General features: G+C 42.6%; 44 protein-coding genes and 2 riboswitches (1 of these 46 running past the window's edge). Of the genes, 8 read left to right on the top strand and 36 right to left on the bottom strand.

What is annotated here, in order from left to right:
* The 9 genes from thiT to G603_RS0100180 form a co-directional block, all read right to left on the bottom strand.
* Positions 1–379: the 5' portion of an energy-coupled thiamine transporter ThiT gene (gene thiT / locus G603_RS0100220; protein ID WP_026668934.1), read on the bottom strand. The gene continues 311 nt to the left of window position 1, outside the view; only the first 379 of its 690 coding nucleotides appear in the window; the start codon lies at positions 377–379; the stop codon falls past the left edge of the window.
* Positions 380–454: 75 nt separating this feature from the next.
* Positions 455–552: riboswitch (TPP riboswitch) on the bottom strand.
* 81 nt (positions 553–633) lie between these two features.
* On the bottom strand, positions 634–1,644 hold the full coding sequence (gene asnA / locus G603_RS0100215; RefSeq protein ID WP_026668933.1) for an aspartate--ammonia ligase: 1,011 nt from the start codon (positions 1,642–1,644) through the stop codon (positions 634–636).
* Positions 1,645–1,805: 161 nt separating this feature from the next.
* A complete protein-coding gene (locus tag G603_RS0100210; protein WP_026668932.1) occupies positions 1,806–2,528 on the bottom strand; it encodes a hypothetical protein in 723 nt (240 codons plus the stop codon).
* Between the two features lie 184 nt (positions 2,529–2,712).
* Positions 2,713–3,432, bottom strand: a complete 720-nt coding sequence (locus G603_RS0100205) for a hypothetical protein (protein ID WP_026668931.1) — start codon at positions 3,430–3,432, stop codon at positions 2,713–2,715.
* Positions 3,433–3,685: 253 nt separating this feature from the next.
* Positions 3,686–7,573: a helicase-exonuclease AddAB subunit AddA gene (gene addA / locus G603_RS0100200; protein ID WP_026668930.1), complete on the bottom strand. Its 3,888-nt coding sequence runs from the start codon at positions 7,571–7,573 to the stop codon at positions 3,686–3,688.
* 10 nt (positions 7,574–7,583) lie between these two features.
* Positions 7,584–11,144, bottom strand: coding sequence for a PD-(D/E)XK nuclease family protein (locus G603_RS0100195; protein WP_035791501.1), 3,561 nt, complete (start codon positions 11,142–11,144; stop codon positions 7,584–7,586).
* Positions 11,145–11,172: 28 nt separating this feature from the next.
* Positions 11,173–12,351 carry a phosphoribosylaminoimidazolecarboxamide formyltransferase gene (locus tag G603_RS0100190; protein ID WP_026668928.1) on the bottom strand — a complete coding sequence of 393 codons (1,179 nt, stop codon included), beginning with the start codon at positions 12,349–12,351 and terminating at the stop codon, positions 11,173–11,175.
* Between the two features lie 19 nt (positions 12,352–12,370).
* Entirely contained in the window at positions 12,371–13,078 is a 708-nt protein-coding gene (locus G603_RS0100185) for an IMP cyclohydrolase (RefSeq protein ID WP_026525638.1), read from the bottom strand.
* Positions 13,079–13,127: 49 nt separating this feature from the next.
* A riboswitch (ZMP/ZTP riboswitch) is annotated at positions 13,128–13,211 on the bottom strand.
* Positions 13,212–13,230: 19 nt separating this feature from the next.
* Positions 13,231–14,079, bottom strand: coding sequence for a TraX family protein (locus G603_RS0100180; RefSeq protein ID WP_081669762.1), 849 nt, complete (start codon positions 14,077–14,079; stop codon positions 13,231–13,233).
* A gap of 136 nt (positions 14,080–14,215) precedes the next feature.
* Between G603_RS0100180 and G603_RS0100175 the strand changes: the two genes are divergently transcribed.
* The gene (locus G603_RS0100175) at positions 14,216–14,443 is read left to right on the top strand and encodes a hypothetical protein (RefSeq protein WP_026525640.1); all 228 of its coding nucleotides are present in this window, start codon (positions 14,216–14,218) and stop codon (positions 14,441–14,443) included.
* A gap of 61 nt (positions 14,444–14,504) precedes the next feature.
* Here the strand turns inward: G603_RS0100175 and G603_RS0100170 are convergent, their stop codons facing one another.
* Positions 14,505–16,079: an alpha-amylase family glycosyl hydrolase gene (locus G603_RS0100170; RefSeq protein ID WP_026668925.1), complete on the bottom strand. Its 1,575-nt coding sequence runs from the start codon at positions 16,077–16,079 to the stop codon at positions 14,505–14,507.
* Positions 16,080–16,354: 275 nt separating this feature from the next.
* Here G603_RS0100170 and G603_RS0100165 point away from each other — a divergent pair, with 275 nt between their 5' ends.
* Complete coding sequence (locus G603_RS0100165) at positions 16,355–19,528, top strand: insulinase family protein (RefSeq protein ID WP_026668924.1); 3,174 nt, start codon at positions 16,355–16,357, stop codon at positions 19,526–19,528.
* 105 nt (positions 19,529–19,633) lie between these two features.
* Here the strand turns inward: G603_RS0100165 and bilS are convergent, their stop codons facing one another.
* A complete protein-coding gene (gene bilS / locus G603_RS18640) occupies positions 19,634–20,185 on the bottom strand; it encodes a flavodoxin family protein BilS (protein ID WP_035791497.1) in 552 nt (183 codons plus the stop codon).
* A 12-nt stretch (positions 20,186–20,197) separates the two neighbouring features.
* Positions 20,198–20,602: a hypothetical protein gene (locus tag G603_RS0100155; RefSeq protein ID WP_026668923.1), complete on the bottom strand. Its 405-nt coding sequence runs from the start codon at positions 20,600–20,602 to the stop codon at positions 20,198–20,200.
* A 212-nt stretch (positions 20,603–20,814) separates the two neighbouring features.
* Between G603_RS0100155 and trkA the strand changes: the two genes are divergently transcribed.
* From trkA to G603_RS22170, 3 genes are all read left to right on the top strand, one after another.
* A complete protein-coding gene (gene trkA / locus G603_RS0100150) occupies positions 20,815–22,179 on the top strand; it encodes a Trk system potassium transporter TrkA (protein ID WP_026525645.1) in 1,365 nt (454 codons plus the stop codon).
* Positions 22,180–22,181: 2 nt separating this feature from the next.
* On the top strand, positions 22,182–23,627 hold the full coding sequence (locus G603_RS0100145) for a TrkH family potassium uptake protein (RefSeq protein WP_026525646.1): 1,446 nt from the start codon (positions 22,182–22,184) through the stop codon (positions 23,625–23,627).
* Between the two features lie 102 nt (positions 23,628–23,729).
* Positions 23,730–23,885, top strand: a complete 156-nt coding sequence (locus tag G603_RS22170; RefSeq protein ID WP_155831054.1) for a FeoB-associated Cys-rich membrane protein — start codon at positions 23,730–23,732, stop codon at positions 23,883–23,885.
* A gap of 86 nt (positions 23,886–23,971) precedes the next feature.
* Here the strand turns inward: G603_RS22170 and G603_RS0100135 are convergent, their stop codons facing one another.
* The 5 genes from G603_RS0100135 to G603_RS0100115 all read right to left on the bottom strand — a co-directional run bounded on the left by G603_RS0100135 (position 23,972) and on the right by G603_RS0100115 (position 29,576).
* Positions 23,972–24,571 (bottom strand): hypothetical protein, encoded by a 600-nt coding sequence (locus G603_RS0100135; protein WP_155832593.1) that lies wholly within the window; start codon positions 24,569–24,571, stop codon positions 23,972–23,974.
* Positions 24,572–24,633: 62 nt separating this feature from the next.
* On the bottom strand, positions 24,634–26,319 hold the full coding sequence (locus G603_RS0100130; protein WP_026668921.1) for a glycosyltransferase family 39 protein: 1,686 nt from the start codon (positions 26,317–26,319) through the stop codon (positions 24,634–24,636).
* An 83-nt stretch (positions 26,320–26,402) separates the two neighbouring features.
* Positions 26,403–28,280, bottom strand: coding sequence for a threonine--tRNA ligase (locus G603_RS0100125; RefSeq protein WP_026668920.1), 1,878 nt, complete (start codon positions 28,278–28,280; stop codon positions 26,403–26,405).
* A gap of 349 nt (positions 28,281–28,629) precedes the next feature.
* A complete protein-coding gene (locus G603_RS0100120; RefSeq protein WP_026495156.1) occupies positions 28,630–29,139 on the bottom strand; it encodes an SEC-C metal-binding domain-containing protein in 510 nt (169 codons plus the stop codon).
* Between the two features lie 236 nt (positions 29,140–29,375).
* Entirely contained in the window at positions 29,376–29,576 is a 201-nt protein-coding gene (locus tag G603_RS0100115) for a cold-shock protein (protein ID WP_022761586.1), read from the bottom strand.
* 281 nt (positions 29,577–29,857) lie between these two features.
* On the opposite strand from G603_RS0100115, the gene G603_RS0100110 reads away from it, so the two are divergent.
* Positions 29,858–30,145 (top strand): YerC/YecD family TrpR-related protein, encoded by a 288-nt coding sequence (locus G603_RS0100110; RefSeq protein ID WP_026495157.1) that lies wholly within the window; start codon positions 29,858–29,860, stop codon positions 30,143–30,145.
* A 67-nt stretch (positions 30,146–30,212) separates the two neighbouring features.
* Here G603_RS0100110 and G603_RS18635 read toward each other — a convergent pair whose 3' ends face one another.
* From G603_RS18635 to G603_RS0100065, 9 genes are all read right to left on the bottom strand, one after another.
* A complete protein-coding gene (locus G603_RS18635; RefSeq protein ID WP_051198073.1) occupies positions 30,213–30,635 on the bottom strand; it encodes a bactofilin family protein in 423 nt (140 codons plus the stop codon).
* Positions 30,636–30,647: 12 nt separating this feature from the next.
* Positions 30,648–31,484: a peptidoglycan DD-metalloendopeptidase family protein gene (locus tag G603_RS0100100; RefSeq protein WP_026525651.1), complete on the bottom strand. Its 837-nt coding sequence runs from the start codon at positions 31,482–31,484 to the stop codon at positions 30,648–30,650.
* Between the two features lie 108 nt (positions 31,485–31,592).
* Positions 31,593–32,375, bottom strand: a complete 783-nt coding sequence (hisA, locus tag G603_RS0100095; RefSeq protein WP_026668918.1) for a phosphoribosylformimino-5-aminoimidazole carboxamide ribotide isomerase — start codon at positions 32,373–32,375, stop codon at positions 31,593–31,595.
* A gap of 4 nt (positions 32,376–32,379) precedes the next feature.
* Positions 32,380–33,135 (bottom strand): 4-hydroxy-tetrahydrodipicolinate reductase, encoded by a 756-nt coding sequence (gene dapB / locus G603_RS0100090; protein WP_026668917.1) that lies wholly within the window; start codon positions 33,133–33,135, stop codon positions 32,380–32,382.
* A gap of 3 nt (positions 33,136–33,138) precedes the next feature.
* Positions 33,139–34,023: a 4-hydroxy-tetrahydrodipicolinate synthase gene (gene dapA, locus G603_RS0100085; protein ID WP_026668916.1), complete on the bottom strand. Its 885-nt coding sequence runs from the start codon at positions 34,021–34,023 to the stop codon at positions 33,139–33,141.
* 11 nt (positions 34,024–34,034) lie between these two features.
* Positions 34,035–34,208 carry a hypothetical protein gene (locus G603_RS22165; protein WP_155831055.1) on the bottom strand — a complete coding sequence of 58 codons (174 nt, stop codon included), beginning with the start codon at positions 34,206–34,208 and terminating at the stop codon, positions 34,035–34,037.
* 236 nt (positions 34,209–34,444) lie between these two features.
* Positions 34,445–34,918: a hypothetical protein gene (locus tag G603_RS18630; RefSeq protein ID WP_051198074.1), complete on the bottom strand. Its 474-nt coding sequence runs from the start codon at positions 34,916–34,918 to the stop codon at positions 34,445–34,447.
* 138 nt (positions 34,919–35,056) lie between these two features.
* The gene (typA, locus tag G603_RS0100070; protein ID WP_026668915.1) at positions 35,057–36,898 is read right to left on the bottom strand and encodes a translational GTPase TypA; all 1,842 of its coding nucleotides are present in this window, start codon (positions 36,896–36,898) and stop codon (positions 35,057–35,059) included.
* 124 nt (positions 36,899–37,022) lie between these two features.
* Positions 37,023–37,655, bottom strand: coding sequence for a YigZ family protein (locus tag G603_RS0100065; RefSeq protein WP_026525656.1), 633 nt, complete (start codon positions 37,653–37,655; stop codon positions 37,023–37,025).
* Positions 37,656–37,782: 127 nt separating this feature from the next.
* Here G603_RS0100065 and G603_RS18625 point away from each other — a divergent pair, with 127 nt between their 5' ends.
* Positions 37,783–40,647: a transglycosylase domain-containing protein gene (locus G603_RS18625; RefSeq protein WP_081669761.1), complete on the top strand. Its 2,865-nt coding sequence runs from the start codon at positions 37,783–37,785 to the stop codon at positions 40,645–40,647.
* An 86-nt stretch (positions 40,648–40,733) separates the two neighbouring features.
* On the opposite strand, the gene G603_RS0100055 is transcribed toward G603_RS18625, so the two are convergent.
* From G603_RS0100055 to G603_RS0100010, 10 genes are all read right to left on the bottom strand, one after another.
* Entirely contained in the window at positions 40,734–42,287 is a 1,554-nt protein-coding gene (locus G603_RS0100055; RefSeq protein ID WP_196808023.1) for a GGDEF domain-containing protein, read from the bottom strand.
* A gap of 48 nt (positions 42,288–42,335) precedes the next feature.
* Entirely contained in the window at positions 42,336–44,135 is a 1,800-nt protein-coding gene (locus tag G603_RS0100050; RefSeq protein ID WP_026668913.1) for a methyl-accepting chemotaxis protein, read from the bottom strand.
* Between the two features lie 217 nt (positions 44,136–44,352).
* On the bottom strand, positions 44,353–45,393 hold the full coding sequence (locus tag G603_RS18620) for an FAD:protein FMN transferase (RefSeq protein ID WP_051207284.1): 1,041 nt from the start codon (positions 45,391–45,393) through the stop codon (positions 44,353–44,355).
* Complete coding sequence (locus tag G603_RS0100040) at positions 45,383–46,531, bottom strand: PAS domain-containing sensor histidine kinase (RefSeq protein WP_026668912.1); 1,149 nt, start codon at positions 46,529–46,531, stop codon at positions 45,383–45,385. The genes G603_RS18620 and G603_RS0100040 overlap by 11 nt, the downstream gene beginning before the upstream one ends.
* A 72-nt stretch (positions 46,532–46,603) precedes the next feature.
* The gene (locus G603_RS18615) at positions 46,604–48,646 is read right to left on the bottom strand and encodes a TaqI-like C-terminal specificity domain-containing protein (protein WP_051207281.1); all 2,043 of its coding nucleotides are present in this window, start codon (positions 48,644–48,646) and stop codon (positions 46,604–46,606) included.
* Between the two features lie 27 nt (positions 48,647–48,673).
* Positions 48,674–49,282 (bottom strand): hypothetical protein, encoded by a 609-nt coding sequence (locus G603_RS0100030; RefSeq protein ID WP_026668911.1) that lies wholly within the window; start codon positions 49,280–49,282, stop codon positions 48,674–48,676.
* 19 nt (positions 49,283–49,301) lie between these two features.
* Positions 49,302–50,117, bottom strand: coding sequence for a phosphatidylserine decarboxylase (locus G603_RS0100025; protein WP_026668910.1), 816 nt, complete (start codon positions 50,115–50,117; stop codon positions 49,302–49,304).
* On the bottom strand, positions 50,114–50,827 hold the full coding sequence (locus tag G603_RS0100020; protein ID WP_242829671.1) for a CDP-alcohol phosphatidyltransferase family protein: 714 nt from the start codon (positions 50,825–50,827) through the stop codon (positions 50,114–50,116). The genes G603_RS0100025 and G603_RS0100020 overlap by 4 nt, the downstream gene beginning before the upstream one ends.
* Entirely contained in the window at positions 50,806–51,849 is a 1,044-nt protein-coding gene (locus G603_RS0100015; protein WP_026668909.1) for a lysylphosphatidylglycerol synthase transmembrane domain-containing protein, read from the bottom strand. Before G603_RS0100015 ends, G603_RS0100020 begins: the two co-directional genes overlap by 22 nt.
* A gap of 67 nt (positions 51,850–51,916) precedes the next feature.
* Positions 51,917–54,109, bottom strand: a complete 2,193-nt coding sequence (locus G603_RS0100010) for an ATP-dependent helicase (protein WP_026668908.1) — start codon at positions 54,107–54,109, stop codon at positions 51,917–51,919.
* A gap of 888 nt (positions 54,110–54,997) precedes the next feature.
* On the opposite strand from G603_RS0100010, the gene G603_RS0100005 reads away from it, so the two are divergent.
* Positions 54,998–57,481, top strand: a complete 2,484-nt coding sequence (locus G603_RS0100005) for a glycoside hydrolase family 3 protein (protein WP_026668907.1) — start codon at positions 54,998–55,000, stop codon at positions 57,479–57,481.
* The last annotated feature ends 190 nt before the right edge of the window (positions 57,482–57,671 follow it).

The following is a 57,671-nucleotide window of genomic DNA, read 5'->3' as shown; positions in this document are numbered from 1 at the left end:
GGATGTAATCACACAGAAGCTGCGGTATGCTTACGATGTAGGGTCCTAAGATAAGCTGAAGGATTCCGTATGCAAGAGCTGCTGTAAGACCTGCTCTTACTCCGTAAAGATATCCTACAAATGTTATAAAGAACATTGAAAACAGTGTAACTGAACCGCCCATAGGCAGGTTGAAAAATTTGATCATTGATGTGATCGTTGCAAGTGTTACACACATTGATGCAAACACCAGCTGTTTTGCGGAAAAGTGATTTTTCTGATCTTTTCCTGTGAAGAAGCATGTGGCAATAAGTGCAAGGATAAGAAGGGCTACCAGTAAGCCATAGCCCGATGATGTAAGTTCGTAGGTATCCTCAACCTGTTTTAAAAATATTGACATAACAAAACCTCCCTTTTGATATAGCAAAGGGAGGTCTGACAACTCATTTAAGATACACGCCTATTGTCTGCGTGTCTGTATCCTGAATCGCTTCCTTACGCCGGTATTATCCGGTTCAAGTAATGAGGGTCGATGTAAAACATCTTCTCAGCATAGCTCCCCTAGCAAATATCGCTTTTTATTTTTTTCGAATCTAATTAAAAGCCATTTAGCCTTAATTGTCAATACAAGTTTCTAAAAAGTACTCAATTTTCTTAGAGGATTTGGATACCATTCTTTGTAGCTTCTTCTACTTCCTCATCCGGCCAAAGTGAACACTGAACTTCACCGATATGAGCTTTTCTCAGGAAGAACAGGCAAAGTCTTGACTGTCCGATACCACCACCGATGGTGTAAGGAAGCTCCTTGTTGATGATTGCCTTCTGGAAAGGAAGCTCTGCTCTCTCTGTGCAGCCTGCCTTCTCAAGCTGAGACTTTATGGAATCCTCATCTACTCTGATACCCATTGATGACAGCTCAAGCGCAATATCAAGAACAGGATAATAAACAAGAATATCGCCATTTAATGCCCAGTCATCATAGTCAGGCGCACGTCCGTCATGCTTCTTTCCTGATGCAAGAAGATCACCTATCTGCATGATGAAAACAGCACCCTTTTCTTTGGTTATAAGATATTCACGCTCTTTTGCGGATTTATCCGGATACATGTCTTCAAGCTCCTGAGATGTGATGAAGAAAATGTCATGCGGAAGAATCTCCTCTATGTAATCGTACTGAATTGACATGTATTTCTCTGTCTTACGAAGCACTTTGTAGATAGTGCGAACGGTGTCCTTAAGGAAATCAAGATTGCGGTCTTCCTTGCTTATAGCCTTCTCCCAGTCCCACTGATCCACGAAAACTGAGTGAATGTTATCAGGGATTTCGTCACGTCTGATAGCGTTCATATCGGTATAAAGGCCTTCGCCTACCTTAAAGCCGTACTTCTTAAGCGCAAATCTCTTCCATTTAGCAAGAGAATGGACGATTTCGGCTTCACGCTCATTTTCATTTCTGATATCAAAAGCTACAGGACGCTCAACGCCGTTAAGATTATCATTAAGACCTGACTCCGGTGCCACGAAAAGCGGTGCTGTAACACGCAAAAGGTTCAGGTTCTCAGAAAGTGTATTCTGAAAGAAATCCTTCACGGTCTTGATGCCTACCTGCGTATCGTGGAGGTTTAATGCTGATTTGTAATCCTTGGGAATTATAAGATTCTCCATTTTGCTCCTCCTCTTTTTTCACATTAAAAATATAGTAATAATTAAAACTCTTTTTTTTGCTTTAGGCAAGTAAAACATCAATGTACAAAAAAGTGGCGCAAAAAAGCCGATGGGGAGCTGTTTTTTCCTCATCGGCTTAGCATGGCATTCAAATATTTTATTTACTTTGAACCATAGATTCCAACAAACCCCACACCGCCTGAAGCCTTGTTCTGACTCCAGGTATCACTGTCAGAATCCACTATCATGTAGGAACCTGTCTGCAAGGTCAGATTACAGGTCACATTCCAATAGGTATTTCTGTAAAGACCTATTGCTTTATATGTGGCTATCTTTTTGCCCCTTTTACCAGTTTCAGGATTGTAGTTGTAAATACTGATGGTGCCGGGCTTTTCGCCATCACCGTCATTGTAATGATAGGTGATGATATTGTGAATATGGATTGCTCCATAGTCATCACAGACATTGAATATGGCCGGATCTGCACCGCCATCAACGCTCTTTCCGTTAAAATTGGATAGGTAGCTGGCAGGAAGAACCATTACCTTAGTTGTTATCTTCTTTGTGCCTGCTTTGGCGGTAAGCGTGGCAGTTCCAACTCCAACTGCGTAAACAACATTTTTAGCGGCATCAACCTTCAGTATTTTCGCCTTTGATGATGTCCACTTTGGGTTTTTAAGGCTGCATTTTAGCTCATAGGCTGCCCCAAGATAAATCTGATAGGGCTTTTTTGTCTTTTTCAAGGTAAGGACAGCTGCCTGTTTTTTCTTGGAAAATGCCACTTTAGACGCAGCACTTGCAGGCACTGTAGTGTTTAAAAAGAATACAAAGACAAGTAAAACCGTAAGAAAAACTGTAAGAAGACTTCTTTTTCTTCCCCTCATAAAACCCACTCCTTTCAGAAACCATTCTTCAGGTACATTTAGTGAATTTCAAAATGACTCTCACATATATATTTATCGGCTTATTACATTAAAAAGATAAGTAATATACGAAAAAATATGATAAAAAACTGCCGGTGAGGAAGTACCTCACCGGCAGTTTTCTAATCTTATATTCTTTTATTAGTTAATCACTTGTGTAGTATATCCAGGTAAATCCTGCTCCATCAGTATCAGTGTTCTGGCTCCAGGTCTTGGGATTGGAATCCTCTACTACATAATAGCCTTTACTTAGCTTCTTAAGGCATGTAGCGTTCCAATACGTATTACCAAAAAGTCCGTTTGCCTTTACCGTGAATACTTTCTTTCCGCGTTTCTGGGTGTCTTTATTGTATTTATATATACTGATAGTTCCGGGTTTCTTTCCCTTACCACCATTATAATGATAAGTAATTATACTCTGAATACTGAAGTTTTCACTACCAACGGTAAGATATACAGGTGTTCCGCCGCCACTAACAGCCGCAGTATTACTTATAGTCATACCTTTAAGAGCCTGAACCTCAACTTTGCGGGATATCTTCTTGCCACCCTTCTTGGCTGTAACGGTCGCTGTTCCTACACCAACTGCATATAAAGTATTTTTTGCTGCATCAACGCGTATTACGTCTTTATTTGAAGTTGACCATTTAGGATTATTCAGGTTGCAATTAAGTTTATATGCATCTCCTAAATATATTTTGATTTTTGCTTTTCCGGCTACAAATTTAATTGATGCAGTTTTCTTTGCTGATGCCATAGTAAAGATACTTGCCGCATTTGCAGGTGCTGCTGAATTTGTAAAAATAGCAAATACAAGTAAAGTAGCCAGCAAGATATTGATTAGACGTCTCTTTCTTCCCTTCATAAGACCACTCCTTTCAACCACATAAGCTGTCACGATCCGTAACACTTTTCTTACAATGACACCGCTTTAAAGTCTTTGTAAGAATAGATGTTATATTCATTATCGCCTATTTCCGGGAAGAATACATGAAACGCATAGAACTGTCATTGACAGTTAAATCTGTCACGTTCTGTGCCTATTTTTTTATTTCTTTTTTAGATATTTTTTTCATCCCTTTCATTAATTTTTGAAAAAATATTCCGAAGATCGGTAATCAGGGAACTTCAATGGCCTCGCCAAGGGTAAAGGAGTAAATTATCCTCTCTTTTACCTTCTTATCAGTTATGCGCTCAAGAGCTTCCTGATAGTAATCAAGCTGAACCTTGTATCTGCTGACAAGCTCATCACCGGATCTGACCTTATCTGTTTTATAGTCAAGGAGAACGATGCCGTCATCCTCTTCAAACCACACGTCGATGATACCCTGAATAAGCACAAGCTCTTCCGAAGGAAGCTCTTTATCTATGCGGTCCGCAGGAACTCCCATCATGAACTGTGACTCTCTGTGGAGAAGGCCCCTTTCCATGGCTTCCTTCATACGAATGCCTACCTGGCTATTGCAAAATGCAGTGATATCCTCTGTATTTACGCAGTCTCCTGCACCGGCCGCCAGCATTCCGGTCTCTTCAAGGTATTCAATCCATTTATCCAGAGCCTTTTGCCTCTCGTCATAGCTTATGAATTTCTCATCTTTACTACCTGTAGAATCTTCTGCGCCTTGGAACATATCTGCGCCGGCTTCTTTAGTATCATAGATAAGCTCCATTATCTTATGGTAAACAGTACCTCTCTCTGCGCCAAATAGACTCTTATCCGCTGCTTTTACAAAGGAGGGCACAAGCTCATCATCGACATCTCCCAGGGCTGCCTTTGGAACTGCATCATGGACAGGCTCATCCTCTTCCATGTATGCCGCCTTTTTAAGCTCTGAAACAGTGGTTTTTACAAAAAGCCTGCCAAGATTCTCATAGGCATATTTTTCAAGGAACTGCTCCTTAAACTTTTCGGAAAGCGCCTTTTCATCTGCGCTTAGAACCGCTATATCCTTAAGCTTCATATCCACGCTTATGTCCTCTGAAAGCTCTGCCGCCTCAAGGTCATTTGCCGTGAATATCCTGAATCTGTAGGGCACAACGTAGCTGTTATCATCTCCTCGTATTGAGGAAACACTAATTCCGCATCTATCATCTACATCATCGCAGTCAGTCTCTGCCAGAGTGCACAGCTCCTTAAAGGAAGGATGTCTTGCCAGAGCCATCAGCAAAAGATCCTGATAACAGGCCGCCGTACTCCTTAAGAAAAACGGAAGAAGGTATGGCTGATTACCTTCTATGGCTTCGCGATTCCTGAACCTTAAAAGTGAAGAAAGCTTTGGTCCAAAATCAGTTGCCGTATGCTTTTCAGGGTTGCCAAGCTTCACAGCGCCTGTAAGGATAAGCTTTTCCTTTGCTCTTGTCATGGCAACATAAAGAATTCGCATCTCTTCGCCGAGGATATCCATTTTCATGGTCTCCTCCATCATGCGTTTTCTCAATGTCCTGTATAATATGCGCTTTTCAAGGTCTATGGCGTGGGTTCCTATGCCAAGCTCCATATCACTTACAACAGAATCATAGACATCTCTGTAATTGAAGCTCTTGGACATGCCTGCCACAAAACAGATGGGGAACTCAAGACCTTTACTTTTATGAATACTCATAAGCCTTACAACATCAGCGCTCTCATCAAGGGTTCCTGCTTCGCCAAAATCCACCTCGTATTTGCCAAGCTGCTCTATATATCTGACAAAATGGAAGACTCCGCGATAACTGGTTTTCTCGTAGGCAACGGCTTTCTCAATAAGCATATTAAGATTTGCACTTCGCCTCTCTCCTCCGGGAAGTGCTGCGCAGTACTCATAGTATCCTGTAATGTCATATATCTCTTTTAAAAGCTCATTAACAGGAAGGAACTGACTGTGATGCCGTAATTTAGTTAATAATTCTACAAATTCACGTATTTTGTTTTTGATATTTGTTGAGATTCCTACCGCTGCATCTCCGGCTTCTGTAGTATTAGCAGATCCATCAGCATCTGCAGGTGTCTCCTCAAGGCTTCTTTTCAGAATCTCATAAAAGCTGCCGCCAAGGAGAGCATCCTTCTTACGCCTTACATCAAAGGCCTTAATAAGTGCAAGGTCCTCATCATCAAAGCCTCCTATAACCGACTTCATGACACTTACAAGAGGAATATCCTGCATAGGATTACTTATAACCCTAAGGAGATTCAGTACTACCGCCACTTCTGTAGCTGAAAAGTAGCCTGCCTTGGACTCGATGTAGGCAGGAATTCCCATCTCATCAAAGACCTTCTTTATAATATCCTCAAAGCCGCTTGTGGCTCTCATAAGGATAACAATGTCGCTGTATTTAACCTTCCTAAAGCCTCCGTCCTTTGCGCTGACTACACCGTCAGCCATTAGCTCACGGATTCTGGCTGCGATCATTCTGGCTTCAAGCTCCCTTGAGCCATCCTTCTTTTCATCACCGGCATCCACAAACAGATACTCTGTGGCATATTCCTCAGGAGTCTCGGGCTTTTCAAAGGATGCCCCTGCAATAAGAGCTGCGTCCTCGTCATAGCCGACTTTTCCTAAGTCCTTACCCATTATCTGCTCGAAGATGTAGTTTACGCTGTCCAAGACTTCGCGTCTGCTTCTAAAGTTATTATGAAGGGATATTTTGCGCTCCTTAGCATCAGCTTCGCTGCCATAGCTATCCATTTTCTCCATAAAAATCTCAGGCCTTGCAAGGCGGAACTTGTAGATACTCTGCTTCACATCACCTACCATGAAGCGGTTATAATTGCCTGTTTCCTCCCCGGATATTACAGAGAGCAGCATCTCCTGAACATTGTTGGAGTCCTGATACTCATCTATCATGACTTCTTCATAGTAGTCACGATACTGCCTTGCTGCGTTTGTGGGCACGCATTTCCCATCCTCATACTTTACAAGAATCTGCAGGGCCAGATGCTCCATATCGCCGAAATCGATGATGCCCTTCTCTCTCTTTTTGGCATCGAATTTCTCCTTAAAGCTTATGGCAAGGTCAGCAAGCACTGCCACAGGCTCTTTGGCATAATTCATGTGCTGGCAAATTGTCTTTTTATCTTCGGTAAAGAATTTGTCCGCTAGCTCAGAAAGCTTCTTTTTCACATAATCTCTGTGACCCTTGGCGGCTTCCCTTTTATCTGCGTTTACAGAATCATCCTTTACAGGCTTAAGACGGTCAAAGTTCACATTAAGAAGAGCTGCCCTAAGTTCATCAAAGCTGCTGCCTGCCTTAGACCTTATAGCAGATACCATCTCCAGCTCTTTTTCCAGATAATCACCGTACATGTGGGGACCATCAGGCTCATTTGAAATATCAAGTGCCATCTGAAGCCTCATCTCGCACTCTTCAAGAAGCTTTGCAGTAAGCTCTTTACATTCTTTTACGAAAAAGACATTCTCAAAATCAGCTTCATCTATCTCATAGTCCTTTTTTCTCTGAAGAAGCCAGTCCTCAGGAAAAGGCATACTCATGGCATAGTTATAGAGATCCGTTATGAAATCCTCTATTCTGGTATCGTCCTTACCTGTGGAAAAATACTCGGTGCAGTTAAGAAATGCTTCGTCCCCCTCTGCGTACTTTTCCTCTAAAAGCTCCGCAAGAACATCCTGCATCAAAAGCTTCATCTCGCCTTCATCACCTACGCGGTATGAAGGATCAAGGCCGATCTCATTAAAATTGTTCCTAATAACATACTGACAGAAGGAATCAATGGTTGTTATCTGTGCGCCGTGGACAAGAGTCTCCTGCCTCTGAAGATGAGCATTTCCGGGGTCTTCCTCCAGCTTTTTGGATATTGCTTCAAGGATTTTGTCCTTCATGGATGATGCTGCTGCCTTGGTGAAGGTAACAACAAGAAGCCTGTCGATATCGATAGGCTTATCCCCTGTGATTCTTTGTATGATCCTCTCGACAAGTACTGTAGTCTTGCCGCTTCCTGCCGCAGCAGAAACAAGGACGTTTGAATTTCTTGCATCTATAACAGATTGCTGTTCTACGGTAAATCCCATTAGATCCCTCTTAGTTTTCTATATCTTCTGTCTTTATTTTTTCTAAAACCGCTTCATCTGAAAGCTTTGGAAGCTCTCTCTTGCAATAGCCCCTGATACCTTCATCAAAGCCGCACACTGAGCGGAAGCTGCAATAGGTGCAGGCACTTTTCCCGTCAAGCTCGTAAGGATTGATCTCCACATCTCCGGAAACGATGCTTCTTCCACTTTTCCTAATAAGCTTTTTCACATAGTCTGACACCTCTTCAAAATCAGCTCCCGGCATTACCTCTGAGCCTTTTGAAAAACTGCCGTCATTTTTGAATTTCACATGTATAACATCGGATTCTTTCCCGGGCTCATGGTCCAGGATATCCACAATCTCTCTGTTCTCCTGAATGATTCCGCTGGGTCTTAGTTCTTTCCTTACGATGGCATTGATCTCCTCATCACTTGGCTGCTCTGAAAAGTCCTTACCCTCAAGAACCGGGTCATTTATGTGATAGTAAAGGATAGCTGCAGGCACTATCTCTTTGCCGGGACGCCCGGCAGCCTCCATTCCTCTAGCCACATTCATGTACATAACAAGCTGCAGCTGAAGACCATAGTACAGTGCACAAAGATCAACCTTCTTATTACCTGACTTAAAATCGATTACCTTAACGTAGACGTGGTCTGCATCCTCATAGGTATCAACTCTGTCGATTTTACCAGTGAGCTTCATCTTTTTAAGGATTCTGCCCTTCTCATCCTCTGTAAGGTTCACATTTATGGCATCAATACTTCCTGCGCTGTCAAAAGTGGACTCTATGTATTTAGGCATAAATGAGCCCTTTTGCAGCTGATATTGCAGTGTATCAATGGAGCGATAAAGGATCCTCTTTATCCTTGCTTTAGATGCCTCGCCTCTCATGGTACTAGATAAAATACCTTCGCCGTACTCATCCGCATAGCTGTCAAAAACTTCATCAAGAATCTCTTTTCCCTGGTCCTCATCAAAGCTTGTCCAGGTAAGATTCCGCTCTGTAAGCTTCTTTGAAAAGCCCTCCAGAACGCCGTGGAAAACGTTACCAAGATCGGAGTAGTCAAAATCAAACTCTTCTCTTTCCTCAATGCCAAGTCCGTACCTGAGGAAATGTGCATAGGCGCACTGGGCAAATTTCTCAAGTCTTGATACCGAATTCACCAGAACATTTCCATATATCATTGAAGATACCGCATCGGAGAGAGGTCTGTGTCTGTAGCTAAAGCCTGCTGCCTGTAGCATCTTACTTATTCTTTTTTTATCTGCCACTCCCTTTTCATCAAGAGCTGCGTATAACGCCTTAAAACTGCTCTCCTGAGCCTCGTCCATATATCCATTCAGATATTTCTGGACATTCTCTGAAAAATATCCAAGAGCATTTTCAGAGGTGCTTAAGATCTCAGTGCCGCTTATCTGGGTAAATGAAAGTTCTTCCACATCAGGGAAAAAGCCCTTTATTTTTCCTATGATATAAGCAGGCCCTATGCTCTTGCCATCAGGCGTAAGATGTGAATAGGACAAAAGCAGCCCCTTTGACGGCTTTGTCAGGTTCATGTAAAGATAGAGCCTCTGAATATACATCTGCTGCCTTGGGGTAGGTGCCATCTCAATTCCTGTACCTGCATCCACAAGGAACTGTCTCTCAATATCAGAGATAATTCCGCCTGTGCCTGCGCCTTTGGGAATAAGGTCATCATTTACACCAAGGAAAAACAAATACTTAACCTCTTTAAGTCTTGTTCTCTCAATATCGCCCACAACTATTCTGTCAACGCTCTGAGGAATGGTACCAATCTCTATATCGCCAAAGCCCACTTCAAGGATCTCGAGATACTCATCCAGAGTGAGCTTTTCATCTGCCATAAGTATAGTTATCTGGTCAATGAGATTTATGACCTTTTTATAGATTACGGAGTATTCCTTGGCACGTATTTCATCCCCTGCGCTTCTAAAGGACTCCGCAAAGGCTTCCATCTTAGCTGCTGCTCCTGCGCCTTTTAAAAGCTCATAAACAGCCATGGAATAGCTAAGGGCGTTATCCTCTGCAGCATCAAAAACAGGAGAAAGAGACGCTACAACTCTTTCCCTAAGGGTATTTATGCCTTTTAGATATTCACTTCTAAGCTCATCCTTATCTTCGCGCTTTCTGAGCTTTTTATTTATGACTGAAGGGAGCCTTTTAAACTCGCTCTCCCAGGCTTTCCTTCCCCTGATTCCAAGTGCCATGACATAGTTTTCAAGAACGTCAATCTCATCATAGGTAAAATCAGGGATTCCGCTTCTAAGGTAGTGGAAAACAGCCTCATAGCTGTAGCCTGTGCTTGCAACTAAAAGAGCACTCTTTACAAACTCTATAAGGGGATTAAGCTTGATATTCCCGGTCTGATCAATATAAACAGGGATGCCGGACCTGGCTGCCTCTTCCTCAACCACCTTGGAGTATCTCTCGATATCGCCGCAGACTATGGCAAAATCCCTATAATGAAGGTCTTCTTCTTTTATCCTTTTTGATACACCTGCAAGAGCCATTCTAACTTCATTTCTCACATCATCTGCATCAAAAATCCTGATGCTTCCGGTTTTCCCCTGGTATGAAACCTTGCCGTATCTGAAAAGGTGCTGCTCCAAAAATGACAGCTCAGGGTTATCCGCATGCCTGCTCTTTTCATGGGGTTTTAGAAAAACATCGGTCCCATCTGATGCAGCCACTTCACAGCGGTAATCAGCCCACCTGTCAAAATCAGGGACAGAGCCGGGATCAAAGGCTTTTTCATTTTCATATTCAAGGCGCAAAATATCATGAACTGTTTTTTTACTTAATAAAAACAGCTCCTGCTCGGCGCTTTTATCATAAATGTATGGATTATCCTCCTGCCCGATTGTGCAGGTAAAAATGACCTCTGACGAAAGTCTTAGGAGCTCTCCTATAACCTGATACTGTATGGGAGTAAAGCCCGTAAAGCCGTCAAATACAATGACACTGCCGGGAATAAGCCCCGACTTATTAAGAGACCTGCAAAGAATCTCCATGGTCTCTTCCTGAGCAATAAAATCGCCCTTAATGTAATCCTTGAAGCCTGCGTAAAGGCGCTGAAGATCAGAGAGCTTAGCCTTGAGAGCACCCTTAGAATCCGAAGCTTCAATTAACAAGCCAAGATTCTCCGGGCTTATGCGATACTGCATAAACTCGGAGATCGTGGACTTAACTTCATCTATATATCCCATCTTGTGCATATTGCCGCCAATTACAGTAAGTTCATCTTCAAGCTTTTGCGACACGCGTCTTAGCACAAGACTTTTACCCATATCATCAAGGGTTTTCAAATTGTCCTCGCCCACTTCCTCAAATATCCTGTGGGATAATCTGGAAAAACTAAGGACATCTATATTCATGATGCCGTGCCTGGGATGGAGCTTTACGACATCCATCTGCGTCTGCATTGTAAACTGATCGGGAACAACTATCAGGTAATTTTTATCAGGCTCCCTGATACTTTTCTCAATGATATAGTCCTGCACAAAGCGGCTTTTACCAACTCCTGATGCACCAAATACAAAACGCAGCATATAGCCTCCAAAAGGATGTATTTGATCATTAATGATGGAAGAATCTCATGTGTGTAAATGCCATTACCATCTTATGATCATTAGCTGCCTGAATGACATTGTCATCTCTGACAGAACCACCAGGCTGTGCTACATATTTTACACCACTTCTTGCTGCTCTTTCAATGTTATCACCGAAGGGGAAGAATGCATCTGAACCAAGGGCTACGTCTGTGTTTTTAGCAAGCCATGCCTTCTTATCTGCATCTGTAAATACTTCAGGTTTTACCTTGAAAAGATTCTGCCATTTTCCATCTGCGAGAACATCCATGTAATCTGTTCCGATGTAAAGATCGATGGTGTTGTCTCTGTCTGCTCTCTTGATGTTATCAAGGAAAGGAAGCTCCAGAACCTGAGGTGCCTGTCTGAGGAACCAGTTGTCAGCCTTGCTGCCTGCAAGTCTTGTGCAGTGGATACGTGACTGCTGACCTGCGCCGATACCGATTGCCTGTCCGCCCTTTACGTAGCATACAGAATTGGACTGAGTATATTTAAGTGTGATAAGTGAGATGATAAGGTCCTTTTTAGCGCTGTCGGGAAGGTCCTTATTCTCTGTAACGATGTCAGCGAGCATCTCATCATTTATCTCAATATCGTTGTGTCCCTGCTCGAAGGTTACGCCAAATACCTGCTTTTTCTCAAGAGCAGCGGGCTTGTAGGAAGGATCGATCTTGATAACAGCGTAGTTGCCGTTCTTTTTAGCCTTAAGAATCTCTAAAGCTTCATCTGTATAGTCAGGAGCGATGATTCCGTCTGAAACCTCTCTTTTGATAAGGCGTGCTGTATCTGCATCGCAGGTATCAGAAAGGGAAATGAAATCACCAAAGGATGACATTCTGTCTGCGCCTCTTGCTCTTGCATATGCGCTTGCCATGGGAGAAAGCTCCGGAAGATCGTCTACCCAGTAAATCTTTTTCTCGATCGCGTTAAGAGGAAGTCCGATAGCAGCTCCTGCAGGAGATACGTGTTTAAAGGACGTTGCAGCAGGAAGTCCTGTAGCCTTTTTAAGCTCTGATACAAGCTGCCAGCCGTTAAAAGCATCAAGAAGATTGATATATCCGGGCTTGCCGTTAAGTACCTCTATAGGAAGATCTGTACCGTCCTCCATGAAAACTCTTGAGGGCTTCTGATTGGGGTTACATCCATATTTAAGTGCGAGTTCTTTCATCTGTCATTTCCTCCCTTAATTACTGATTCTTGTTTACGATACGTGTCTTGAACTGGCCGGTCTTGATGTCGATATAACGCACAAAAAGTGATACTTTATTGTCTTCGTTAAGTGACTCCCAAACCATGTCTGTGAATGTATCTATGTCGCCTGAGATCTCAACCTCTGTAGGCTCGCCTTCATAGCTGGGAAGCGGATTGCCATCTCCCATGTAGGTGTGGATGAAATAACCTGTGCCTGCTACCGGCTTGTCATAGGTGTAAGTAAATCTAAGGCAGCATGAGGGATCGTTATGATTGCTCTTTAAGATTGACATTGAAATATTGTACTCGCCGTCCTTGATGTGCATAAGACCTGAAATACGAGGTGTGTAGTTAGGAGCATCGGGCTCAAACTCTCTTGTTCTGAGAGCTTCCTCAAAGGACTGGCCTGCCTCCATAAGGTCGAAAATTGTATCTGTCTGATCACCGTTAGTAACGATGGTGTCGTTTCCTCTTACTCTTACAGGTGCATATATGATAAGGCTGGGATCCTCAAGCTTTGCAGGATCAAAGGCCTCTGTTCTGATTCCGTCACCCATTGTGGCGAAAATACGATTTCTGCTGTTCTCACTTCTTCCCATGATGAAATATGCAGTTACAGCATACTTGCCATCTGAACTTGTGCCGATGACGATTCCGCGTCCCGGATATGAATTGGATCTGAGTTCTTTTGCTAAATTAACCATTGTCTCTCCTTAAAAATGTACTAAAAAACCGCCTGAGCATACCTAATCAAGCGGCTGCCCAGACGGTCGACAATTCAATATTCATCGTACTCCCCTGTGGTATTCCACAAATCCGTCAGTCGTACGACACATATAATTTACACGATATTTTTTTAATTTGCAATACCAAAAACTGCCAGGCGAACAATAAATAAAAGCAGCAGATGCAGCGGATAAAATGCGTATACCACATACTTGTAATTGCCTTTAATAAAGCCTCTTTCGCCGTTGTAAAAATAGATCAGTATGAAGGCCGGCAGGGCCCAGGCTTCTCCGCCCATGTTTGATAAAAATACATATCCAAAAATACTGGCAAGAAGCGGCTGATTCCTGAATATGAAAAATATGGCTATGAGAGTCACTCCCCAAAAGCTGTAATCGGATCCGATCTTCCATGCTATCATGGAGCCCACCGCAGCGGGCATATAGTAAAGGAGCATATACAAGGGATTACTTACAGTAAAGCCAAAAAACGCAAACTCATTCTCATCAAAGAATCTCTCCTCGATAAGCTTCATCATCCAAATAACAAGAAGCCCTATCATCAGCGTGAAAAAGACGTTGGTATTACTTCCTGCCTTTTCCCAGTTTTCCTGCAATAGCTGAATGACATTTGGATTAGCAACGTCCACTCTCACCTTGAATAAAATATCAAAGAACAGCTCCGAGATTATGCTAAAGATGGCCATGTTCAGAACATATTTCCTTAAGTTCTTTGTGTGAAAGAGTCCCTCTACAAGAAGGAAGCAGAATATCGGAAATGACTGTCTTCCGATATGTCTCATCCAGTCATAGACATCTATAATCTGTTCTCTGTCCATGCCAAAGGGATACATTCCTCCCCTTATCATGTAGAGCAAAACTCCTGCTGCCACATGATCGATAAACATTGTGACTATGGCTATTATCTTGAGAGTACTCGATGATATGAAACTGAATTTTCGCTGAAATATATCAAACATATACCGTAACCAACATCCGTTATTTAAGATTTAGTAATATTTTTTTCATAGATACATAATTGAACGAAATAACATTTGTAGCTTATAATCAGCTTAAGAATACGGCACTGTAGCCATTTTTAAGGAAGGCATCAAAATGCTAAACCCATGCTTTATGGCATCAATCACACTGATAAATATCATATATGATGCGATCATAATCATAGCTGAGCTGATGTTCATGCTTGTATTCGTTCGCTTTGTATTCTTCAATGGTGAATGGAAGGAGTATTCGCTGTTTGCAAAAATCCTTACCATTATATTCACCATATTTGTGCTGCTCATTTTAGTGGCGATATTCCTGACCGTAATGCGGGTGGACTAAATAAAGATTAGGGCAGAGCCATAAAAGGCTCTGCTTTTTTGTTTCATAAAAGCGCTCCGCATTATTCAAAGATCGCAAAGGACTGAGGACCAAGTACAAGAGCGTCATCAGTTAAATCCGCTGTTCCAATTCCATAAACAAGATTGCCCTTTATTTCTCCTTCTTTAGCGAGAATATCGGCGCAGTCTTTTCTATTTACCTTCTCTTCCTTCTCGCCGGGATTAACTGCAATTACAAGGCTTCCTCTTTTATAGATAAAGGACCTCTCACCTTCTTTTGCATAGACAACCCGGAAATCGGCATCTGCCTGAAGGTCCTCTCTGTCATGTCTGAGGGCTATTATACTACGAACTGTGTGAATAAGCGAGTCGGCATCTGCCTCAGCAGTACTTACTGTGGGAGCATCAGCTGAAGCGTCTACAGGAATGTAAAGCTTATCACCATCAGCATCTGAAAAGCCATAGTTTTTCGCAGACTTATCCCACTGCATGGGCGAACGGGAGCCTGTTCTTTGGAAGCCGCCCTCTTTTGTCTTTACATTCTCAAGATATCTCATGCCGATTTCGTCGCCGTAATAAAGGAACGGAACTCCGGGCATTGTGAAAATAAAGGAATATGCCACTTTAAGCTCAGCAATGTCCATAGTCTTGGTGCATCTTGGTGTGTCGTGGTTACAGGTTATGAAGCTGATATAACCGTACTTTTTGGAGTTCTCGTACTTGTGCTCATAATCAGCAAGGAATCTCATGGGGCTGTCGCCGCCATCTTTTTTGAAATAGCTGTGGTCTCCGCCCTCTGTCTCACCATCTCTGAAAAGAACGTTAAGACCATTTCCGTGATGATCAAGATAAAAGTCAGCATGGAAGCCGTATTTAAGGGCGCACTCGGGATTACTCCACTCAGATACAAGAGCCGCTTCGGGATAGTCCTTATCAAGCATTTCTCTGATATTCTGCCAGATAGCACCTGTTGCGCTCTTTACTTCATCATCCTCTTTTACAAGAGAATCAGCCATATCTACGCGGAAGCCATCGCAGCCCTTATCAAGCCAGAAGCGCATGATATCCTTCATGGCTTCCCTTGTGGCTATGCAGTCAGGGTGATCAGTTGGCATCTGCCAGGGCTCTGTGCGGTTAAGAACGCCGTAGTTTAGAGCCGGCTGACACTTAAAGAAGTTCAGCATATAGCAGCCATCTCTCTCAGCCTCGCCGCCGATATAGGGGTGTCCACCGATTCCGCAGAAGGCACCGTTTGTCCAGATATATCTGTTCCATAAATCGTTGGGCTCATATTCGCAGCTTTTCTTAAACCACTCATGCTCCTCTGATGTATGTCCCGGAACCAGGTCTAAAAGAACTTTTATACCCTTTTTATGTGCTTCCTCAAAAAGACGAACCAGATCGTCGTTTGTGCCGTATCTCTCTGCTACCTTCTTATAATCTCTTACGTCATAGCCCGCATCCTTAAATGGTGAATCATAGATGGGGTTAAGCCACAGCGCATTGGCACCAAGATTCTTTACGTAATCAAGCTTTGTGATGATACCCTCGATATCACCTATTCCATCGCCATTTGTATCACAAAATGACTGGGGATAAATCTCATAAAAAACTGCATCCTTTAACCAAGCCGGCATATTTTGTTCCTCCCTTTGTGTGTTAGTTTTACCAGTATTTTCGCTTCGGAAAACGTTTTTCTTATTTGCTTTATTTATATTAGCAGATAGGACAGGCATATTCCATAACAAAATAAGGCGCCTTATCTACTGCTCGGTGTTCTCATGCTATAAATAATATCTTAAAAGATGCTAAACATTTGATTAAACCAAACAAGGCTCAGGCTTTTCATTCTATAATTGATTGCAGCCAATATGATCGATATTTGGTTCAAAAAGATGTTGGAGGATATAAAATGAATAAACGAATTCTTGCAATTTTACTTGCAGCCACTATGGTCGTGGGAAGCGGCTGTACTTCGCCTGCCAATGACGGGGCTACCGGCGGTACTGAAGAAACTGCCTCGGAATCCGCGGACACAAACGAAGCGGATTCCGATACTAACGATGTTGCTGAAAGTGAAGCCGACTCTGAAGAGGGTGATGCTGCAAAAGCCAGTGCTGATGATGAAGCCGAAGTTTCTGCAGATTCAAGCGAAAAGACATCCTCATCCGATATGGTCGTTGGCGAGACCTATCACGGCTTTAAACTTAATGATATCTACTCCAGCCGTCTTCTCAGCTCTGATCTATATACCTTCAAGCATGAAAAAAGCGGTGCTGATCTGATCTACACCAAAAATTCCGATCCGGAAGTTTCTTTTTGTATTGCCTACAAAACTCCCTATATAGATGAAACTGATACGAACCATGTTTTCGAGCATGCTATAATTGCCTCCTCTGCTAAATATCCATCCCAGGATCTTTTCTTCGATCTTGCAAACAAATCCTATAATACGTATATAAACGCCCATACAGGTATGAACGTCACATTCTATCCGGTTTCATCCATGAGCCAGGATCAGCTTATGACCCTGATGGATGCATACATGAGTTGTATGGTTGCCCCGGATATTTTGAAAAATGAAAAGATTTTTGACAGAGAAGCGATCAGATTCGAACTGGATGATCCTGATGGTGACATTGGAATCAATGGTACGGTTTATGCTGAGGATTACGGCTTTTTAACTGATACCGGCGATGTCTCCCTCAATTTTGTTCTTGATAATATGTTCCCCGGTCAGATAGCCTCCAATATGATCGGTATGGCTGAGTATCACTACGATGATCTGACCTACGAACATACACTTGAGACCTATGAAAGATACTATCATTTCGACAATAGTCTTATTTCTCTCTACGGCGACCTGGATATCGACAGATTCTTAGAATTTTTGGATACGGAATATCTGTCAAAATATGAAATAAACGGAACAGACCTCAGTCAGTATGAAGATCCACATGCAGAGGACGGATATGTTGAAAAGGTCGAGTATATCCCCGCTTATGAAGGTGATTCTGTAGAGGACAGCGGAATCATTTATTATGGCATCGATATGGAAGATGCTACTGATGATGAACTTATTCAGTGGAATCTTTTAACGTCACTGATCAATAATAACTCATCCTGCATGAATAAAAAGCTGCTTGAAGATGGCATTTCTAATCCTGTTTTTGTCCAAATAGCTACAGATACAGCAAAACCAATGCTTCTGTTTTCCATGGAATACGCCAATGAAGATCAGATGCAGACTCTTAAGGATATAGCTGAATATACTCTTTCAGAAATTTCCAAAAACGGAGTTCCGAAGGAAATCTTTGAAGCAGATGTTAAGGAAGAAGAACTTAACACTGTTTTCATGAGAGATGCAGGAAATGTCGGAGTAGAATTAAGCGATGTCTATAACGTTTATTGGGTAAGAACCGGTAGAGTTGACTATTTTAAACAATATGAAAGTGTTCTTGAGGCCCTTATCGCGGATGAGGAGCAACAGACCTTTAAAAAGCTTGCAGAATCTGTTCTTACACCTGCAAGAAGCATACTTATTGCCTGCGTGCCAAAGCCCGGCCTTGCTGAAGAGTTTGATCAGAAATTACTTGATTACCTGGCAGATAAAAAAGCCAAGATGACTGATGAAGAAATACAGGAATTAGTACAAAAGACCAAAGAATTCAATGAGTGGAATCAGAATGAGCTTTCAAATAACGATTTCCAAATGGATCTTAAGGATCTTCCGGAATATGAAACACCATCATTAGAGAAAAGAGAAGAAAACGGCATCACATATTATCTTGGAAGCGTTGATGCAGCAAAAGGCGGCTGCTATGATATCTACTTTGATCTCAGTAACCTGACCAAGAAAGAAATCGGCGCCCTTATGCTTTATACCAATTTCATCTTTGAAGCTAATACCTCGAAATACAGTACCGATGAGCTTTCGCTTCTTGACAGCGAGTACCTGAACAACTTCTCTGTTTCCCTCTTACACCCCAATGAAGAGGCAGGAAAAAATCACAGGCCAATGCTGGATATTTTCTGGAAGGGATTAAATGAGGACTTTGATAAGGCTCTTGATCTTGTTATGAATGTAATGACTGAAACAGATTTAAATGACAGCCAGGATATCAAGTATGTCATTTCCCGTGACCGTGAAGCCTATAACCTTGCAAAAGCCGATGCGTATTCTTTGGCAAACTCCTACTCACAGGCATCCGGAACGACCACTCTTGCCGACACACAAAAATTCTCTCTGGATATTTATGATGCAGGATTCTATGACTACATATCTGAACTTGATAAAAATTTAGACAATGATGAAGCTTATAATTCTTTTATAGCCGATGTTGAATCAGTAAGAAAAAAGGCCTTTACAAAGACAAATCTCATTTTCTCATCTGTAGCAGACAAGACAGAAAATGAGGAAGTAGTAAAGACCGCAGCAAAGGTTTTTGAAGTTCTTCCTGAAAGCGAAGAAAGTGCAGAAAAATATGAGCTGCCCGTACCTGCTCTCAGAACAGGAATAATTGTTGAAACTACTCAGAACCATACTGTTCTTGATGCAGATTTCAGAAATGATGAAAACTTCCGGGGCGCATACATACCTTTCCTTTATGCAGCCAGTGATAAATATGTAGTTCCCACTCTAAGATTCCGGATGGGTGCTTATTCAGCGGGTTGTTATTCCACAACAAGGTGCTATGATCTGACTTCTTATACATATTCAGATCCTAACGTAAAGGAATCCGTTGAAGCGCTTTTAGAGATTCCTGAATTTCTCAAAACCGCCACTCTGGATGAGGCCGATTTTACAGGCTATATTCTGAATGCATACGGTGAAGATACCAAAGCCACCGGTATCTGGAGTGATACTGTCAAACGAATCAGAAGAGACATTCTGGGAGTTGATGAGGAGCTTTATTTAGAGACGGTAAATGATATAAAAAATTCCAATACCGGCATGCAGGCTGAGGCTACTGAAAGCTTAGAAAAGCTCTTTAAAAACGCATCTATGGCAACTTCAGGTAATGAAGCAAAGATCAATGCCGACAAGGATGCCTTTGACGAAGTTTTGAATTTCAAGAATAATTAATGCCTATAATCTGATATCCGGTGAGGCAGCACTTTCTGTGCTGCCTCATCAGTTACAAGCATCAAAAAGGACTTCATTACTTATTAAGTGTAAGTGATGGAGTCCTTAAAACATTTCTCTGAATCCTTTGTAATTGTCACTGCTTGGAATTCTGTGTATGGCAGTATCCGCAAATACATTTGCTTTTAGCAGATCCTGTTTATCCGGATGCCGCCGTCCCTCATCGAAGATTGTCAGCAGGCTGTCCAGCTTTTCATCATCATATCTGCCCCGAAGCTCTTCGTATCTTTCCCTGATCTGCACAGGCATACTGCCCTGGCAAAAATAACCGCCAAGATAATGGTTATCCTCAGGCAGCCACAGAGTTCCGATCTGTTCTATCTGCCTGTAATATGCCTGGTCATTTCCAAGTCCGCAGGTTCCAAAGAAAGCCACATTTTTATTATGAAGTGATGTAATAAGATCGATTATTTCCAGGGAGCAGGTCCCTCTGTTTGCCCAATACCCGATAAAATAGGTCTCTGCGTCGTGTCTGCCATTCCAGCTTCTGACGTTAAGTTCCTCCTTTGAATCGGAAGGAAGCGCCTGGAAAATCTCGTCCGCTATCTTTTTAGTATTCCCTGTTTCACTGGCGTACACGACTAAGTATTTAAGCATCTTACCCTCAAATTACGTCCGCTTTACAAACTCCCTGCCGCACTTCGGACACCTGATGGCAACCTTGCCTTTTCCCCGCGGAATTCTGATCTTCTGTCCGCATCCGGGGCATTTATATATGTGATACGCCTTATGCCCGGTAAACTTATCTTTTATACCGGTAAAAAAGCCGATCACCTTATCAGTGTGTTTTACGAAAAACTCATTTTCTTTGTATCTGGCAGGTATATTTTTGGAAAACATCCGAAAATAACAATAAAAAAGTATTATAAAGGCCACATAATACAATAAACTAAGGGGCGATATGAAGGATAAAACCAGCATGATAACAGCTATCACAACCATAACTCTGGTCATTCTGTCAGAGCCATAGGCGCCGTATCTTCCCCGGAAAAACCTATAGAGAAAATCTTTCACTATTGTTTAATCTCCTTTTAAAAATAGATAAATCCCCTCACTTACCACAGAGTATAGGTTTTGTAGGTTGAAAAAGCAATTAACGGGCTATAAATCATTCTTAAAAAATCATTAATGGCTTATTTCTGCATTCTAAAGACCTATTATTTTTTCCTTTATAATTGTGAAAGTGGTATAATTGAATGCGTATCGACTTTTTTGGAGGCAAATAAATGCAGATTATTATTGTAGGCTGCGGAAACGTAGGCGCAGCGCTGACAGAACAGCTTAGTGGCGAAGGCCATGATGTCACTGTCATCGAACAGAAAAAAGACGTTATTCAAAGCGTTGTAAATAACTTCGACGTAATGGGCATAGTAGGTAACGGTGCCAGTTACATGATCATGAGAGACGCAGGCATTGAGTATGCCGACCTTATGATTGCTGTGACAGGTAATGATGAGCTGAATCTTCTGTGCTGTCTTATTGCAAGAAAAGCAGGTCACTGCAACACCATCGCAAGAGTTAAGAATCCTATCTATAAAAAGGAAATCAGCTTTATTAAAGAAGAGCTTGGTCTTTCTCTTGTTGTTAATCCTGAAGAGCTTGCTGCAAACGAAGCAGCAAAGCTTCTTAAATTCCCTGCTGCTACCAGCATCGAAACCTTTGCAGGCGGCCGCGCAGAAATCGTACACATGACCGTTGCTGAGTCATCACGCATCTGCAACAAATCTCTTAGGGAAATCCAGGGCGAGATAAAGAGTAAAGTCCTTATCGCCGTTGTTCAAAGAGCAGATGAAGTATCAATTCCTAACGGTGATTTTGTACTTAGAGCCAATGATGAGCTTACTATTGTGGGCGCATCAAGAAGTATCGCAGAATTTTTCAGAAAAATCGGTCTTCCTACCACAAGAGTCCACTCGGCCATGATCATAGGCGGTGGTTCTACAGGATATTATCTGGCAGACCAGCTTATATCCTTTGGCATTGATGTAAAGCTCTTTGAGCGAGATCTTGACAGATGCAAGAGGCTTTCAGATCTCCTGCCTCAGGCACTTATCATCAACGCTGACGGAACAGATAAGGATGCTCTTATGGAAGAAGGTCTTGTTGGCACAGAGGCATTTGTTGCCATGACAAGTCTTGATGAAGAAAACATCATGCTTTCCATGTATGTAAAGAGCCAGAACCCCAAGGCAAAGCTTATTACCAAGGTTCACCGCGTCAACTACGGCGAGATCATAGGTTCACTGCAAATCGGAAGTATCATATATCCCAAGAACATCACTGCTCAGAGAATCGTGCAGTATGTCCGCGGAATGAGTAATTCCATGGGCAATAACAGCATCGAGGCACTTTATAAGATGAATGACGGAAGAGTTGAGGCATTAGAGTTCTTCGTTCCAGAGAATTCTCCGGTTATAGGCACTCCTCTTTCAGATATGCACCTTAAAAAGGGCGTGCTTGTATCTCTTATAAACAGAAAGGGTGAGATCATTTCACCTAAGGGCTCAAGCGAAATACAGGCGGAGGATACCGTCATAATAATAACAAGTCAGGTTGGTCTTCTGGACATCGCTGATATTCTGGAGAAATAAAAATGAACTTCAATATGATACGTTTTCTGCTCTTTAGAGTTGTGCAGATTACAGGACTTTTAATGATATTGCCTCTGATAGTTGCATTTATTTACGGAGAATTTTTCTGCGCAGAGGTATTTGCAATAATTATTGCCGCTTGCCTTATTTTCGGCTTTGCGGGAACTTATAAAAAGCCGACCAATCAGGCTATTTATGCCAGAGAAGGCTTTGTGGTCACAGCACTTACATGGATCACCATAAGTCTTATAGGTGCTCTGCCCTTCCAGTTTACGGGCGTTACAAAAAGCTATGTGGATGCTCTTTTTGAGACCATATCCGGTCTTACCACTACAGGATCAACCATTCTCTCAGATGTAGAGATGTACTACAGTGTTCAGTTCTGGAGATGCTTCACACACTGGATCGGCGGTATGGGTGTGCTGGTATTCATCCTTGCGATCATGCCCATGGCAGGCGGCTACAGTATGCACATCATGCGTGCAGAGAGCCCGGGGCCCTCCGTTGGCAAATTTGTTCCCAAGGTAAGAGAGACCGCAAAGATTCTTTATTCAATTTATTTTGGAATTACCATTCTTCAGACCGTTTGCCTTCTTTTTACAGGAATGAATGCATACGAAGCACTGACAGCAACCTTTGCTACAGTTGGTACCGGAGGATTTGGTATTAACAATGCAGGAATTGGCGGTTTTGGCTATGCGTCACAGGTAGTTATCACCATATTTATGATAATTTGTGGTATCAACTTCAGCGTATACTACTACCTGATTACCAAAAGGCCAAAGGAAGCCCTTAACAATGATGAAGTTAAGCTCTATCTGGTGCTTATGTTTGGAGCCGCTTCACTTATTGCGTATATGATCTATAAGCAGGGGGCTACAGCAACTCCTCTTGAGTCATTCCATCATTCATTGTTTACAGTTGCTTCTGTAATGACAACAACAGGTTTTGCGACTCTTGATTTCAACACCTGGCCTCAGCTGGCAAGGACACTTCTTGCATGTCTCATGCTTACAGGTGCCTGCGCAGGTTCAACAGGCGGTGGCTTCAAGCTCTCAAGATTCCTTATCCTGATAAGAGCCATGAAAAATGAGCTGACCTATATCGTTCATCCAAAGTCAGTTAAAAAGGTATATATGGACGGAAATCCCGTTGATCAGTCCGTTGTTAAATCAGTATCTGCATACCTTAGCATGTACGTTGTAATCTTCATTATTTCAACGCTGCTTATCTCTATCGATGAATTCGATTATGAGACGAACTTTACTGCAGTTGCTGCTACTCTTAATAACATAGGTCCCGGTCTTTCAATGGTAGGTCCTACAGGTAACTTTGGTGCCTACTCAGACCTTTCAAAGTTCGTCCTTATGTTTGATATGCTGGCAGGAAGACTTGAGCTTCTCCCGATGCTCATACTCTTCTCTCCTAAGAACTGGACCAAGAGATGATAATAAGTGCTGCTAACGTTAAAACAGCTCTCTTGACAAATAAAGTTCGTTAGCATATACTAACTTCAAATGATAACCATTCTCATTTGAAAGAGGTATAAAATGATAGCAAGTATAGTTATTTTATTGATTGTCGTAGCACTTATTGTGCTGGATATCAGATTTATAATAGGTAAGAAAAAGAAGGGACAATGCATCGGCTGCTCCTCAGGAACATGTAACTGCGGAAGTGCCACTTGTCCATCTAAGAAAGCCTGAATCATAAGAAAGATAAAGGGATATGGCACGTTTGTGTCATATCCCTTTTCTTGTAATTTATTTGGTTTTCTTCAAAAGAATCTCTTTTACCGGTTCTTACGAATCACGTGAATAGACTCTATACTCTGCGCAAATGCTTCTGTAAAGTCATCATCCTCTGCTCTTGAATATACAACAGTAAATACTCTGTTCTGAGACAGAAGGATAAAGGTTTCCTGATGAATCATCTGTGAGCCCTCAGGAGTAAATGAAGATACTATATGATATCCCGGGAAGCCGTCCTTCTGGATATCCTCAAAGTTTTCTATGGTATATCCTATGCCATCACCATAGAGAGCTTCGTAGTTCTCTTTCATGATCTCATCATACATATCCTTAGTAAGCTCATCATAGCGTATGTCCACTTCGCTTGCTGACTCAGATTCTCCTGCTGCCTTCTGAGCATTGGTAAGAACCCTGTCTTCCGGAAGTGTTTTTACTCCATAGGTGATATTGGCAGATTCCAAGGGATAATACTCATTCACATACATTCCGGGAACATCGGTCACCTTGAAGCTTTCAGGAATTACAACCGAGCAATACTGAGCTGCCGGAAGCTCCTTCATATCTGCTTTTGTTTGCATAGGTACTGCGCATATCAAAAAAGCAAATATAAGCGCAAATACCATTCCCTTTTTCTTCATCAAACAAATTCTCCTTAATTCTGATCTGATACTGTTAAAACAGCTATAAACGCCTTTTAAGACCATCAGTCTGCCAGTGACAGATCAAAAACATCAAACCAGTATCTCTCCATGAGATAGCTGCCCTTATTTTCATTTAATATTCCGTAGTTACTCTCCCAGTCTGCCACAATATCCTCCCTGGAATTAAAGCTTCCAAGGAAAATGACGTGCTTACCGTTCTCTATAAGCTGTCTGATATCAGCCGCATCCTCAATAGGAGATACACCCTTTATCATCTTCTCTATAAGAGCTTCTGGCTGTGCTCCATAGAGGTAAACCGGAATCTCTTTACCTGACTGATTAAGATAATACGAAATAAGCCCGTTTACGTGGTCAAAATTGGTGATAATCGCAAGGTCGTCCTCTGCCTTAAGCTCTGTAAAAAGCCTGCCTGTTTCGGCCATATTTACACGTTTATAGAGTTCATTCCCTCTAAAGGCCCAGAAGTCACGAATAATAACCACTGACATAACAATTGCAAATAACGGAACAGCCAAGGTTAAGATGCCGCCAAATGCATTCTTTTTATCGCCATCTGCTTTTGCAGCGCTGTTTTCATCAATAGCAGACTTATCATCTTTTCCTGTCGCCACGGATTTCCTGTCAGAAAACAGCACCATTATGATACCATACCAGAAAGCTCCCATACCGGGCATCATATATCTGTACACAAATACGGGCCTGATAAGGATAGATGCCACAAAACCCGCAATGACAATTCCTGTTATAGGAGCAAACAAGAACCACATGTACACATTCTTACGTCCAAGGAAAACCGCAAGCAGGATCATTACCAGCAACAATCCCACAAAGACATATCCCACCATCACATTGGTAAACGAAGACAAAAGAAGATACTTGGCAATACCGCCAAGGCTTCTCCAGGTAAGGGGCAGTATCCAATAATTCTCTGATACAGTACCTGCCTGTGAGAAAACCACGCTTATCCACGGAAGATAACATATAAAGGTGAGGTTCATTATGATAAATACTATCCCCAGCTGCCATACATTTTTGCGTATTGAATAAACCACCAAAAAGGCATAGACAGACGCTACTGCAATTGCTGCATAGTACTGGGTATAGCACGCCAAAAGGCCGTAAATAAACACAGGAAAAGCCTTTTTAATATCAAGTCCTCTCACCATCCTGCCATTTACATCGCCTGTAATGAAGGGCTTCGTGTGAATGCACATAGCCGTTACAAACAGAATAAGCCAGCTGTACATACGTATCTCAACGGTATATTCCGCCAGATTCGGCATAGCTATCATAGCTGCACTAAACAGTCCTCCTGCCAGCAAACCATGCCTTTTCCTTATACAGGTAATACCATAGATAAAAAGTATCACATAGGGCACTACACAGGATAATTTCGCACTTAAAACCTGTAAATACATCGTGCCAAACTCGCTGCCAAGGCCACCTGTAAAGCCCACAGTCCGGGCTATACGGCTTCCAATCTCAATGGCATAATGCACGATAATATAATACAGCGGCGGGTGTACATCCGCCGCTGTTAAATTAACCATCTCTGGTACAGGTCTTATGGCAAACTCTATGCTAAAAAGCTCGTCATACCATATATCGGGACTAAAGCACAGATAAACCGAAAAAGCTATCATCGCTGCAGAAATAATGTACAGCAGAATGCCTATGGTTTTCTGCGCCGAATCCCATATATTTTTTGAATCGGTACTGTTATCCATTAAAACCTCATCCGTCAGCTGCGCTGACACCTTCTCTTCTTTTGAGGAGAAGGCTTTTATTTTCCTCCCCAGGGGAAGGCTATTTACTCAATGCTGTCAATCAGCTCAAGTGTATGCTCAGCGTTCATCTTCTTGCACATCTCTACGAACTTCTCAAGAGGCACATTCTGAATCTGCTTGTTGGAGCCGCGAACATTGATAGAAACTGTATTCTCAGCAGCTTCCTTATCACCGAGAACGATGATGTACGGATCCTTGTAGTTCTTGAACTTCTTGATCTTCTCCTTCATGTTGTTGTCGGAGTAGTCAGCCTCAACATCAATGCCGTTCTTAAAGAGAAGGTCTGCTACCTTCTTAGCATACTCATTGTGCTCGACACGGATCGGAACAACGCCAACCTGGTAAGGGCTGAGCCAGAAGGGGAACGCACCCTTGAAGTTCTCGATGATGATACCAATGAATCTCTCAAGTGAACCGTAGATGGCTCTGTGGATAACTACAGGCATCTCAAGGCTTCCGTCCTGAGCCTGGTATGTAAGTCCAAAGTTGTGAGGAAGCTGATAGTCAAGCTGTACTGTACCGCACTGCCACTCTCTTCCAAGAGCGTCCTTAATCTGAAGGTCGATCTTAGGACCATAGAAAGCTCCATCGCCTTCGTTGATCTCATAGCCACCTTCGCCATAGGTCTTATCAAGAATGTTCTTAATAGCAGTCTCTGCTCTGTTCCAAACCTCGATATCACCCATGAAATCATCGGGACGTGTTGAGAACTCAGCTCTGTATGTAACGCCGAATGTCTTGTAGATCTCGTCTGCGATAGCGATGATATCTGCGATCTCATCCTGGATCTGTGATTCCATTACGAATGTATGGTCATCATCCTGTCTGAACTCCTGAACACGGAAAAGACCGTTCATCTGTCCTGACTTCTCTTTTCTATGAAGAACATCATACTCGCTGTAGCGGATAGGAAGTTCCTTGTAAGAATGAACTGTTCTCTTGTATGTCATCATGGCATTAGGGCAGTTCATAGGCTTAGCGCCCATTGTATCGATAGCCTCTCTGTTATAAATGACAGAACCTCTCTCGATCTTAACAGGTGCCTTAGGTGCATCCTCATCCATGCTCTCAGCTACATCAGGGATAACAGTATCTGCCTGAACGTTACCTGCGATTCCGGGTACGATGAACATGTTGTTGATGTAGTGAGCCCAGTGACCACTGATAAGCCAAAGCTTCTTGTTGTCGATAAGAGGAGCTGCGATCTCTGTGTAACCATGTCTCTCCTGAATATCTCTTGAGAACTTAAGGAGCTTCTGGTACATTCTCCATCCTCTGGGAAGCCAGTAAGGCATTCCGGGAGCTGTCTCATCAAACATGAAAAGATCAAGCTGAGCACCGATCTTCTTGTGATCACGCTCAAGAGCTTCCTGGATCATCTTAAGGTGAGCCTTAAGCTCATCCTTGGAAGGGAATGCATAGAGATAAATTCTTGTCATGGAATCTCTCTTCTCATCACCTCTCCAGTAAGCACCTGAAACGGCTTTAATCTTATAGGAAACATTCATAAGCTCCTGAGAGTTTTCAACGTGAGGTCCTCTGCAAAGATCGATGAAGTCATCACCTGTGTTGTATGTGGTGATTGTCTCTCCCTCAGGAAGATCCTCGATGAGCTCCTTCTTGAACTTCTGGTCAGCGAAAATTTCTAAAGCTTCTGCCTTAGATACTTCCTTCCTGGTCCAGTCCTCTCTTCTCTTGATGATCTCACGCATCTTATCCTCGATGGTCTTGAAATCATCCTCAGTTACAGCCTTAGGCAAAACAAAATCGTAGTAGCAACCGTCTGCCACCTGCGGACCAATTGCATACTGGGTTTCCTTACCGTAAATCTCGATTACGGCTTTTGCCAGGATGTGTGCCAGTGAATGTCTGTACACTTCTTTAAATTCTTCTTTTGTCATAGTACTCTCCTTCTCCGTACCTACCGGGTACAGTTAATATTTTTAACCCTCATCCGCCCTTCGGGCACCTTCCCCCAAAGGGGTGGAAGGACAAAAAATGAAATAGGATTTCGCTTGCGAAATCCTCGCACGCGAGCGTCGCATGATGTCCGGGGGACATCAGCTCTGCGACGACCGAAGTGGAACGAAGACATTGCGAAGCAATAAACTTCAATTCCGCGAGCTGCGCATCCACACGGAGTGTTTTTTATCTTATAGGAAATCCGTAGGAATTTCCTATAAGATAAAAAACGCCTTCCCCCTCTGGGGGAAGGTGTCCGCATCAGCGGACGGATGAGGGTAATCTCACTTAGAACTTACCCTTACCGTGGCACTTCTTGTACTTCTTACCACTTCCACAAGGGCAGGGATCGTTAGGATAAATCTTGTTCTCCTTACGAACTGTCTGTGAAGCCTTCTGCTCCTTATAAAGTTCTTTCTGTCTCTCTTCGGTGAAAATATCATTCCACTCTTCAAGACCATAAAGCCAGTCAGCACCTGCTGCTACCATGTTCTTGTACAGAAGCTCATTATCAAAATCAAGAGAAACCTCTGTATCCTCATCCATCTCTTCGATGGGGTTCTGCTCCTTAAGTGAATCATTGATTCCATCAAGGAAACCAGTCATAGTCATGATATCGATGCTATATTTCTCAGCAAGCTCCTTAACTGTACCCTTAACTACTTCATCAGGGTTCTTAAGAAGTGTTGCGTATATATCCTTTTCCTTCTGAAAATAATCTGTCCAAAGTTTCTGCAGCTGGGCCTTATCTGCTTTCTCAGAATAAGCCATATCACGCCACTGTTGTAATAATGCCATAATGGTACCTCACTTCCAAATTTAAATCTAAAAAAATATGATTATATTTTCGTCATAATCCTATATATTATAAGTTTTTTTCGCGCCAAAGTAAACTAATATTATATGCTTCGCCTATAACATCAAAAAACCCATCCCGTAGGATGGGTTTTGATTTAATCATTAGTACACTTGCTGATTCTATATATATTAAGAATAAGGCACATTGTATTCTTGATTAAAATGTGGGCCGTAAATTAAAGCTTGTTTACGTTAACGGCCTGAGGTCCTTTTTCACCCTGGATTACGTCGTAATCAACTGCAGCGCCCTCGTCAAGAGACTTGAAGCCCTCCATGTTGAGTCCTGAATAATGTACGAATACATCATTGCCTGCCTCATCAGAAATGAAGCCGTAACCCTTCTGGTTGTTGAACCACTTAACTGTACCCTTGTTCATATCTTACCTCCACAAAAATAAAAAAATAGTTCTGTCCGCCATCAGCTATACTGATTGACGATATGTTGTATTAAAACAACATAATTAGGATATCACAGTGCCTTTTAAAAGTAAAGGAATTATTGAAATATTCACGAAAAAAATCACAATTTGTCAGACGTCTCTATACATCCCTTTACTTTAAGAATTTACTGTGCTAAAATATTCTAGCAGTAAAGTAAATTAACGATATAACATAAACTTTTATCTCTTTGTACTGCTAAAATGTATGGAGGCCAATAATGAATAAGAAAATTCACACCGAGGCTGTAGATCATCTTTTTGATGCTATTTTGTCCCTCGAGAGTAAGGATGAATGCTATAGCTTCTTTGAGGATCTTTGCACAGTTAACGAGCTCATGTCTCTTTCACAAAGATTCGAGGTTGCAGCGATGCTCAGAAAGCATAAGACATATCTTGAAATTGCTGAGAAGACCGGTGCTTCTACCGCCACTATCAGCAGAGTTAACCGTTCACTGAATTACGGCGATGACGGTTACGCGCTTGTATTCAAAAAGCTCCAGGATTGACCTGGAGCTTTTTGAATACAAGCGCAGGAATTTCGCAAGCGAAATCCTATTTTATAGCCACTTTATCTTACTCTTCTTTTCCGCCTAAAGCGCGTTCCTTTGCTGTCTCAGCGGATGTCTTTTCCTGAGTCATTGTGCACTGTCCCTGGAATACTGCATTCTCATCGATAACAAGAACCTTGGCAGAAAGATCGCCAATCAGCTTTCCTGTGTCGCTTATCTCCACCTTACCTGTGGGTGCGCCAACGTTACCCTGAATCTCACCTGCAAGGAAAAGGTTGGTAGCCGTAACTGCTCCTACGATCTTGGCTTCCTGACCTACGATAAGCGAGCCATTTACCGATACATTACCGTTAATGGTTCCGTCAATTCTTGTTCCCTCTTTTGAGGTAAGCGGTCCGTCGATTACAGTACCCTGTGCAATTATTGTAGTGATCTGATCAAGGCCTGCATCAGCAGAATCTGATTTTCCATTACTAAAAAGTGCCATGATGTTTCCTCCTTAGCCGTTTATCTCTATCACATCTTCAGGATCAATAAATTTCCCATTATATTGAATCTGATATCCAATCTTGGTATTGTCTTCACCTATTATCATAAGTGTGGTAGTAGGTGTTACAGCATCTCCTTCATGAACCAGACTGTCTCCTGCATTCCTGTAAATAGAAACATAGCCGTTGCCGTGATCTATTGTGATGCTGTTGCCATATTTTATATCTCCGGCTACAGATGTAACAGTGCCTGAACCTGCAGCTGTTATTGTAGCACCCTGTTCAGCTGTGATAATCAGAATCGGATCTCCGGTCTTAGGTTCTGATGCCTCTTCTCCTTCAGCATTCTCATCACCTTCGTCCTCAGCATCTTCGTCAGTGTTCTCACTGGGCTCCTCTATTTCTGTGGAATTAGGATCATCCAGTGTACTGACCATTGATGCTGTTCCGTTAGAGACAGGAAGAAATGTAGGCATACTCGCCTCTTCTTCAGCGGCTGCTGTCTGAGCCTCAGCTTCTACCTTCCTGTTAAGTGCCATACTTAAGTCTGACACCTCGCTCTCAAGCTCTGACCTCTCTGCCTCGATAGCTTTATTCTCAGCTTCTTTCTCCTCAATTTGGGATAAAAGAATGGCATTCTGCTGTTTTAAGGATGATACTGTAATTGCAGAATGCACCAGGAAGCATATAAGCGCAACGATAATGCCAAATATTGAAAAAGCGATTACCTGCGTCGCAACATGCCCCAAATGGAAGCTTCCACTACTGCCGTCGGAATCACCGGATATTATCATAAAAGTATAATGCCTCTTATGCCGATGTTTCTTAGGCCTGTTGTTTTCACTCATGGCCAATCCCCCTCGAAATCATGTTAACATAATCGGATATTATTTGATTTATTTTGTTAACCTCACAAACAATTATAGTCTATTAGTTACTATTGTTACAATATTTTATTAAAATGTACCGTTACAAGCTGCAATAACAGCATCTAACGAAAGACTTCCGCCAAATATTTCAAGGGCACTTCCAACAGTCACATCAAGCTTTCCTTTACCGTGATTGTAAAGATTCTTAAGGTCTGTAATGTCATGAACACCACCAGCATAGGTAACAGGAATCCTTCCCCAGTCGCCGAGGATATCCGCTATTACTGTCTCAATTCCTGACTGCTTACCCTCTACATCCACAGCATGTACCAGAAATTCGTCGCAATAGGATGAAAGCTCATCAAGAGTCTCCTCGCATACCCGTACCTTGGTTTCTTTCTGCCATCTGTCGGTAACGATATAATACTCGCCGTCTCTTGCCCTGCAGCTAAGATCAAGCACAAGCTTATCTTTTCCTACCGCAGTCACTAGTTTTTTAAGGTTCTCATAATGAATCTGTCCACCCTTAAAAACATAACTTGTGACGATCACGTGACTGGCACCTGCATCAACGAACTCTGCCGCATTATCAGCGGTTATTCCTCCGCCTATCTGCATCGTCCCGCCCGCCTCTGCAAGAGCCTTCTTAGCCTGACTTACAGATGCTTCGTAATAAGGGCTGTCCTTTGCATTAAGAATGATTATATGTCCGCCTGTAAGACTTTTATCTTTATATAAGCGCGCAAAAAAAGCAGCATCTTGTTCGGATACGAAATTCTCATACGCATAGTCTCCCGCATCGGAGAGACTTCCGCCAACGATCTGCTTTACTTTGCCATTATGTATATCTATACAAGGTCTGAATCTCATACGATCAACCTATAACATCAGCCATGTCATATTTTCCGGCAGGCTTACCTGCAAGGAATCTTGCTGCTTCAAGGGCGCCCTTTGCAAAAACGCTTCTTGAATAAGCTCTGTGAGATAAAGTGATAACCTCATCAGTGCCTGCAAAGATAACATCATGATCCCCGACGATAGTACCGCCGCGGACAGCTGATATACCGATCTCCTTCTTGGGTCTCTTTTCTCTTCTGCCGCTTCTGTCATAGACATATTCGAACTCTTCGGGAAGAGCCTCTTTAATACTGTCTGCAAGAGCAATAGCTGTTCCACTGGGAGCATCAAGCTTCTGATTGTGGTGCTTCTCAACAATCTCAATATCAAAGCCTGCAGCTGAAAGTACAGGTGAAATCTCAGAAAGAACCTTCATCAGCATGTTAATGCCAACTGACATATTGGCAGACTTAAGAACAGCTACCTCCTTGGATGCACTATCCACATGAGCAAGCTGCTCCTCAGAAAGACCTGTAGTACAAAGCACTACCGGAATATTCTTTTTGGCGCATACGTCAAGGAGATTGTCCACTGCTGATGCGGTGGAAAAATCTATAACAACATCTGCGTCAATATCACATTTTTCGATTGAATCAAAAACCTGGAAACTGTAGGTGTTCTCGCCAAAAGCATCCACTCCTGCAACAATCTCAAGATCCTCATAAGCTGCAGCCAAATCAACTATTACATGTCCCATACGGCCATTGCAGCCGTGCATTATTGCTCTTACCACAACTTACCTCCCAAGAAATTTATTAAGCTCTGCCTCAAGTACTTTGCGATTAGCCTCCGTGATAGTAGTAAGAGGAAGGCGAAGCGGTCCTGCTGCAAAACCAATCATCTCGAGAGCCGCCTTAACAGGGATAGGATTAACCTCTGAGAAAAGCGCATCAACAAGAGGAAGTGCCTTGAGCTGTATCTCACATGCTCCTGCAAAATCTCCCTCTAATGCCTTCATACACATATCATGTGTCTGTCTGGGTGCTACATTTGATAAAACTGAAATTACACCGATACCGCCAAGTGACATGATCGGAACAACAAGTCCGTCTTCACCTGAATACAGATCAATGCATCCCTCTGCAAGCTGCATCATCTTAGCAGTCTGAGCAAGGTTGCCTGTAGCATCCTTGATACCAACGATATTATCAACATCCTTACACATTCGAACAGCTGTCTCGGGCTGAATATTCACGCCTGTTCTGCTGGGAACATTATAGAGGATAACAGGAATATCGATTGCCTTAGCTACTGCTGTGAAATGCTCGATAAGTCCGTCCTGTGTAGCCTTGTTGTAGTAAGGAGTAACTGACAAAACAGCGTCAGCCCCATGCTTTGCGGCATCTTCCGAAAGCTCTACTGCAGTCTGAGTGCAGTTAGAACCTGCGCCTGCGATAACCGGAACTCTTTTATTTACGTGATCTATGCAGTATCTTACTACTTCCTTATGCTCCTCTTCTGTCATGGTAGCACTCTCGCCTGTAGTACCGCATACTATGATGGCATCTGTTCCATTGTCGATCTGAAAATCGATGAGTCTTGCGAACTCGTCATAATTAACAGATCCATCCCCATTAAAAGGTGTCGCTATCGCAACACCGGCTCCCTTAAATACAGCCATAATATCTCCCTTTACTTCATTCCCTCCCAGAATCTTTCTCTTTCTGTGAAAGCAATGGTATTGTCCTCGGAAATCTCAGCCTTAGGCTTTTTCTCAACCTTGCCTGATTTTTCCAGATTAAGTTCTTCTTCTGAAGAAATACCTTTTTCTTTGTGTGCTCCAAAAAGTTCATCAATAACTGTCATAAAAATTACCCCCTATTAATTGGCTTACTCCAGCCATAATATAAACTAGTTAAGTACTTTTTAGCATTTCTTCTTTATTAAGTTGTCAACTTTATTATAACAAATACTAAGTCCGCGGAGTAGATTTGGCAAGAAAAATCTGAAAAATCTCCCTCTCGCGGACATTTGTTTTAGCGGTATTAATTTACATCAATTATACTATTGATTCATTTTAAGAATAAAAAAAACAAACGATTTCAATTGTCATCAAGGAACTTCATGCCGTCATTACCTTTCTTGATGACTATCTCTGTAGCAATACCTTTGACATTCTGTTTTCTGGTCATCTTAAGACATCTGGGGCAGAGCTTACCGATCGCAGTAGGTGTTCCGCAAATCTCACAGTAATTGCCCATGATAACATCCCTCATGGAGTTATCGTCCTTGTACTGAATGCGTCCCTGCTTTATCCAATCGTTTACCTTGCTCAGCGGAATGTTGAATTTCTTGGCAACATCATAATCCTTGACATCATCATTCTCACGAATGTAGTCCTTAACCTTGTAAAACAGCTCCTGATCGGTACACATAGGGCACAAATCCGTCTTATTCTCACGAAAAAGACGCCTGCCGCACTGCATGCAGACTCTTGTGTCATTCAAAGATCTGTTTATCATCTCTGAATTCAGGTAATTATTTAATTTCTGAAGGTCTTTATTATTTGCATCCATAATAATATTTTAAATCATTTATATCAAAAAATAAATATTGTCAGTTTGTCAAAAGACCGCCTGCATGCCTGTGCAGACGGTCCCCAAATGTTAATTTTATCGCTTCATTTTCAGAAGCAGAAATCCTCCGAATAAAGATTATTTCTTGTTCTTCGCAGCAAAGCCTGCTCTCTTACGAAGAGTAGGATCAAGAATCTTCTTGCGGATACGAAGTGTAAGAGGTGTTACCTCCAAAAGCTCATCTGTATCAATAAAATCGATACTCTGCTCAAGGGACATGATCCTCGGAGGAACAAGCCTTAATGCCTCATCAGAAGAAGATGTTCTTGTATTGGTGAGGTGCTTGGTCTTGCAGACATTAACCTCGATATCCTCTGATTTTCCTGAAGAACCGATTACCATACCGGAATAAACCTTATCTCCGGGGCTGATAAAGAGCTGTCCACGCTCCTGTGCATTGAAAAGTCCGTATGTTACGGCTTCACCTGACTCGAAAGCGATAAGAGAACCCTGCTTACGATAGGAGATATCTCCCTTATAAGGTGCATATCCATCAAAAATTGTATTCATGATACCGTTACCCTTGGTATCTGTCATGAACTCGCCTCTGTAACCGATGAGTCCTCTTGAAGGGATAAGAAACTCAAGGCGTGTATAACCGCCGTTGGCAAGTCCCATATTGATCATCTCGCCTTTTCTCTCACCGAGTTTCTGGATAACACTTCCTGAGAATTCTTCAGGCACATCGATGTAGCACTTCTCCATGGGTTCAAGTCTCTTGCCGTTCTCATCAGTCTTGTAGATAACCTCAGCCTTACTTACAGCAAACTCATAGCCCTCACGACGCATGGTCTCAATAAGAACTGAAAGGTGAAGCTCACCACGTCCTGAAACCTTGAAGGTCTCTGTTGTCTCTGTATCCTCCACTCTAAGTGAAACGTCAGTGTTAAGTTCCTTGTAAAGACGATCGCGAAGGTGTCTTGATGTTACATACTTACCTTCCTGGCCTGCAAGAGGTGAATCATTTACTATAAAGTTCATTGAAATTGTGGGCTCAGATATCTTCTGGAAAGGAATAGCATTCTGCTCATCTACTGCGCAAAGCGTATCACCGATCTTGATATCATCAATACCGGAAACTGCAACGATAGCACCGATTCCGGCCTCCTGAACCTCAACCTTGCCAAGTCCTTCAAACTCATAGAGCTTGCTTACCTTAGTCTTGATGCATCTGTCAGGCTCATGGTGGTTAACGATAACAACCTCCTGATTAACCTTAAGTCTGCCGTTATCAATCTTACCAACACCGATACGACCAACGTATTCGTTGTAATCGATAGTACTGATAAGCATCTGTGTACCTGCATCGGGATCGCCCACAGGAGCAGGAATGTAATTGATAATTGTATCAAGAAGAGGCTTAAGATCACTTCCGGGCTCATCAAGAGACATGGATGATGTTCCTGCCTTGGCTGATGCAAATACGAAAGGACAGTCAAGCTGCTTATCATCTGCACCAAGATCAAGAAGAAGCTCAAGTACCTCATCTATAACTTCGTTTGGACGGGCTTCGGGTCTGTCGATCTTGTTGATACATACGATAACGGGAAGTCCAAGCTCCATAGCCTTACCAAGAACGAATTTGGTCTGAGGCATCGCACCTTCAAAAGCATCAACGACAAGAATAACGCCGTTAACCATCTTAAGTACACGCTCTACCTCGCCGCCAAAATCAGCATGGCCGGGAGTATCTATAATATTGATCTTAATATCTTTATATGTAATAGCTGTATTCTTGGACATGATCGTGATTCCACGCTCACGCTCGATATCACCTGAGTCCATGACTCTCTCTACGACGTCCTGACCCTCACGAAAAACACCACTCTGGCGAAGAAGACCGTCTACAAGTGTGGTCTTACCATGGTCAACGTGAGCTATGATCGCTACATTTCTGACATCGTTTCTAGTCTGTTTCATTGTATTCCTCCGTTAAATATTAACCTATCTTCAAAACTCACAAAGTATAGCACATGATTTTTCCATATTCAAGAAAATAAAAGAAAAGAAAGTATTAATAAAGAAGAAAAAGGCTCATCCGCACTTAGAACGGATAATAGCCTTCTTCTGTCTTTTCTATATTAATTTTGCCCTCGGTTTTCTGAGTGAGCCCGTCGGTTATGCGCTGCGAATCCTCACCTCGTACCACGATATCGTACTCCACCTTGTCGGTATAGGTCTCATTCATGAGAGGAATCTCTTCCTGCCTTAAGTAATACTGAATGTTGTTAACAAGATTGTAGTCGGCAGTAAGATGGAATTTACTTCCATATATCATCTCACCGATAGAAGATGCCGCCAGTCCTGCCTGAGCTGCCTGTGTGTAAGCTCTTACAAGGCCTCCTGTTCCAAGAAGCACTCCTCCAAAATAACGGGTTACTACTATTAAAATATTGGTAACTCCTGCGCCTTTTATCACTTCAAGGATCGGTTTCCCGGCAGTCCCTGAAGGCTCTCCGTTATCAGAGCACCTTGATATTCCTGAATCTGCGCCAATCACAAAGGCATAGCAATTATGCCTCGCATCCCAGTATTTTTTCTGAAGCTCAGCGATTTTGGCTTCTGCTTCTTCCGTTGAATTCACAGAAAAAACAGACCCGATAAATCGTGATTTTTTCTCTACTATTTCGCCTGTGCCCTCAGCTGTAACGACACGGTAACTTGCTTTGTTTTCCATCGTATTTCCTATTCTTTGATAGTCTAAGTCTAATCTGTTATAATAGTGTGATATTATGGATTGAATATGTCAATCACTAACATCATATATGATTTTAGCAAAAAGTAATAGACTAGCGGAGGATAATATGAATTTTGGCAGAAAGGGTATCCGAGACCAGCAACAGGAGCTCCTCTCAGCTACCACTAAATGGGGGAAAAAGATATCTCTCATTTCATTAGAATTAATGCTTATAGCCTTTATAGGACTTGGTGTAATTGGAGTCGCAGCAGGCATTGGCGTATTTCGAGGCATCATTGATACTGCCCCGGAGATAGGGAATATCAGCGTTACGCCTACAGGCTACTCCACCTTTGTATACGATACCGAAGGTAATCAGACTGCAAAGCTCGTTTCAACAGACTCAAACCGTATCCCTGTATCCTGGGACATGATTCCGGAGAATCTGCAGCATGCATTTGTCGCAATCGAGGATGAGCGCTTCTATAAGCACAACGGTATTGATATCCAGGGTATCATCCGTGCAGCTTTTGTAGGACTCACAAGCCGCGATCTCTCACAGGGTGCAAGTACAATCACCCAGCAGCTTTTAAAGAACAACGTCTTTACAGGATGGACAAGCGAAAGCTCAGACATCGCCAAGATAAAGCGTAAGATTCAGGAGCAGTACCTGGCGATTCAGCTTGAAAAGACCATGAGCAAGGAGGATATCCTCCTTAACTATATGAACACCATCAACCTTGGAAGTAACACTCTTGGTGTTCAGGCAGCATCTCTTAGATATTTTAATAAGTCTGTTGCAAATCTGTCGCTTTCCGAATGTGCCGTTATCGCAGGTATCACTCAGAACCCCAGCAGATATAACCCCATCACACATCCTGACAACAATGCTCAGAGACGTGATAAGGTTCTGAACAACATGCTTAAGCAAGGTTACATCACCCAGGGCGAATATGATGAAGCCATGGCAGATGATGTTTACGCAAGAATCCAGGTGGTTGATGAGGAGACTTCAGATGACAGCGTCAACTCATACTTCGTTGATGCACTTACCAATCAGCTCATCGACGACCTTATAAATGCAGGTTATAACGAGACTCAGGCTTACACCCTCTTGTACAGTGGTGGTCTTAAGATCTACTCAACACAGGATCCTGCTATTCAGGCCATCTGTGACAGCGAGCTCAGTAATCCCGACAACTACCCTGAGAACACAAAGTATCTGCTTGACTATGCTCTGACAGTTTCCGATTCAGAGGGCAACAAGACCAACTACAGCTCAGAGATGATGAAGAGCCATTTCCAGCAGGAAAATCAGAGCTTTAATCTTCTTTTCAGTTCAGAAGAGGATGCTCAGGCTAAAATCGATGAGTACAAGGCTGCTGTTGTAGGACCTAATGATAAGGTGGATGGCGAAAGCATCAACCTTACACCTCAGCCTCAGGTTTCACTTACTATTGAAGATCACGCCACAGGTTATGTGGTGGCTATGGTAGGCGGACGCGGAGCTAAAACAGCTTCCAGAACCCTTAACAGAGCAACGGACACTGTTCGTCAGCCCGGATCAACCTTCAAGGTTCTGTCTGCTTATGCACCTGCTCTTGACAGTGCAGGCTTTACACTGGCAACAGTTTTAAACGATGCACCTTTTAACTATCAGGGCGGACGCCCGGTACGTAACTGGTATGGTGAGGCTTACAGAGGACTTACCACAGTCAGAACAGCTATAAAGGATTCCATGAACATCATAGCTGTTAAGACCATAACCCTCATAACACCGCAGCTTGCATTTGATTATCTTAAGAATTTCGGCTTTACAACAATTGTTGAAAGCGAAGAGATAGGCGGAAAGATTTATTCAGATATCCAGGCGACCACCGCTCTTGGCGGACTCACACACGGTGTTACCAACCTTGAGCTGAATGCTGCTTATGCGGCAATAGCTAACGGTGGTGTTTATGTAAAGCCCAAGCTTTATACCAAGGTTGTCGATCACGATGGCAATACCATCCTTGATAACACACAGATAGATTCCACAAGAATCCTTAAGGACTCAACAGCATATCTTCTTACCAGTGCAATGACAGATGTTGTCACAAGCGGTACAGGTACAGCTGTTAACTTCGGAACTACCGCCATCGCAGGCAAGACCGGAACAACCTCTGATGAGAATGACGTTTGGTTTGCAGGCTTTACCAATTACTACACAGCTACAACCTGGGCAGGCTACGACAACAACGTGGACATGAACAAGGAAGAAGCAAGACTTGCCAAGACGTTGTGGAGAGCAGTTATGGAGAAGGTTCACGCAGATCTTCCTGCTGCTACTTTTGAAAAGCCTGACTCTGTAATAACAGCTACTGTATGTTCAAGATCAGGAAAAGCACCTATTGCAGGTCTTTGTGACGGCGCTCTTATGTCAGAGTATTTCGAAGAAGGAACCGTTCCCACAGACAGCTGTGATGTGCACTATGCAGGAACTATATGTCAGTTTGATAATGTACCAGCTACAGATACATGTCCATTCAAGATGAGCGGTATATTTGAACTCACCCCTGCTGAACCGGCAGCACTGCAGGCTCAGTCCGGTGCCACTGCATCAGAAACACAGTACACGACAGAGCTTGATGAAAACGGCAATCCTGTAACAAGACCTATTGTTACATGTCATCATACAGCTGAGTTTATGGCTCAGCCCACAATAACGGAGATCCTCGCACAGGAACAGGCACAACTCGCAGAGCGCGGAATTCAGGCAACGCCTCAGCCCACAGATCCAAACGCAGCTCCTGCTGCGGATCCTAATGCGGCTCCCGCAGCTGACCCTAATGCAGCCCCTGCTGCGGACCCGGCAGCTGCAGCACAGCCTGCAGATCCCGTCCAGCAAAACGCTGAAGCAGCCATGGCTGAAGGCGCTGCCAACGCTGAGCAGCAGATAGGTGAAGCCAGGGATGAGCTTGGTCTTGAAGAAGAGGAAGAGGACGACGAGTAAATCATAAGGATTTCATATGAAACAACAAAGCAGCTGATCTTCAACATAGGTCAGCTGCTTTTGTATACTCATATTCCATTGTGAACTTAATCATTGCGGGAAGCTTTCATAGCCTTCTTATTGGCATACATTGCTTTATCCGCACGTTTTAATACGCTGTTAACATCACGGTCAATCTCTTTATCGAAGCACGCATAGCCAATAGCCGCTGAGAAGGCAACCCATGGATCTGCATCTGTATTGGCTTCATTCTGTTTAATTGCATTGCTGAAATCTGCTATCAGCTTATCAAGGCTATTATAATCTAATTTTTCAAGTACTACACAAAACTCATCTCCGCCTATTCTGAAGACCGGCGAATGTCTGAAAGTCTTACATATCAAAGTACACAGATTCTTTATAGCCAGATTGCCCTGTTCATGCCCGTAAGTATCGTTAATTCTCTTTAAGAAATTAAGATCGATCATGGCAATTGCAAACTCGGCATTTCCTGCAGCGATACCCCAGCTGAGCCTTTGAGCTTCCTGCTCGTATGCCAGCTTATTTCTGATTCCGGTAAGTGAATCCTTATAAGCAAGCTCATTCATTATATCCGCCTGCTGCTTCATTTTACCCTGTTCATCCGAAGTAGATACAAGATTCTTCATATAGTTATCAAGCTCAAAGATCATGATGGCAATCTTTTCGGAAAGGGTTGTGATCTCATCATTACCGTTCCTTGACTGCTCGATTTCCTTTGCAACCTTGATATCCTTGGTCTCGGAATACTGTTTGACACGTTTTTCAAGCTTGGAAAGTCTGCCTACATAGCTTGCATTTATATATGCCACCAGAAGCATTACACCGCTTATAAGTACTATTGCGACAAATACCAGCTGCTGCATGGTGTTATATAAAATGTCTTTATTTACCGTATCTACTTCTATTTCAGCAGATACTACGCCGATTACTTCTCCGTCAATTGTAAGCGGCGAATAATACGCATAGGTATGACCCAGTTCATTGTCATAAACATCGTATCCATGAGGATTTTCGCCTGTATTATAGGCTTCCCACATGGTCTTGTGCTGTTCAAGCGGTTCTTCCACTGTTATACCGATATTGATATAATTCGGATCATCCTCTTTAGCTTCTCGTATGCAATCAATGATATACGTCATGTATAAGGGATCTCCGGGCGGAGCAATATAATACGTAGTATATACATTCATTGCCGTTCTGGCTTTTTCAAAGACTATGGTCCAGTATGCATGTCTGTATGTAAAATATGAAAGCTGCGTCTCATCATCACATTCAGTTATCTGAATATCAACGCCAAGGGTCTTATCGGGATATTTCTCGGCAAAAAGTTTTTCAAAAGCATCCCTGTAAGATCTGTACTCAGTAAAATCCATCGGGAGCTTCATTTCTTCATAGTGTGCCATGAGATAATCCTGGTAAAGGAGAGTATCCTCTTTTTCCTCTTCCATAAGATTCTTCAAATAGGCGCAAACATTCTGAAGGTTTTGCTCACATTGCTCCTGATAAATGGAAACCTGACTATAGTAAGTAACCAGACCTACAATCAGCAGAATGACAAATGTGAAAACCCCAAAGGTGATCATGAACTTATTGGCGATTCTACCTCGTCTCTTATTCATATTCTTTTTCTTTACACCATGCATTACAATCTGTAATTACACTATGGATCAAAGTTCAAACTTAGCAACGAAATTCTGAAGATCCTGTGCATTCTCAGCAAGCTTGTCAGATGCCTCAGCAACTTCGTGTGTTGAAGCGGTCTGCTGCTGTGATGCTGCGGAAACATTCTGAGTCTCGTCAGCTACGGTTACGCTCATTTCCTCAATTCTCTGGATATTATTTGCAATAGTATCTGTGCCGTTTGAAAGCTCTCCAACTATCTCGCTCATCTTGTTTGATTCATCAGCAATAGCATGAACCATATCAACGATATTATTAAAGGTCTGGCCCGCTTCATTAACTGTCTCTGTCCCATCAACAACCTTCTGAGCGCCTTCTCTCATGGCTTCAACTGCGTCCTCGGAGCTCTTCATGATATCTTCAATAAGAGCTGTGATGTTGGCTGCTGCCTGATTGGACTCGTCTGCAAGCTTACTGATCTCACTTGCAACAACGGCAAAGCCTTTACCCATTTCGCCTGCTCTTGCTGCCTCAATGCTGGCATTAAGTGAAAGAAGGTTGGTCTGGCTTGCGATCTCAGAAATCGTATCAACAAAGGTATCGATATTTTTAAGCTTCTCACCAAGTCCGTCAACTACCTCAGCTGTACTCTCTACAGAATCCTTGATAGTAGACATCATATTGGTGGCGTTGGTCATATCAGCTGCACCCTTGGCTGCTGCTTCATTGGTAGACTTGATCATATCGTTGGAACGAACGATAGCACTCTCAAACTCCTGCATATTGCTTACAAAGCTCTTTGTCTCATTACTTGCACCTGAAACTGCAGTAATCTGACCGGAGCAGGAATTTGCAACATTGGTACAGGAATTTGCAACCATCTCACTGGCCTGTGCAGACTGTGAAGCGCTGGCTGAAAGCTCCTCAGATGCTGAAGCTACATAAGCTGTGGTATCAGAGATTCTCATCATAAGATCTCTGATGTTGGTATGCATAAGATCAAGAGCTGAAGAAATAAGGCCGATCTCATTATTCTTGTTCTTGAGACTGCGAACCTTCTCCATCTCTTTATTTTCAGTAAAGTCACTGTTTGACATGCGAACCATCTGATTGGTAACCATGACAATGGGAGTGGTAATTCTCTTAGCCATATAGATTGCTGCAACAAGCCCTATGACAATAAGTATTACAAGAAGTACGATAGACTTCATAATACTGCTTGTAAGAGCATCCTTAGCGTGGGTCTCATAATTAGCAACCTGCTCGTCAATATAATCAATCCAGACACCTGTACCCATTACCCAGTTGAAAGGCTGGAAATATGCTGTGTAATTAAGCTTAGGAAGGGGTTCTGTCTCATTAGGCTTAGCAAACATAAGCTGTGTAAAACCACCGCCATCCTGCATACCGTTGTGGATCATCTCCTGAATATACTTGGTTCCGTTAGGGTCTGTTGCATCCCATCTGGACTGACCCTCTGTATCTCTTCCAAGGAGAACCACATTTATACCTTCTGCTGTATCAACCCAGAAATAGCCTGCTCCATCGTTATATTTCATCTCTCTGATAATATCAGCCGCTTCCTTCTGAGCTTCCTCCATGGTCATCTCACCGGCCTGATATCTGTCATACATAACCTGAGCAACACTCATAGCTTCCTGAGTCTCATTTGTAAGTTCCGTCTTAATATCCTCAAGAAGTCTTTGCGTATAGGCTTCCGTCTGCTCATTATTGGTTGCTATCGTACTATTAATCGAAAATGCTTCAATCAGCACACCTGTTGTTACAACGGCGATAACAAAAACGCCTGCTATAACATACAACAAAGATCCTCTTTTTTTCTCCATAACATCTAGTTCCTTTCAGTAAAAATCGTAATTATACACGAAATTACGTTAAAGCGAATATACCATTTTTACTGGTGAAATACAATTAACCGTCACACACAAAAAGCCGCTAAACGCAGGTGTTATCTGCATTCAGCGACTTATGAATATTCTATAAACTTTTACTAAATATTGTCGAAACTACGCACATTTTTGAGTAATATGTTAAATTATCTATTCATTTTTGATGGATTAGTTCAATATCACCTTTCACCAAGCCATCATCAGTTATAATGCATATCCCAGCCCCCATTCGCTTTGCGAGACTTACCGCCGCATCGGAATCCAGCATAAAGCAGGCTGTTGATAAGGCATCTGACAAAAGCCCTGACTTTGCAACTATAGTAACAGAGGCATTTCCCTTTTTAGCAGGATATCCTGTTGCCGGATCAAGAATATGGTGATAGCGTTCCCCTTCATATTCTACAAAACGCTCGTAGGAACCTGAAGTTGATACGCTTTGCCATGGTCCGACCTGAATATATCCTATAAGTTCTCCATCACTAAATGGATTTGTAATTCCCACATTCCAGTCATCGCCGTTTTCTTTTTCGCCGGCAGTAAGGACGCTGCCACCTGCAAGGATCACACCTCTTAACTCATCTCCACTACTTAGATAATCCCTGCAGCTGTCAAGATAGATACCCTTTCCGACAGCACCAAGATCAACACTCATCCCTTCCGGCATATAAATACGATGATCCTTAATCTGCAGCTTCTCATAGCCGCAATTGGATAAAGCCTCATCAATCTCGCTTTTAGTGGGTGGAACAAAGTCGCCTTTATTGTCACCGTTAGCCCATCCGTCGATATCCCAAAGCTTCGTCAGTGCCCCCAGTGTTATATCAAAAGCGCCGTCACTCTCAGCTGAAATCCTAAGACATTCTGTCAGGACAGCCTCCATCTCCGGGGAAAGCTCATGGCCTTGCGGATCTCCTGCCGATGCATTTATCGCTGCCACTTCGGATGAATCAAGTCTCCAGGATAATGTATCTTTTTCTAATCTGTTACCAATATTTACAAGCTCTGCTGAAGGGTCCTCAGTTTTCCCTTGTGAGCTTAGGTTCACCTGAAAAACCGTGCCCATGACAAAAGCAGTCTCGTTAAAAGAGACCGTAGCATTTTGTCTGTTTTTAATAACTATAAACATGAAAATCAAAAGAACGATTGCTGAGACTAATGATACAATCAATCTGTTTCTGTCAAATTTAGTTTTCATCTATTTCAGGTACAAAAGGCAGCTCAATCTCTGCCGTAAATGTACTTCCCAGTCCTTCTTCACTTTCTGCCGTAATATCTCCATGCATGAGCCCTGCAAGTCTCTTTGATACAGCAAGACCAAGGCCTGTGCCTGCGCCATACTTGGAGGGATTTCTCTTTTCACGGGCAAATGGCATGAACAGACTTGGCATAAATGATGTGTTCATTCCACAGCCTTCATCAACTACCACAAAGGTAATCTTATAGCACTTTTTGGTGCGAACTGCTGTGATAGTAAGTTCTACAGTATCATCCCTGTCACTGAATTTTACAGCGTTTGAAGTCAGGTTGATGACCATCTGCTGGGTTCTTCCAAGGTCGCACATAACCTGTGGATTACCCTTATAATTTCTGTTTATGATAAGATTTACATTTTTATCCTCTGCCAGTGCACGGGTGATATTTTCAACTCCGTCCACAATCTCATCAAGAGAAGCGGCAGAGGGTTCAAGATTAAGGTTACCTCCGTCAATTTTATCAATATCAAGAAGGTCACTTAAAAGGCTGCCAATATAATGACTGGATGTGTATATCTTTCGCATATCACTTTTAAGTATACTTACATCCGTTTGATTCATGCCCAAAAATGAAAGGGCTGAAATAGCATTCATAGGCATTTTTATCTCATTACTCATGCGGGATAAAAATTCAGACATGCGCCTGTTGGCACGCTTTTCGTTATCAAGAAGTCTGTCGTTGAGGCGGCTTAAGCGCTCGATTTTGGCAATCCTTAGCTGCTCATCAGTGATGTCCACAAAAGATCCCACAAGACCTATTATCTCATCTCCGCTGTAAATAGGAGTCTTGGTGGCCATAATAGTCCTTACTTCACCTTTTACGATACACAGTCCGTGCACGTTATGGGTACTCTCGCCTCTGAGCACTCTTAGCTCATCTTCCATGAAGGGAAGGGGATCCGGATGCCATCCCATATCCTCGTCGGTTTTGCCAATAACAGCTTCTTCAGAATCGAAGCCATAGAATTTCAGAAATGCCTTATTCACGCCGACAAATCTACGCTGTGTATCCTTCCAAAAAATACAATCCTGAGTGGTATTTACCAGTATTTCAAAAAGATTTGCTTTAATTCTGTCCATACTTAAATCCTCTGTGATATATGATAATCATCAATTTAATGAGATGATACAAAATTACAACACATTTTTTCGTCATAAAAGAAATACATTTTCGTCAGATAGGTCACTTTTTATTATATCATATTCAGCTTCCGTAAGGTCATATATTTCAGCAAGGCGAGCATCCAGCTCATCATAGAACACTACCTTTTCTTCAGAATCTGCCTGCATTATTCTGTCAACAAGACCGGCTATTTCTTCCTGAATCCTGGTGCTGACACCGGGGATAGGTATCTGCTCGATATGAGACCTAAGCACCTTAACAGAACGGAATTTTTTCCTGAAATAGTATTCCGCTATCCTGCTGTTTAAAACAGCGAGTATGTATTTTATATCCAGCTCCGGAATCTTCGGAATAAGAACATTGCAGCTGTTAAGAGAAAGAGTCTGATTATCATCATAAGCAAAAACAAGGCGATTCCCTATGAAGCGATAAAGGAGTTTTTCTTCAGCTCTGTAATACTCTGTCCTCGCAACCTGCTGGCATTTATCAGGGGCGTAATTGATATAGCACTTTGGGATTCTGAAGTTGTATTTAAATACGTCCTGGCCCTTTAGAATTATCTCATTTTTGGCGGTCTTTCTGGTCTGAAGCATCTCCTTGTTTGCACCGGTAACAATACCCAGCGCAAAGATGGCATTGTCCTTTAGTCTCTCTGCTCTTGGCAAGTTATCCAGCTTTTCAAGAAGAGCATACTCTTCGTCAGGCACAAGGAAATCAAAACAGATATCTGTTATCATCCTGTTGCCCTTAATGACAAAGCAGTTTTCGCCTTCATAAATCTTTGGTCTGTCCTTTAGGAAAAAGAGTTCATCAAGGGGTTCCTTAGCTTCTTCAGTTTTCCTGATCTGCAGGATTATAGAAGGGCACTGAACCCTGTCAAAGACCTCTCCCAAATACTCCATCTGAGATAGTCTTGTGTTTTTCAAAAGGAATGCTCTTATAGGGGCGTGTGCTTTTACCGTAAGAACTGATTCAGGAAGAACAAAGGAAAGTAAGCCTTCCGGCGATAATCTCTTAACCGCATGCTCCAAGAACAGATCGCAGGATTCAGGATTAGTGGTTTTACCGGATTCAAAATTCTCTCTTAATACTTCTTTCCTATCATCCGTGAAGCTATAGCCCCAGGGCGGGTTTCCAAGGATGATATCAAACCTCTCGCCATCTGTTTCGCTTTCCAAAAAGTCTGCCTCAGTTATGTGCTCTGCCCAAAACCGCTCATCTGCCTTCTTGTATTTAAGGGCCAGATTGATCCTTGCAAGAAGGACGCTTATCCTGTCTATGTCGCATCCATACAGATTCTCAACAGGCAGGCCCGGAGGGAGCTGCAGCAAAAAGTTACCGCTTCCGCAGCAGGGATCCAGAATCTTTTTATCAAGACCATCCATCAAAAGGGCCGCTTCAAAAAGGTGACCTAAAAGGCGCTTAACAACAGCGTTGGGAGTATAGTATGCCCCCTCTTTTTTTCGAAGACCTATGCTTTTTACTGATATGTATAAAAGTCCAAGGATGTCCTCTCCATGCTCAAAAACAAAGTCCTCAAAAGGGAGGTCATCATGCTCTGACAGATAAGAAAGCATGGCACCTCTATCGTTTATAAGCGCATCAATAAGACCTGCGTACAGGCCTATATCAAGCTCACCTGAAAGGTATCTCTTTATTATCTGCCCTGCATCCTCTGTTTTTTCAGATGCCGCACCAAGTCTGTCCAGTGTGAGCTTTAATGCACAGTCCGTAAGAAGAATTCTCATGACAAGCTCAGCGCTTTTAGAGAATTCATCCTTTCCGGATAGCTTTTCTATTATGTTTTCTACTTTGGGGAGATTGACTGATTTAGAAGAAGCATAGTCACGATACAAGGCTTTCCCTGAAATGAAAACCTTGTTTCGTCTGCTTTTTAGAGAAGACCTGCTGCCGTTTGCAAGTTCTTCTTTTAGGCATCTCACATAATCCTCAGAAAACATGTAAGCCTTTCCACGTTTTCCTTCGGCCTTGATTTTACCAAGCTTTATCCAGTTTCGCCCTGTGGCAGGAGAGATGGATAATTCCCTGCAAACCTGAGTCAATGTAAGCATGCACTGTTCCTCACATTAAGATAATTTTCAAAGCTTTTTCTCGTAGTAGCCGTCCTTTTGTTCAAAGCCGGTCTTCTTCAGATAATCCTTGTGATTCTCATCAGCGCCGCGATAGATAAGTCTGTCAATTCCTTCAGGTGCCAGATTGCTCATAAGGAACTTGCCTATTGAAAAATCTCTGTATTCAGGGATTGAATAATCAAGCATTATGTCAAGATCGTAGTTTTTCAGCTCGCCAAGAAGCACTCCAACAGGCTTACCTTCGTGACAGACAACAAAGCCGCAGTTGGCCTTTTTAAAGTCCATTGATATACCTGGGAAGCATTTTGCAATGTCTTCCTTGTAGTGGTTGATTATGAAGCCTGTAAGTCCCTCTTCTCCGTTAACCCTTACAAGATCGTAGTTCTTCTCAGTGGGCTTTAACATCTTGGACAGATAGTAAACGTTGATGGCGATAAGTGCTACGTTCATTACTACTGTAGGAAATGCGTGGATGATAAGACCGTAAATAACGCAGAACAAGCTTCCGATGGAGTTTACAACTCTCAGCTTGTAGACAGATACCATAAGAAATGATATAAGCACCAGCGCTGAACCAATATAACCAATAGCTTCAATAATAATCTTAGAATTCATAAAAACCTCTCATTCAATTTTAAACTGTTTCCGCAACGACCTCTCCCATCTTAATGGGGAACTCTTCGCCCTTTGCGGATTTTACTTTGATCTCTTCTCTTAGTTTTATTTTGTCCTTGGGAACAAGCACTATAATGGTGGAACCACCATATTCAAAATGGCCCTTTTCTTCACCCCGATAAACTCTTCCTGCAATGGGCTTCTCATTGACAATTCTGCCAACCAGCATTGCCCCCACTTCCATCTGGACGCAGCGGCCAAGCTCCTTAGAGTCAATAATGGAGTATTGCCTGCTGTTCTCTGTAAATACCGGGAACTCTTCAAGAGCAACAGGTCTTACGGTGTGATAAAAGCCCCGTATCCTGCGATCTGCTTTTTTCATACCGTCAGTAAAATAGATATATCTGTGATAATGATTAACACACAGCCTGTATACAAAGCAGTATCCGCCTTCAAATTCTTCAGCCAGCTTTTTGTCTCTAAGGAGGCTTCGAATCGTAAAGGTGCTCTGCTTTACACTAAAGACCATTCCGTTTGTGATTCTGTTTACTTTAAGCAGTCCGTCGCAGGGCGCTATAACAGCATTCTCTCTGGGGCTTAAAGGCCGCAGCTCACTTTTTATTTTCCTGCAGAAAAAGTCGTTGAAGCTCCTTACATCATCAAGAATATAGTCCTCTATCCGAATTCCGTTGGCTTCTGCAAAAGGCTTAATAAGCAGCATCGATGGCCTCGAATCAAGGATACGACCGGAAAGCTCGGATAAGGGCTTAAGTGTAAGGGGCTTTAGGATAATTCTGCCAATATTCGTTTTGTATAAAAAATCTAATCCATTCATAGATTCTCAATAAGAATAAAAATATTAGCTATAAACTCAAGAAGCCCTATTGCCACGCCGATGCAAATCACTTTGAGACCAGGCTTGGGAATTTTGAAGTTACCGATAAACAGCATACCCACAAGAAACAGCATCCAGAAATAGAAAAATGTAAGGTCTGCTCTTGTGAAATAATGGATTATAAGTGTCAGCGGAAAAATAAGTGCAGCTGCTGTAACAGGAAGTCCGGTAAAATATTCTACCCCAAGCTTTTCCTTCTGCTCTGCTCTCTCTGCCGCTGTGGAATTAAAATACGCAAGTCTTACAAGTGCTGAAAGAATGTAGAAAGCTGCGATTGATAAAAGAATTACAACAAGCCATCCTTTAGCTGTATTCATGCTGCCTCTTATTACATCCTTAAAGGCTCCGTTTACACGAAGCTGGGCTATTCCGATCGAAGCCGGAAGTACACCAAAACAAATCAGATCAGAAAGCGAATCTATCTGAGCACCAAATTCCTTCTCAAAATCACTTCTGTTTTTTTTAGTTCTGGCAACCCTTCCGTCAAAGGCATCCAGAAGTCCGGAAATCATAAGAAAAAGCGTTCCGCCATAAGGATGTCCGATTCCGGTCATAGTAATGATTATGCCTATTGCTCCGGAAACAGTTGAAAGATAGGTGAGAATAACTGTGTAGTCATATACGCCTATCATCTTTTTTTCTTTGTCCATAAATATCCTCCAAGAGTTACTAGCCCGCTTATTGTAACACAAAAGTAAAAGGTTATTCCACGGCTTAACATATCAAGCTGTAGTGCGGCTTCGTGGGTCATTATATTTGAAAACCCATCTATCATCAAATAGTCCGCAACACCCATAGCACCGGGTATCGGAACAAAATTATAGCCAATCGTAATAAGACACTGCTTGGCAAAAAGCGTAACAGAATCTCTGTTGTTACCACCAATGCACAGATGCATAAACATAGGAACTGCTATCTGGGATGCTCTCTGAAGAACATTCCATGCAAAGGCTTTTCGAAGAATCCCATTTTTGCCCGCAAAGAGCTTTGCACAGTTTTTATAATCCTTATGCATGTTTTCGATTTTGCTAAGAGCATGCTCGCTGTTATGAATAATCTTTTTCTTACACAAATACATGACAATGCGTTTGATAAAAGCAAAAACATTATCACTTTTCTTTAGCACCATAAAGAAAAAAATCGTAAGTCCGGTAAGAACTACAAATCCAATAACTATCAGCACTCTGGACAGAGTCTCAAAGTCCCTGAAAAAACCGGGATGCATTATCACTGCAATGATCCCAAGAAAAACTATCGCAGCCGTGTACATCATCAGATTAAGAATAAGCGTAGCAGATACAACCCCTGCCGGAATTCCATCTTTGTGCATGAAATAAGCACTGGCAGGCTGACCTCCTGTGGCTGATGGTGTGATTGCTGAAAAGTACACATCAGATGTACTGTAAAGGATTCCCTTTCTAAGACTTCTTTTATAAGAAATCCCCTTAAGTATCGAGCAAATGGCAACGCCTTCAAGTACCACGTAAGCCGCAGCACAGGCTATGGATATGATCAGATATGGCTTTTTGCCATCTATCATCACATTAAAAAGCTGCTCGATGGACAGACTTCTGCTCTGCTTAAATATTGCCCACACTGTAACCCCTGCCAGCAAAGTGGAAAACAGCATCCAGAATATTTTTTTGTAAACAGAACAATCCTGCTTTGCCATCTGACTGGGGAGCCACCTTTCTTTTATATAACTATATATTACTACACTTTACCTGCCTGTTGGAGTGCTAAATTAGCTTCATCCCTGACTCAAAAGCATAAGGATACAAAAATATCCTATCCTGCCCGTCATCGAATTCCACATGGAATTTAAGCGGCATGTCAAACTCATCAAGATCCACGTCTGTTACGTAGCCCTCACCATACCTTGGCTGTGATATTCTCTGGCCTATGATAAGCTCTGTTGGTACATCTACGGTCTTGGAAGGAGCCTTCTTCTGCGCGTAATTATTTGTTCTAAGAGTCTTTTTGATTGAGGCTTTAGATATGGAAGCTTTGGATTTTTCATGGCTATTATTTCTGCTGCCCTCACCTGACTTGTTAACATCATTTCCGGCCTTATCAGGATCTGATGATATCTCTCTTACAAAAGTGGAATCCTCGTCATTGTAAGTAAGGATGTTCAGCCTGTTTCTGGCTCTTGTCATACCCACATAGAAAATCCTGCGCTCCTCCTCAAAGTCTCGCACTTCCTGGGGAGTGGTAAAGGCTTTTGTACTGATTACTTCGCTTGGGAAAACGCCGTCACAGGTATCCATCAGATAGACCTCATCATATTCAAGACCTTTACTTGAATGGATTGTTGAGAGTATGAAATTCTGCCTGTAATCAGTTTCCTTATCTCTGAAAATATCCTGCAGTTCTGAAAGCCTTCTCATAAAGCCGTCAATTGTGCTTTCATTTCCTGCGATCATTTTAAGGATAGAAAGCTTTCCTGTATCTATGCGATTGTTCTCTAAGTATTCACCATAGCCCATGAATTTCTCAATTCGATTCAGAGCTTTGAAGGGCTCTTCGTAACGCATGTTTGAAAGATGAGTGCGAAGTGCTCTGCATTTTGCCTTCACATGGGCATTAAGCATCTCAGTCTCTTCAACCGCATCAAGAATCGGCAGCTCACCATTTGATGCAAGCCTGCACAATCTCTCGGCCTCTGCTTTTTTCAGATAGGTCTGGCACTTAAAATATATCCTCATGAAGCTGTCTTCATCATAGGGATCCATGCATAACCTAAAGATGCTCTCAATGTCCAGCACTACTCTGTGGGTAAAAAAAGCAAGGTCAGCATTCCTTATGCGATAGGAAATACCCTGCCGCTCTAGGACATCCACAAGCGGTATTATGCTCTCATTATCCCTGTACAAAACAGCAGTCTGGCAGGTTACATCTGCTGCAACCTTGGCAAGATAATTGTACTGATTCCGCCTGCTGTTTAGCTGGATATAGTTTATGTCCTGAGCCTTTTCCCTGGTAGGTCTCATACGCTTATCATGGCGGAGCTGATTGTGCCTGATAAAGGTATCTGCAGCCGACACTATCGCAGCATTGGACCTGAAATTCTGATCCATTATAAGGACCTTTGCCGCAGAATGATCCTTTTCAAAATTAAGGAGCGCTTCGGGGTAAGCTGCCCTAAAGCCGTATATACTCTGATCCTCATCTCCCACCATGAAAAGATTTCCGTCTTTCCCTGACAGCAGGCCTATTATCATGTGCTGGACCTTTGATGTATCCTGGGCTTCATCAACACAGATATATCTGTATTTATCCTGATAAAATTTCAAAAGATCAGGGGAGCCCTTGAGCATTCTGTAGGCGTAGACCATCTGATCGTCGTAGTCCATAAGGCCACGCCTTTTAAGCTCTGAGTTATAGGCTTCATAAATTGGATAAATATCAATATCAGAGTCGCTCTCAAGGTTCTTTATTTCATCATCCGTCAGCAGCATATTTTTACAGTACGTAATAAGGGTCCTTACACCCTTGATATCACTTTCTGTGGGGTAGTCTCCCTCCACCTTGAGGTATATGTCTGAGAGAATCTTACCCGTCAGCTTTTCATCTGTTACAAGATCGTAGGGCTTTTTGCCAATCAACCTGCCGTAGTGCTGAATTATCTTGGCGCAGATTCCGTTGATAGTCCTGAATTCAAGGGACGTGGAAACATCTTCTCCAAATATGGACTTAAAACGCTCTGCCATGTCCTTTGTGGCAGCAACCGTATAGGTTAGGGTCAGAATGTGCTCCGGCTCTATCCTCTTGCAATAAAGCATGTATCCAAGCCTGTTCACAAGAACCGTAGTCTTACCGCTTCCTGGCACCGCAAGCAGCAGTACAGGCCCCTCTGTGGTCTTTACCGCTTCAAGCTGCTGACTGCTTAGGTGTTTTAAGTATCGTTCATAAAAATCATTTTCGTTCATTTATTATTTCCATATGCCCCAAACTTCCGAGACCGCATCCCTTTGTTTTTGAGATTTCAACCATTTCTTGATTTTGAGTCTTCATTCATCCTTTTGGAACCATTGACTGATCTCGTTCAAATTCTTTACATTACATCGCCGCGCCTGTCCTAATGTCATTTCGATGTAATCCTGACTCGCTTTTACCGCGCAGCGCTCATAGAATAGCTTCCGCGATGTAATTTCTCCTTTCCAAGCCCTTTACATTACATCGCTGCGCCTGTCCTAATGTCATTTCGATGTAATCCTGACTCGCTTTTACCGCGCAGCGCTTATAGAATAGCTTCTGCGATGTAATTTCATAAATTTCCAATTCTTCCCATTACCGCGCAGCTCCTGCCTTCAACCTATTTCGATGTAATTTACGGAGATCACCTCCGCTTCAGGGTTTTCCTCTGTAAAAGCACCCTGTCACAGTAATTCATGCTTCCTATAGCACTTCCATTTCTGTGCAGAACCTTTTTTAAGCCATCCCGTAGAAATTTGATTTTCGACCACGCTGTAGAGTGAATTTTTAAATTCGTAAAGTGAATTTTCATATTCATAGAGTGAATTTTTAAAAATTAACCATCACCTCATAAATAACACTGATCTTATCTCTTACAATCACGCTGTTCAAACATGGAAAAATCACATACAACAGTATACTACAGTGGTGTGGGAGCGAAGGCAAGAGGGCATACCTTCCGGTGGAGATTTTCGTACGTATCATAGGTGAAAATACAACCGCTTGCCCCTTACCGTAGCGACACGGATCATCCTTATCCCCCAGGTCAGAAAGCATGCTTGCTGGCCTGCCCTATGGTAAAATATAAGCATCGCACTAAGTCAAATATGGGGGAATTACAAATGAGTCAGCGAAATTATCCAGGAACAACTTCACTTGAAATAACAGATAGAGAAATTACCTCTATAAAAATAGCAAGAAAAGCTGCAGCTGAGGGTATGGTTTTACTAAAAAACGACGGAGTATTGCCACTAAAAGATGGTGAAAAGATCGCACTTTATGGCGGTGGCGCTTCATACACGGTTAAGGGTGGTACGGGTTCAGGAATGGTTAATAACCGCAGCAATGTCAGCATCACGGAAGGACTTGAAGCTGCAGGCTTTGATATCCTAAATATAGACTGGCTGCAAGCCTACGATGCAGAGTATGAATCAAGCCGAAATGCATGGATGCAAAAAATCTATGACCTTGCAGGAGCCCCCGGTGATTTTGGCGGACTTTATAGTGCTCATGCGTCTAATCCCATGGTTATGCCAAAGGGCGATCCCATTATCAAGAAAGATACCGACATTGCAATCTATGTAATTAGCAGAATATCAGGTGAAGGCGCTGACAGAAAAAATGTGCCGGATGATTACGAGCTCTCAGAGGATGAACTTGAAAGCCTAAAGACCATTACTACGCTTTATAGCAAGACCATCGTAATACTTAATGTAGGCGGAATAATTGACCTGTCCTTTATGGATGAGCTTAATATCTCCGCCCTTGTTCTAATGTCTCAGGCAGGTATGGAGGGTGGAAATGCTTTGGCAGATGTTCTAAAGGGAGACGTTAATCCCTGCGGTAAGCTGACTGATACCTGGGCCATGAACTATCTTGATTATCCGGGAAGCGCCGACTTTAGTCACAACAACGGTAATGTCATAGAAGAAAAATACGCAGAGGGCATCTATGTGGGCTACCGTTACTTTGACAGCTTCGATATTAATCCAAGATACCCCTTTGGCTTTGGTTTATCCTACACAACCTTTGAACTGAAGCAGACAGATATCCAAATCAGTGAAGACAAAATAATCGTGAGCTGCAAGGTTACTAACACCGGCAATACCGCAGGAAAAGAGGTAGTTCATTTATACAGCTACCTTCCAAAGGGCGAACGTCATAAGGAAAATAAGAGGCTTGTGGCCTTTGCAAAAACAAAGCTCCTTAACCCCGGAGAAACAGAAACACTTACGCTGACCTTTTCCTGCTATCTTCTGGCGTCATACCATACAGCCAGATCACAATATTACCTTGATGCAGGAAAATATATCCTTGAGATGCAGATCTGTGATGCAGAAGGCTTCCTTAAAAAGAGCTGTGAGCATGCTTTAGTTTTGCAGGAAAGAACCGTTCTTTCAACCCATAGTCCAATCTGCCCTCTTCTAGATTCGCTTTCAGAAATTGAGCCATCAGAATCCGCAGAAGCGCCGGTTGCAGAAAACGAAATCAATATCGAAAAAGCCGTTTCTTCCTACATCGAAAAAGACAGACTTTACAGAGATAATCTAAAAAAGAGACCTCTCCCTTTTGAAGCTAAGGTCAAGGAAGCTCTTTCGAAAATGACAACTGAGGAAAAGGCAAGACTTGTCTGCGGACAGCCAAGTGTTATGAGCGGTGAGATAATAGGCTCTGCTGCCATGACAATTCCCGGGGCAGCAGGAGAAACCTTCAACGGACTTGAGCACCTTGGCATTGGTCACCTGATACTGGCAGACGGTCCTGCAGGCATAAGACTTCAAAAGCATTATCAGGTTAATCCTGAGGATGGTTCTATCTACATGATGAACCGCTATGAAACCTTGGAAAATCGTATTTTCGGAAAGGAATTCCTGCACCCTGAAGGCGAAGATCACTATATGTTCTGCACAGCCATTCCTGTAGGAACTCTCCTTGCCCAGACCTTTGATGTATCTCTCATGGAAGAGATTGGAGACCTTATAGGTACAGAGATGGAAGAAATGGGAGTTCAGCTCTGGCTTGCACCGGGAATGAATATCCACAGAAATCCTCTCTGCGGAAGGAACTTTGAGTACTATTCGGAGGGCCCGGTAGTAAGCGGACTCATGGCTTGTGCTATTACAAAAGGAGTTGAATCTCACAAGAATTGTGCAGTTACAATCAAGCATTTTGCCTGCAATAATCAGGAAGAAAACAGGCGCGGTGTATCGAGCATCGTATCAGAACGTGCCCTTAGAGAAATCTATTTAAAAGGCTTTGAAATCGCAGTAAAAGAGGCTGATCCCAAAGCCATAATGACATCGTATAACAAGGTTAACGGCGTCCACACAGCTAACAGCTACGACCTTTGCACTACCACCGCAAGAAATGAATGGGGCTTTTCCGGTATCATAATGACCGACTGGCTTACCACAAATGCAAATGGAGGATCTGCGGCAAGTAAGTGTATTGAAGCCGGGAACGACCTTATCATGCCTGGAAATAAATCCGACATTCAGGAAATCCTCGATGCCCTCGATGCGAAAAAAGACCTGTCACTGTCCATGGAAGCCCTTGATGCCTGCTGCCGCAGAATGCTCTCAATGATCCTGCAGCTTACAACCTAAGACAATTCCACAACCTGATAGAACAACAAAAAGGGGCTGTGAAATAATAAGCCCATGAAAAAAAGAGAAGTAATAGCTGGAAACAGCCAATTACTTCTCTTTTTTCATGGTAAAATATTACCATGAACAATCAAACCAATTCTTATAATACTATAAATCAGGGCGTTTTACCATTTTTTATTTCAGATTG

This window comes from Butyrivibrio sp. AE3006 (assembly GCF_000424165.1).
Classification (GTDB): Bacteria; Bacillota; Clostridia; order Lachnospirales; family Lachnospiraceae; genus Butyrivibrio.
Note: the sequence above shows the minus strand (reverse complement) of the source record. Positions and strands in the feature narration are given on the sequence as shown.

Coding starts and splice junctions, on each gene's coding strand:
- asnA (WP_026668933.1), bottom strand. CDS start 1,644: ATGGAGAATCTTATAATTCCCAAGGATTACAAATCAGCATTAAACCTC.
- G603_RS0100210 (WP_026668932.1), bottom strand. CDS start 2,528: ATGAGGGGAAGAAAAAGAAGTCTTCTTACAGTTTTTCTTACGGTTTTA.
- G603_RS0100205 (WP_026668931.1), bottom strand. CDS start 3,432: ATGAAGGGAAGAAAGAGACGTCTAATCAATATCTTGCTGGCTACTTTA.
- addA (WP_026668930.1), bottom strand. CDS start 7,573: ATGGGATTTACCGTAGAACAGCAATCTGTTATAGATGCAAGAAATTCA.
- G603_RS0100195 (WP_035791501.1), bottom strand. CDS start 11,144: ATGCTGCGTTTTGTATTTGGTGCATCAGGAGTTGGTAAAAGCCGCTTT.
- G603_RS0100190 (WP_026668928.1), bottom strand. CDS start 12,351: ATGAAAGAACTCGCACTTAAATATGGATGTAACCCCAATCAGAAGCCC.
- G603_RS0100185 (WP_026525638.1), bottom strand. CDS start 13,078: ATGGTTAATTTAGCAAAAGAACTCAGATCCAATTCATATCCGGGACGC.
- G603_RS0100180 (WP_081669762.1), bottom strand. CDS start 14,079: ATGTTTGATATATTTCAGCGAAAATTCAGTTTCATATCATCGAGTACT.
- G603_RS0100175 (WP_026525640.1), top strand. CDS start 14,216: ATGCTAAACCCATGCTTTATGGCATCAATCACACTGATAAATATCATA.
- G603_RS0100170 (WP_026668925.1), bottom strand. CDS start 16,079: ATGCCGGCTTGGTTAAAGGATGCAGTTTTTTATGAGATTTATCCCCAG.
- G603_RS0100165 (WP_026668924.1), top strand. CDS start 16,355: ATGAATAAACGAATTCTTGCAATTTTACTTGCAGCCACTATGGTCGTG.
- bilS (WP_035791497.1), bottom strand. CDS start 20,185: ATGCTTAAATACTTAGTCGTGTACGCCAGTGAAACAGGGAATACTAAA.
- trkA (WP_026525645.1), top strand. CDS start 20,815: ATGCAGATTATTATTGTAGGCTGCGGAAACGTAGGCGCAGCGCTGACA.
- G603_RS0100145 (WP_026525646.1), top strand. CDS start 22,182: ATGAACTTCAATATGATACGTTTTCTGCTCTTTAGAGTTGTGCAGATT.
- G603_RS22170 (WP_155831054.1), top strand. CDS start 23,730: ATGATAGCAAGTATAGTTATTTTATTGATTGTCGTAGCACTTATTGTG.
- G603_RS0100130 (WP_026668921.1), bottom strand. CDS start 26,319: ATGGATAACAGTACCGATTCAAAAAATATATGGGATTCGGCGCAGAAA.
- G603_RS0100125 (WP_026668920.1), bottom strand. CDS start 28,280: ATGACAAAAGAAGAATTTAAAGAAGTGTACAGACATTCACTGGCACAC.
- G603_RS0100120 (WP_026495156.1), bottom strand. CDS start 29,139: ATGGCATTATTACAACAGTGGCGTGATATGGCTTATTCTGAGAAAGCA.
- G603_RS0100115 (WP_022761586.1), bottom strand. CDS start 29,576: ATGAACAAGGGTACAGTTAAGTGGTTCAACAACCAGAAGGGTTACGGC.
- G603_RS0100110 (WP_026495157.1), top strand. CDS start 29,858: ATGAATAAGAAAATTCACACCGAGGCTGTAGATCATCTTTTTGATGCT.
- G603_RS18635 (WP_051198073.1), bottom strand. CDS start 30,635: ATGGCACTTTTTAGTAATGGAAAATCAGATTCTGCTGATGCAGGCCTT.
- G603_RS0100100 (WP_026525651.1), bottom strand. CDS start 31,484: ATGAGTGAAAACAACAGGCCTAAGAAACATCGGCATAAGAGGCATTAT.
- hisA (WP_026668918.1), bottom strand. CDS start 32,375: ATGAGATTCAGACCTTGTATAGATATACATAATGGCAAAGTAAAGCAG.
- dapA (WP_026668916.1), bottom strand. CDS start 34,023: ATGGCTGTATTTAAGGGAGCCGGTGTTGCGATAGCGACACCTTTTAAT.
- G603_RS22165 (WP_155831055.1), bottom strand. CDS start 34,208: ATGACAGTTATTGATGAACTTTTTGGAGCACACAAAGAAAAAGGTATT.
- G603_RS18630 (WP_051198074.1), bottom strand. CDS start 34,918: ATGGATGCAAATAATAAAGACCTTCAGAAATTAAATAATTACCTGAAT.
- typA (WP_026668915.1), bottom strand. CDS start 36,898: ATGAAACAGACTAGAAACGATGTCAGAAATGTAGCGATCATAGCTCAC.
- G603_RS0100065 (WP_026525656.1), bottom strand. CDS start 37,655: ATGGAAAACAAAGCAAGTTACCGTGTCGTTACAGCTGAGGGCACAGGC.
- G603_RS18625 (WP_081669761.1), top strand. CDS start 37,783: ATGAATTTTGGCAGAAAGGGTATCCGAGACCAGCAACAGGAGCTCCTC.
- G603_RS0100055 (WP_196808023.1), bottom strand. CDS start 42,287: ATGAATAAGAGACGAGGTAGAATCGCCAATAAGTTCATGATCACCTTT.
- G603_RS0100050 (WP_026668913.1), bottom strand. CDS start 44,135: ATGGAGAAAAAAAGAGGATCTTTGTTGTATGTTATAGCAGGCGTTTTT.
- G603_RS18620 (WP_051207284.1), bottom strand. CDS start 45,393: ATGAAAACTAAATTTGACAGAAACAGATTGATTGTATCATTAGTCTCA.
- G603_RS0100040 (WP_026668912.1), bottom strand. CDS start 46,531: ATGGACAGAATTAAAGCAAATCTTTTTGAAATACTGGTAAATACCACT.
- G603_RS18615 (WP_051207281.1), bottom strand. CDS start 48,646: ATGCTTACATTGACTCAGGTTTGCAGGGAATTATCCATCTCTCCTGCC.
- G603_RS0100030 (WP_026668911.1), bottom strand. CDS start 49,282: ATGAATTCTAAGATTATTATTGAAGCTATTGGTTATATTGGTTCAGCG.
- G603_RS0100025 (WP_026668910.1), bottom strand. CDS start 50,117: ATGAATGGATTAGATTTTTTATACAAAACGAATATTGGCAGAATTATC.
- G603_RS0100020 (WP_242829671.1), bottom strand. CDS start 50,827: ATGGACAAAGAAAAAAAGATGATAGGCGTATATGACTACACAGTTATT.
- G603_RS0100015 (WP_026668909.1), bottom strand. CDS start 51,849: ATGGCAAAGCAGGATTGTTCTGTTTACAAAAAAATATTCTGGATGCTG.
- G603_RS0100010 (WP_026668908.1), bottom strand. CDS start 54,109: ATGAACGAAAATGATTTTTATGAACGATACTTAAAACACCTAAGCAGT.
- G603_RS0100005 (WP_026668907.1), top strand. CDS start 54,998: ATGAGTCAGCGAAATTATCCAGGAACAACTTCACTTGAAATAACAGAT.